This is a genomic window from Lentimonas sp. CC4 (assembly GCF_902728235.1).
Lineage (GTDB): Bacteria > Verrucomicrobiota > Verrucomicrobiia > Opitutales > Coraliomargaritaceae > Lentimonas.
The window spans coordinates 3,675,946-3,733,616 of record NZ_CACVBO010000001.1; the positions used below are offsets into that span (position 1 = coordinate 3,675,946).

Annotated in this window: 44 protein-coding genes, 3 tRNA genes and 1 pseudogene (1 of these 48 running past the window's edge); 22 read left to right on the plus strand and 26 right to left on the minus strand. The window is 51.9% G+C overall.

Translation table 11 applies throughout. The annotated features are described in order from the left end of the window. Positions 1 to 239: 239 nt before the first annotated feature. Both GZZ87_RS15750 and GZZ87_RS15755 read right to left on the minus strand, forming a co-directional pair. Positions 240 to 314 (minus strand) — tRNA-Gly (locus tag GZZ87_RS15750). 283 nt (positions 315 to 597) lie between these two features. Beyond that, positions 598 to 671 (minus strand) — tRNA-Gln (locus GZZ87_RS15755). A 185-nt stretch (positions 672 to 856) separates the two neighbouring features. Here GZZ87_RS15755 and pyrH point away from each other — a divergent pair. From pyrH to proB, 3 genes are all read left to right on the plus strand, one after another. Next, the gene (gene pyrH, locus GZZ87_RS15760) at positions 857 to 1,597 is read left to right on the plus strand and encodes a UMP kinase (protein ID WP_162024534.1); all 741 of its coding nucleotides are present in this window, start codon (positions 857 to 859) and stop codon (positions 1,595 to 1,597) included. Between the two features lie 29 nt (positions 1,598 to 1,626). After that, complete coding sequence (frr, locus tag GZZ87_RS15765) at positions 1,627 to 2,184, plus strand: ribosome recycling factor (protein WP_162024535.1); 558 nt, start codon at positions 1,627 to 1,629, stop codon at positions 2,182 to 2,184. 120 nt (positions 2,185 to 2,304) lie between these two features. Then, complete coding sequence (proB, locus tag GZZ87_RS15770; RefSeq protein WP_162024536.1) at positions 2,305 to 3,411, plus strand: glutamate 5-kinase; 1,107 nt, start codon at positions 2,305 to 2,307, stop codon at positions 3,409 to 3,411. A gap of 328 nt (positions 3,412 to 3,739) precedes the next feature. On the opposite strand, the gene GZZ87_RS15775 is transcribed toward proB, so the two are convergent. Together GZZ87_RS15775 and GZZ87_RS15780 are read right to left on the minus strand one after the other, a co-directional pair. After that, positions 3,740 to 3,822, minus strand: a tRNA-Leu gene (locus GZZ87_RS15775). 105 nt (positions 3,823 to 3,927) lie between these two features. Next, entirely contained in the window at positions 3,928 to 4,695 is a 768-nt protein-coding gene (locus GZZ87_RS15780; protein WP_244648105.1) for a c-type cytochrome, read from the minus strand. Between the two features lie 186 nt (positions 4,696 to 4,881). Here GZZ87_RS15780 and GZZ87_RS15785 point away from each other — a divergent pair, with 186 nt between their 5' ends. The 5 genes from GZZ87_RS15785 (at position 4,882) to GZZ87_RS15805 (ending at position 9,111) form a co-directional block, all read left to right on the plus strand. Further along, positions 4,882 to 5,421, plus strand: a complete 540-nt coding sequence (locus GZZ87_RS15785) for a gamma carbonic anhydrase family protein (RefSeq protein WP_162024537.1) — start codon at positions 4,882 to 4,884, stop codon at positions 5,419 to 5,421. Positions 5,422 to 5,628: 207 nt separating this feature from the next. Further along, positions 5,629 to 6,390, plus strand: coding sequence for a porin (locus GZZ87_RS15790; RefSeq protein ID WP_162024538.1), 762 nt, complete (start codon positions 5,629 to 5,631; stop codon positions 6,388 to 6,390). A gap of 118 nt (positions 6,391 to 6,508) precedes the next feature. After that, on the plus strand, positions 6,509 to 6,736 hold the full coding sequence (locus GZZ87_RS15795) for a FeoA family protein (protein WP_162024539.1): 228 nt from the start codon (positions 6,509 to 6,511) through the stop codon (positions 6,734 to 6,736). Beyond that, a complete protein-coding gene (gene feoB / locus GZZ87_RS15800) occupies positions 6,737 to 8,920 on the plus strand; it encodes a ferrous iron transport protein B (RefSeq protein ID WP_162024540.1) in 2,184 nt (727 codons plus the stop codon). A gap of 44 nt (positions 8,921 to 8,964) precedes the next feature. Then, entirely contained in the window at positions 8,965 to 9,111 is a 147-nt protein-coding gene (locus tag GZZ87_RS15805) for a FeoB-associated Cys-rich membrane protein (RefSeq protein WP_162024541.1), read from the plus strand. A 401-nt stretch (positions 9,112 to 9,512) separates the two neighbouring features. On the opposite strand, the gene GZZ87_RS15810 is transcribed toward GZZ87_RS15805, so the two are convergent. Both GZZ87_RS15810 and GZZ87_RS15815 read right to left on the minus strand, forming a co-directional pair. Further along, entirely contained in the window at positions 9,513 to 10,754 is a 1,242-nt protein-coding gene (locus GZZ87_RS15810) for a SpoIIE family protein phosphatase (protein ID WP_162024542.1), read from the minus strand. 141 nt (positions 10,755 to 10,895) lie between these two features. Continuing rightward, positions 10,896 to 12,236: an MFS transporter gene (locus GZZ87_RS15815; protein WP_162024543.1), complete on the minus strand. Its 1,341-nt coding sequence runs from the start codon at positions 12,234 to 12,236 to the stop codon at positions 10,896 to 10,898. Positions 12,237 to 12,624: 388 nt separating this feature from the next. On the opposite strand from GZZ87_RS15815, the gene GZZ87_RS15820 reads away from it, so the two are divergent. Further along, positions 12,625 to 13,197 (plus strand): chalcone isomerase family protein, encoded by a 573-nt coding sequence (locus GZZ87_RS15820; RefSeq protein ID WP_162024544.1) that lies wholly within the window; start codon positions 12,625 to 12,627, stop codon positions 13,195 to 13,197. A gap of 271 nt (positions 13,198 to 13,468) precedes the next feature. Continuing rightward, positions 13,469 to 14,380 (plus strand): histone deacetylase, encoded by a 912-nt coding sequence (locus tag GZZ87_RS15825; protein ID WP_162024545.1) that lies wholly within the window; start codon positions 13,469 to 13,471, stop codon positions 14,378 to 14,380. Positions 14,381 to 14,667: 287 nt separating this feature from the next. On the opposite strand, the gene GZZ87_RS15830 is transcribed toward GZZ87_RS15825, so the two are convergent. Continuing rightward, complete coding sequence (locus tag GZZ87_RS15830; protein ID WP_162024546.1) at positions 14,668 to 15,015, minus strand: DUF3024 domain-containing protein; 348 nt, start codon at positions 15,013 to 15,015, stop codon at positions 14,668 to 14,670. Positions 15,016 to 15,533: 518 nt separating this feature from the next. Here GZZ87_RS15830 and GZZ87_RS15835 point away from each other — a divergent pair. The 5 genes from GZZ87_RS15835 (at position 15,534) to GZZ87_RS15855 (ending at position 23,104) form a co-directional block, all read left to right on the plus strand. Further along, positions 15,534 to 16,217 (plus strand): hypothetical protein, encoded by a 684-nt coding sequence (locus GZZ87_RS15835; protein WP_162024547.1) that lies wholly within the window; start codon positions 15,534 to 15,536, stop codon positions 16,215 to 16,217. Between the two features lie 739 nt (positions 16,218 to 16,956). After that, positions 16,957 to 17,160 (plus strand): hypothetical protein, encoded by a 204-nt coding sequence (locus tag GZZ87_RS15840; RefSeq protein WP_162024548.1) that lies wholly within the window; start codon positions 16,957 to 16,959, stop codon positions 17,158 to 17,160. A gap of 38 nt (positions 17,161 to 17,198) precedes the next feature. Continuing rightward, a complete protein-coding gene (locus GZZ87_RS19790; RefSeq protein WP_244648104.1) occupies positions 17,199 to 18,806 on the plus strand; it encodes a DNA cytosine methyltransferase in 1,608 nt (535 codons plus the stop codon). 350 nt (positions 18,807 to 19,156) lie between these two features. After that, positions 19,157 to 20,707, plus strand: a complete 1,551-nt coding sequence (locus GZZ87_RS15850; protein WP_162024549.1) for a hypothetical protein — start codon at positions 19,157 to 19,159, stop codon at positions 20,705 to 20,707. Between the two features lie 42 nt (positions 20,708 to 20,749). Next, on the plus strand, positions 20,750 to 23,104 hold the full coding sequence (locus tag GZZ87_RS15855; RefSeq protein WP_162051201.1) for a DUF2357 domain-containing protein: 2,355 nt from the start codon (positions 20,750 to 20,752) through the stop codon (positions 23,102 to 23,104). Between the two features lie 23 nt (positions 23,105 to 23,127). On the opposite strand, the gene GZZ87_RS15860 is transcribed toward GZZ87_RS15855, so the two are convergent. Beyond that, positions 23,128 to 23,313, minus strand: coding sequence for a hypothetical protein (locus tag GZZ87_RS15860; RefSeq protein ID WP_162024551.1), 186 nt, complete (start codon positions 23,311 to 23,313; stop codon positions 23,128 to 23,130). 259 nt (positions 23,314 to 23,572) lie between these two features. Here GZZ87_RS15860 and GZZ87_RS15865 point away from each other — a divergent pair, with 259 nt between their 5' ends. Next, positions 23,573 to 24,148: a hypothetical protein gene (locus tag GZZ87_RS15865; protein ID WP_162024552.1), complete on the plus strand. Its 576-nt coding sequence runs from the start codon at positions 23,573 to 23,575 to the stop codon at positions 24,146 to 24,148. Positions 24,149 to 24,459: 311 nt separating this feature from the next. Here GZZ87_RS15865 and GZZ87_RS15870 read toward each other — a convergent pair whose 3' ends face one another. The 10 genes from GZZ87_RS15870 to GZZ87_RS15915 all read right to left on the minus strand — a co-directional run bounded on the left by GZZ87_RS15870 (position 24,460) and on the right by GZZ87_RS15915 (position 34,988). Continuing rightward, the gene (locus tag GZZ87_RS15870; RefSeq protein WP_162024497.1) at positions 24,460 to 24,618 is read right to left on the minus strand and encodes a hypothetical protein; all 159 of its coding nucleotides are present in this window, start codon (positions 24,616 to 24,618) and stop codon (positions 24,460 to 24,462) included. Between the two features lie 42 nt (positions 24,619 to 24,660). Then, positions 24,661 to 25,560, minus strand: a complete 900-nt coding sequence (locus tag GZZ87_RS15875) for a nuclease-related domain-containing protein (RefSeq protein ID WP_162024553.1) — start codon at positions 25,558 to 25,560, stop codon at positions 24,661 to 24,663. Positions 25,561 to 26,043: 483 nt separating this feature from the next. After that, a complete protein-coding gene (locus GZZ87_RS15880) occupies positions 26,044 to 27,168 on the minus strand; it encodes a hypothetical protein (protein WP_162024554.1) in 1,125 nt (374 codons plus the stop codon). 929 nt (positions 27,169 to 28,097) lie between these two features. Continuing rightward, positions 28,098 to 29,858: a mechanosensitive ion channel family protein gene (locus GZZ87_RS15885; protein WP_162024555.1), complete on the minus strand. Its 1,761-nt coding sequence runs from the start codon at positions 29,856 to 29,858 to the stop codon at positions 28,098 to 28,100. 580 nt (positions 29,859 to 30,438) lie between these two features. Continuing rightward, on the minus strand, positions 30,439 to 30,987 hold the full coding sequence (locus GZZ87_RS15890; RefSeq protein WP_162024556.1) for a hypothetical protein: 549 nt from the start codon (positions 30,985 to 30,987) through the stop codon (positions 30,439 to 30,441). After that, positions 30,984 to 31,124, minus strand: a complete 141-nt coding sequence (locus GZZ87_RS15895; RefSeq protein WP_162024557.1) for a hypothetical protein — start codon at positions 31,122 to 31,124, stop codon at positions 30,984 to 30,986. Before GZZ87_RS15895 ends, GZZ87_RS15890 begins: the two co-directional genes overlap by 4 nt. Further along, positions 31,121 to 32,293, minus strand: coding sequence for an FAD-binding domain-containing protein (locus tag GZZ87_RS15900; RefSeq protein ID WP_162024558.1), 1,173 nt, complete (start codon positions 32,291 to 32,293; stop codon positions 31,121 to 31,123). Before GZZ87_RS15900 ends, GZZ87_RS15895 begins: the two co-directional genes overlap by 4 nt. A gap of 514 nt (positions 32,294 to 32,807) precedes the next feature. After that, entirely contained in the window at positions 32,808 to 33,209 is a 402-nt protein-coding gene (locus GZZ87_RS15905) for a hypothetical protein (RefSeq protein WP_162024559.1), read from the minus strand. Positions 33,210 to 33,554: 345 nt separating this feature from the next. Then, the gene (locus GZZ87_RS15910; protein WP_162024560.1) at positions 33,555 to 34,244 is read right to left on the minus strand and encodes a pseudouridine synthase; all 690 of its coding nucleotides are present in this window, start codon (positions 34,242 to 34,244) and stop codon (positions 33,555 to 33,557) included. Between the two features lie 438 nt (positions 34,245 to 34,682). Beyond that, complete coding sequence (locus tag GZZ87_RS15915; RefSeq protein WP_162024561.1) at positions 34,683 to 34,988, minus strand: hypothetical protein; 306 nt, start codon at positions 34,986 to 34,988, stop codon at positions 34,683 to 34,685. A gap of 74 nt (positions 34,989 to 35,062) precedes the next feature. Between GZZ87_RS15915 and GZZ87_RS15920 the strand changes: the two genes are divergently transcribed. Then, complete coding sequence (locus GZZ87_RS15920; protein ID WP_162024562.1) at positions 35,063 to 35,791, plus strand: SDR family oxidoreductase; 729 nt, start codon at positions 35,063 to 35,065, stop codon at positions 35,789 to 35,791. Between the two features lie 566 nt (positions 35,792 to 36,357). Here GZZ87_RS15920 and GZZ87_RS15925 read toward each other — a convergent pair. Then, entirely contained in the window at positions 36,358 to 37,908 is a 1,551-nt protein-coding gene (locus tag GZZ87_RS15925) for a PhoH family protein (RefSeq protein WP_162024563.1), read from the minus strand. A gap of 130 nt (positions 37,909 to 38,038) precedes the next feature. Here GZZ87_RS15925 and rnc point away from each other — a divergent pair, with 130 nt between their 5' ends. The 5 genes from rnc (at position 38,039) to GZZ87_RS15950 (ending at position 46,207) form a co-directional block, all read left to right on the plus strand. Continuing rightward, a complete protein-coding gene (gene rnc, locus GZZ87_RS15930) occupies positions 38,039 to 38,719 on the plus strand; it encodes a ribonuclease III (RefSeq protein ID WP_162024564.1) in 681 nt (226 codons plus the stop codon). Further along, on the plus strand, positions 38,719 to 42,138 hold the full coding sequence (gene mfd / locus GZZ87_RS15935) for a transcription-repair coupling factor (protein ID WP_162024565.1): 3,420 nt from the start codon (positions 38,719 to 38,721) through the stop codon (positions 42,136 to 42,138). Before rnc ends, mfd begins: the two co-directional genes overlap by 1 nt. A 55-nt stretch (positions 42,139 to 42,193) precedes the next feature. Continuing rightward, positions 42,194 to 43,975, plus strand: a complete 1,782-nt coding sequence (locus GZZ87_RS15940; RefSeq protein WP_162024566.1) for a sensor histidine kinase — start codon at positions 42,194 to 42,196, stop codon at positions 43,973 to 43,975. A gap of 84 nt (positions 43,976 to 44,059) precedes the next feature. Further along, a complete protein-coding gene (locus GZZ87_RS15945; protein WP_162024567.1) occupies positions 44,060 to 45,052 on the plus strand; it encodes a peptidylprolyl isomerase in 993 nt (330 codons plus the stop codon). Positions 45,053 to 45,514: 462 nt separating this feature from the next. After that, positions 45,515 to 46,207: a prepilin-type N-terminal cleavage/methylation domain-containing protein gene (locus GZZ87_RS15950; protein ID WP_162024568.1), complete on the plus strand. Its 693-nt coding sequence runs from the start codon at positions 45,515 to 45,517 to the stop codon at positions 46,205 to 46,207. 289 nt (positions 46,208 to 46,496) lie between these two features. Here GZZ87_RS15950 and GZZ87_RS15955 read toward each other — a convergent pair whose 3' ends face one another. The 7 genes and pseudogenes from GZZ87_RS15955 to GZZ87_RS15980 form a co-directional block, all read right to left on the minus strand. Further along, positions 46,497 to 48,368, minus strand: a complete 1,872-nt coding sequence (locus tag GZZ87_RS15955) for an FAD-dependent oxidoreductase (protein WP_162024569.1) — start codon at positions 48,366 to 48,368, stop codon at positions 46,497 to 46,499. 22 nt (positions 48,369 to 48,390) lie between these two features. Beyond that, positions 48,391 to 50,121 carry a Na+:solute symporter gene (locus GZZ87_RS15960; RefSeq protein ID WP_162024570.1) on the minus strand — a complete coding sequence of 577 codons (1,731 nt, stop codon included), beginning with the start codon at positions 50,119 to 50,121 and terminating at the stop codon, positions 48,391 to 48,393. A gap of 20 nt (positions 50,122 to 50,141) precedes the next feature. Next, complete coding sequence (locus GZZ87_RS19795; protein ID WP_244648106.1) at positions 50,142 to 51,737, minus strand: sulfatase; 1,596 nt, start codon at positions 51,735 to 51,737, stop codon at positions 50,142 to 50,144. A gap of 18 nt (positions 51,738 to 51,755) precedes the next feature. Further along, positions 51,756 to 53,546: pseudogene (locus tag GZZ87_RS19800) on the minus strand (family 16 glycosylhydrolase); the annotation flags it as partial. A gap of 41 nt (positions 53,547 to 53,587) precedes the next feature. Further along, on the minus strand, positions 53,588 to 54,061 hold the full coding sequence (locus GZZ87_RS15970) for a hypothetical protein (RefSeq protein ID WP_162024572.1): 474 nt from the start codon (positions 54,059 to 54,061) through the stop codon (positions 53,588 to 53,590). 164 nt (positions 54,062 to 54,225) lie between these two features. Beyond that, complete coding sequence (locus GZZ87_RS15975; RefSeq protein ID WP_162024573.1) at positions 54,226 to 55,041, minus strand: hypothetical protein; 816 nt, start codon at positions 55,039 to 55,041, stop codon at positions 54,226 to 54,228. Between the two features lie 25 nt (positions 55,042 to 55,066). Beyond that, positions 55,067 to 57,671, minus strand: partial view of a hypothetical protein gene (locus GZZ87_RS15980; protein WP_162024574.1) — the 3' portion only. It continues 989 nt past the right edge of the window; 2,605 of the gene's 3,594 nt are visible here — the last part of the coding sequence; its start codon lies beyond the right edge, outside the window; the stop codon is at positions 55,067 to 55,069.

Genomic DNA, 57,671 nt, shown 5'->3' on the forward strand with positions numbered 1-57,671 from the left:
TTCACACATTCTCAACTTATGGGTAAAGCTCAGGGTGTAGGGAGTCCCCCCTCCTGCCTCACCCGCGCGAGCGCGAGTTCGCTACAGAGTTCGCTGACATACAATCAACTGTAGCGATGCGACGCCAGTCGCGTCTATTGCCGAGCGGAAAACCTGAGAGTGATAGACCTCGCGAGCGCGAGTTCGCTACAGAGTTCGCCCACATACCCCAAACTCAGTGTTTATGCGACCTAGAAACTTGGTGCGGGTGGAGGGAGTCGAACCCTCGTCTCAACCTTGGGAAGGTCACATAATAGCCGTTATACGACACCCGCAAATCAGTCAGTCATTACTAATGGCTGATTGCTGATCTTCGTCAATTGGTAAACGCCTCCCCTCATGGAAGAAACCTTTGGGTGCCACGCTTGTATCTAGAATAGAGACGTCCGCGCAAGCGACGATCCCGACGGCGGTGCAAACACTCGTGGCGCCCAATCTCTTCAGCCATGACAGGGCAGAACACTCCTGTTCATTTCAGCTGTTGCAGGTGCTGCATCGGTATCATACGGCGCGGCACAAAAAAATCCCTACTGAACGAATCAGCAGGGATTTTTAAAATGGTAGGCCTACAGGGATTTGAACCCCGAATGACTGCACCAAAAACAGTAGTGTTACCATTACACCATAGGCCTTTGAAAGAAGATGCGGAGCGTAGAAACGATCGTCCTCTCGTCAAGCCCTCTTTCACAAATAATCAAAGTTTTTTAATTAGCTCCCAAGTCCGTATTATTAATAGACGAACTTGTCCGATTATTTGCAGTCGATCTCAAATCGATGGGTTGACGTCACCCTAAAAACAACGTTTAACACGCCTTTAATGGATGAAGTAGATCAAACTGGCTCAAAGCCGAAATATCGCCGTATTATTTTGAAGTTAAGCGGTGAAGTGTTGCGTAACACCGAAGATGGCGACCCCATCGACGCAAACATCCTTCGCGAGATTTGCGAAGAGGTGAAGAAAGTCGCCGATATCGGTGTCGAAATCGGCCTAGTCATCGGCGGCGGCAATATCTTCCGCGGCCTTAGCGGCGCAGAAATGCGCGGCGTCGACCGCACCACTGGCGACTACATGGGCATGCTCTCAACAGTCATCAACGGCCTCGCCTTTATGGACGCCCTCGAAAAGCTAGACGTCACCGTGCGCCTACAAAGCGCCATCCCGATGGCGAAGCTAGCAGAGCCGTTCATCCTGCGTAAAGCCACACGCCACCTAGAGCGTGGCCGCGTCGTTATCTTCGCGGGCGGCACAGGCAACCCTTACTTTTCAACTGACACGTGCGCAGCACTCCGCGCCAGCGAAATTGGCGCCGACATGCTAATGAAGGCCACCAAGGTCGACGGGATCTATAATAAAGACCCCAACAAGCACGACGACGCCGTCAAATACGACAAGCTCGAATACATTGACGCACTCCGCGACCGCCTCAACGTAATGGATTCCACCGCATTCTCGCTTTGCATGGAAAACAAGATGCCGATCCTCGTATTTAGCATGCGCGAACCAGGCTCGATCCTCCGTGCAGTCATGGGCGAAGAAATCGGCACACTCGTCAAATAACACATCCCACTTTAAACAAACTGATAGATATGGAACCAAAAGACATCCTAAAGACGCTCGCTGCAGACCTAAAGAAAGCAGTCGAACAGACACTCAATCAATTCGACAGCCTCCACACAGGCAAAGCATCCCCCACAATGCTCGACTCCGTGCGCGTCAACGCCTACGGCAGCACCGTGACACTCAAAGAAGTCGCCGCAGTGACGACTCCAGATGCGAAAACCATCATGGTGCAACCATGGGACAAGAGCGTGATCAAAGATGTCGAAAAAGGCATTCAAGAAGCCAACCTCGGACTCAACCCAATGATCGACGGCGGTATCCTCCGCGTGCCAGTCCCAGAACTCACCGGCCAGCGCCGCCAAGAGCTCGCTAAAACAGCAGGCAACATGGCTGAAGATGGCCGCGTGCGCGTGCGCCAAGCACGTCGCGATGCACTCGATCTGTTCAAAGCAGCCAAAAACGACGGCCTCTCCGAAGACGATTTCAAGCGCTACGAAAAAGAAGTGCAAAAAGAGCACGACGATTACATCGCCGAGATCAACAAGCAACTTGCAGGCAAGGAAGCCGACCTCAAGAAGGTCTAATCCAATCAGCTAGAATGCCAATACAGGAGTCGGAACGTTCAAACGCCGACTCCTGTTTTTGATACACATATCGCAGCATTCCTAATTCCTAATTCCTAATTCCTAATTTTTAATTCATCAGTGGTTCCACTCAATCAGGCAAAGCGAGTTGTCATCAAACTCGGCACCGGCGTCTTAACGTCCGGGATCGGAGAGTTAGATACAACCCGCATCGAAGCACTCTGCCATCAGGTCAAAACACTGCGCGAGCGGGGAATTGACGTTATACTCGTCAGCTCTGGCGCAGTCGGCCTCGGCATGGGCAAGCTCGGACTCGAACAACGCCCCAAAGACCTCGCGACACAGCAAGCCTGCGCCGCAGTCGGCCAGACGATCTTGATCAACACCTGGCAAAAAGGCTTCGACCCACACGGTTTAACCGTTGCACAGATCTTACTCACCCGAGAAGACCTGCGCGCTAAACACCGTCACAACGCGGTGTTTAACACCGTCGAGCGCCTACTCGCAACCGGGGCGGTGCCAATCGTAAACGAGAACGACACCGTCAGCGCTACCGAAATTAAATTCGGCGACAACGACACCCTCTCCGCGCTCGTGGCCAGCGTCACCAATGCCGACCAGCTCTTTATTCTTTCTAACATTCCTGGACTCATCGATATGCAAGGCACTGGAGAAGTGGTGCCCTATGTTGAAAAAATGACACCAGAGATCGAGGCGATGGCGCAAGGCACCAACCAAGTCACCTCAGTCGGTGGCATGGTCAGTAAGCTCTCCGCCGCCAAAATTGCCCATCGCGCAGGTTGCGGTGTGACCATCGGCAGCGGTCAAGATAGCGAACTCTTCAACAAGCTGCTCGCTGGCGAAAGCGTCGGCACCTACTTCGCCCCCAGCCCAGCACCAGTCAAATCCCACAAACGCTGGATCGCCATTCAGGATCATACCTACGGCACCATTACCATCGATGCAGGAGCAGCAGTCGCGATTCAAGAGAAGGGAAAAAGCCTGCTGTCCGCAGGCGTCATCAACAGCTTTGGAGAATTCGAAGAAGGTGACGTCATCAGAATACGCACCGAGGACGATAAAATCATCGCCCATGGTCTCGCATCGTTGGATGCCATCGATCTATCCGCAATCATGGGACTGCAGCCCGAGGCGATCAAAGCAACATTTCCCGAGCTACACTCCAGCGTGATCGTCCACCGCGACCACCTCGTGCTGCTCGACTAAGCATCAATCGGCACCACACGCGCGCCATCGCTACAAATCAATCGGCAGCTAGAATCGATACATCAAGATCGATCAAACAGGAGCCCAGACACTCTTAGCAGCACCACTGATGCGAGTTCTCTCCAACGCATTGCTCCAGCTTAGCCACAAGGAGTAACGAAAAACCGCTCCAACTAAGGAGCGGCTTCAAAAATACTCAGGGAGGGATTTGTTCCGAGGAGCGCAGCGACGACAAGACCGGACGCGAAGCAGACCGGAACACCCGTAGGGTCAAATCCCGACCACTCCCGACACAAAGAAACCCGCTATTTCTAGCGGGTTTCAAAAATACTCAGGGAGGGATTTGAACCCTCACGCCCTTGCGAGCACCACGACCTGAACGTGGCGTGTCTACCGTTTCACCACCTGAGCGAAAAGTGAAAGTTGGGAGAAAACGCGCCGTTGCCATAGCTGTCAATCTCCAGATTGATTAAATAATCAATCCAGATTGACAGCACAAACAATCAGCACCACCCCCTACTTCGCAGCTCCGAGCGAATTGATATAAGCAGCGAGATCTTTCATCGCTTGCTCATCAGCAATCGTCTTAGCCATAGGTGCCATCTGCATACCTTCGATATCCTTCGGATGCGCCCCACGAATGCCTGCCTTGTAATTCTTCAGCTGAGTCACGATATACCAATCTGGTAGACCTGTGAGACCCGGCGCATTCATCAGCTTGTTGCCCTTCCCATCGGGAGCGTGGCACGCTTGGCAAAGCATATAAGCCGCTTTGCCCTTCGCAGCATCACCATCAAGCGTCGGCTCTGGATGCGGAGCTGGAAGACTTGCAATATACTCTACGACTTCGTCGATCTTTGCGTCATCGGTAAGTATCATCGCCATTGGGCGCATCTGCATACCATAAATATCTTCGGCATGCGTGCCGCGTTGGCCGTCCTTAAACTTATGAATCTGGCGCTTAAGATACCAATCCTCTTGCCCAGCAATTGCTGGAGCGTTCATCGCCTGGATGCCAGCACCATCAGGACCGTGGCAGGATGAACAAATCATATACGCAGCCTTACCAGCTGAAGCGATCTCCTCAGTCTCGCCTGCGGCGGCATGCATCTCGGCTTCAGCATCACCATGACCGGCCTCTCCCGAACCCGTAAAAAGCGACTTCAGTGGCAGAATCAACATGCCCGCCAACAGGCATGTGAAGAAAAGAAAATTAAAGCTGACCAGAAGCGAGCAAAGCGATTCGTCCGGTGCACGGTTTTGAGGGTCTTTTTGTTGGTTCATCAGTGCTTGAACTGAAAGGTTTTATAGTGGGATATGTCAAACAATTACACCCGCCATTAACTGCGCTGATACAAGCATTAGGAAACCAAATGTCGACCAGTAGAGGACCTCACACAATTTCAATACGAGCGACCACTAAAATTCTAAACTTGGCTAAGCCTTCCCTGCCTCTACATTTATTGTCCTATGACGACCGAAGAACGACTCGAAAAATTTCTAGATCAAGCCCCGCAAATTGACGCCTCGGCCTATGTAGCCTCCGGCGCAGTTGTAATCGGAGCGGTGACACTCGGTAAAAACTCCAGTGTCTGGCACAACAGCGTCCTACGCGGCGACATCAACAGTATCGAAATCGGCGAAGGCTCGAACGTGCAAGACGGCAGTGTGCTGCACCTCGCAGATAACTTCGGGGTCAAAGTTGGCAAATATGTCACGATCGGCCACATGGCCATGGTGCACGCCTGCACCATCGGCGATGAATGCCTCATTGGTATGAGTGCAACGATCTTGGATGGCGCTGTCATTGGCGAACAATCCATCGTCGGCGCAGGTGCCCTCGTCACCAAAGGCACACAAGTGCCCGCAGGCTCACTCGTCCTAGGCGCACCAGCTAAAGTCGTGCGCGCACTCACAGCGGACGAGCGCGCAGGGCTCAAAGGCATGGCAGAGAAATATGTGACCGTTTCACGCGGACATAAGGTGCGACAGACGCCAGAACTCATCTAGTTCACAGAGCCGCTGCACCAAGATCAGCAATTTTCATAAATTGAAAGCTTTGCGGGTCGCAATTGGCAAGTCCCTTGCTCCGTAAACATCGCAGACACACTAGGACCACGACCTAGTTTTAATATTGAAAATTTTCACTTTGACGGATCAAAGTCAAGGCATTGACATTGCTTACATCGCTCAAGAACAAGATCCAGAACAACACTTATGAAACGATTCCTAGCCTCAGCCTGCGCTTGCACCGCTGTCTGCCAAGCGCAACAGCACCATAACATCGAGCCTGTTTCGATGCGCGAAGACACACAGGACGCGACCAGCGATCATTCACAATTTCCAATAGAATTCTGCGTCGCCAGCGCATGGGATAGCCACTACGTATCAGAAGGTCGCGACAACTTGGACGGTAACAGCCTCGCCAGTATCGAAGCCACGGCCAGCTATGAAGGCTTCACCGTCGGAGCATGGGGCGCCGAAAGTCCAGATCAAGACTACCGCGAATACAACTACTGGCTGGAATATAGCTACGAATGGCAGGCATTTACATTCACCGTCGGCTATACCTATCTAGATTTCGACACCGACAAGGCGCATGACAATGAAGTCTCCTTCTACATCGGCTATACCCTCCCATGGGAAGTTGAACTGGAAATAGGCGGCTACTACTCGGATGAAAATTCTGGCTGTTTCTACGAAGCGATCCTCTCACGGGAATTCGAAGTAATGGATCAACTCAGCCTACTGCCTTTTATTCAACTAGGCTACAACGACGACTACATCGCCGAAGGTCACAACGGACTGAACAACCTGACACTGGGATTGGAGTGCAATTGCGCACTCACAGAGCAATTCAGCATTGGAGCCTACGTAGCACAAAATATCGCAATCGATGCTGACACCAAAAAGCACGCCGACGACCACCTGCTAGATGACTTCGCCTACTTTGGCTTAAACGCAAGCTACAGCTTTTAAACAGAACCGCCGATAGGAAAGTCCACCAAGCACGTCTCTGTGCTTGCAATCGGACATAAAGTCATTCTGGTATGCGGTTTGCTATTGAGACTTAATCTCACGTGCTACCATTTTTCCTATGCGACTAGACAAAATCACCAAAAACGGACTCTTCCGCGTAAAGTCCCTGAATTGCGACAATGAATGCATCGCCCGCCTGATGTCGATGGGGCTACTGCCTGACCAAGAAATCCGCTTGGTGCATGAAGCGCCTTTGGGTGATCCCATTGCGATTGAGTTCAATGGCTGCCACATGAGCCTACGCTTGGTAGATGCCGCAAATGTTGAAGTCGAACCGATTGATTAAATGAAGGTCCCGAGTAAAGATATCCGCATTGCCCTGATTGGAAACCCCAACACCGGCAAGACCTCCCTCTTCAACACCCTGACTGGCCTTCGCCAACGTGTCGGCAATTACTCTGGCGTCACCGTCGAGAAGAAGACCGGCACCTGGACAATGCCGATGGGGCAAGAGGTCGAGCTCATTGATTTACCCGGCACCTATAGTCTGAGCGCAACGTCCCTAGACGAACGCGTCGCAGTCGACGTGCTCACTGGGCATGCCGACAACCATGCAGCCCCCGACCTCATCGTGGTCGTGGTCGATGTTGAAAATTTGCGCCGCAATCTCTTTCTCGCCTCTCAGGCCGCCGAGCTCGGCGTGCCGATGGTCATCGCCCTGAACTGCTGGGATGTCGCCGAGAAAAAGGGTCTACAAATCGACAGTAAACTACTGGAGCAGCGCCTCGCGGTGCCCGTGGTGCCGACAATTGCCAAGCACAAGCGTGGCACGACCGAGCTGGCCAAAGCCGTCGAGCATGCGATCGAAACTCGCCCGATGCTCATCCGCCCGAAATGGCCGGAGCCCGTAAAGACTGCACTGGCAACACTACAGAAAGAACTGATCGACACACGTGGTGAGTCACTACGCGAAGGCGAACTGCAACGCCTCATTTTCGACCGCAAAAGCGCTGTGCGCGAACGTCTCAAGTCCGCACCAGAAGACTACGAGCCGATCATTAAGGCCACACGCGACCAACTCTACAAAGACGGCTATCAGCCCGACGCCGCCGAATCACTTCTGCGCTACCGCTTCATCAATCCCCTGCTCAACGACATCCTCGAACGTCAAGCGCTACTCAAGCACCGCAGCAAGTCCGAAGGCATTGATCAGCTACTCCTCCACAAATTCTGGGGACTGATGGTTTTCATCGGCATGATGTATGTCGTCTTCCAATCCGTTTATACATGGGCAGGGCCACTCATGGATTTAATCGAAGGAGCCGTCGGTTGGGTGCAAGGCATCGCTGCCGACGCACTCGTCGCGACACCGATGCTGCAGAGTTTAGTGGCCGATGGCATCATCGGAGGCGTGGGCGCGTTCCTCGTCTTCCTGCCGCAGATTCTAGTGCTGTTTTTCTTCATCTCTCTACTCGAAGCGACTGGCTACATGGCACGCGCCGCCTTCCTCATGGATAAGCTCTTCCAATGGTGCGGCCTCAACGGCAAGAGCTTCGTGCCACTGCTCACCGGATTTGCCTGCGCGATTCCCGGCATCATGGCCACCCGCACGATCAGCGATAACAAAGCGCGCATGATCACGATCCTCGTCACACCGCTGATGAGTTGCTCCGCACGCCTACCCGTTTATCTACTACTCATCGGTGCCTTCATCGAGCCTCGTTACGGCCCGAGCGTTGCAGGAGCTACGCTCTTCGCCATGCACTTCATCGGTGCACTCATCGCAGCACCGCTCGCATGGATGCTCAACAAGACATTGAACCGTGGCCGCAGCGCACCTCCATTTGTCATGGAGCTGCCGCACTACCGTGTGCCGCAAATCAACCTCGTATTCAATCGCATGTATGAGAGCGGCAAGGAATTTGTCGTCCGTGCCGGCACCGTGATCTTTGCGATGTCCATCATCATTTGGGCGCTACTGTATTTCCCACGTTCCACCGAAGTCGAAGAAGTCGTCACCACCGAATACATGGCCGCAGCCAGCCTCACTGAGCTCAGTGAAGCAGACGAAGAAGCCGTTGGTAAACTCGTCGATGCCGCATTCCTAGAGCAAAGCTACATGGGTCGATTCGGTAAATTAGTGCAGCCCGTCTTCGCCCCCGCAGGCTACGATTGGAAAATCACCGTCGGCGTCCTAGCGAGTTTTCCAGCACGTGAAATCATTATTTCCACGCTAGGCATTACCTATGCCCTAGGCGGTGAGATCGACGAAGAGTCGGACGATCTGCGCAGCACGCTCACCAACACAAAATGGGAGAGCGGCCCACGCAAAGGCGAGAACGTGTTCAACATCCCCGTCGCACTATCGATCATGGTATTCTTCGCCCTCTGCATGCAGTGCGGCGCGACGCTCGCCGTCATCGCCAAGGAGCTCAATTGGGGCTGGGCAATTGCCAGCTTCTTTACGCTCACCGGAGTGGCATGGATCGCCGCAGTGCTGACCTATCAAATCGGCATGCTGTTTGTGTAAAGAGGAGTTAGCAGTTAGAATCTAGCACTTAGATCTTTCCACTAATGAAATACTTAGAAATCATCCTCGTCGGGCTCATCCTCGTCGGCGCACTCATCTACCTGCAAAAAACTTTTTTTCCTAAAAAGAAAGGCGGCTCGAGCTGTGGTTGCAGCACCAAAGACTGCCAAGCACTGAATAGAAAGCAGTAGCCAACTGAGAGTGAGCGACCTTCGACCGAGTGGGAGTGCACATGCGAGGGCGAGACGGCCTACGCGACTGTGCGTTCGACTCAGCCCATAGAAGCGGCAGTCTGCCACGTTGATTAGAATCAGTCTCTCACTTCCAGCGCAGCGACACTCAACCAAAGGCGAATCCCAAGGCGCACACCCACCAAGACGAGGGATCGTAGAAACGCCCCTGGGGAGCGCCGACGTTCCCCGTCGGCACCATTGCCCAAGAAGCCAACAAGGACGTCACCTAAGTTCAAGTCTCTCCCTCTCAAGTCTCAGCTCTCCCCCCTCAGGCCTCAAGTCTCAGCTCTCAAGTCTCAGCTCTCAAGTCTCAGCTCTCCCCCCTCAGCTCTCAAGTCTCCCCCCTCAGGTCTCAGCTCTCAGGTCTCAGGTCTCAGCCCCCTCTCAATCTCTCGGCACTTCAAACCGACCAAACAAATATCATCGTCGAATTCTGTAGCACCGGTAAAGTGCTGCACCTCCCCGATCAACGCAGGAAACAGCGCATCAAGCGATCGCTCGCGATACTTCTGCGCTGCCTGCAATAAGCGATCCTCACCAAACTCCTCGTCATCGTCAGGCTTAGAGGCTTCATACAACCCGTCGGTATACAGCACCAACGCATCCCCAGGCTGCAACTGTAACTCATGCGTCTGATACTTTGCACCTTCGTTAATTGCCAACCCAGGCCCGCGTTGAGCCGGGGCATCCATCAACCAACGCACAGAGTGATCCTGCTCACGAAACAGAAGTGGCGATGGATGCCCCGCATTCGCGATCCGTAGTAACCCGGTGCTCGCATTATACACCGCGTAACACGCAGTCGCATACATAAACACGTGTCCTTTACGCATCACCGGCAACAGTCGCTCGTTCATTCTAGCAAGAAACTCTCCTGGATCACACTCCTGGAGCGCAAGCTCTTCCAGTGTGGCATAGATAAGCGCCGTGCCCAATGCTGCCCGTATTCCATGCCCCATCACATCACACAATAAGATGCCGCACTCGGTATCCGACAATCGCCGTATCGCACATAGATCACCACTCACTGTCGAACTAGCATGGTGATGATGTAGAAACTCAACAGCACTGTCTGCGGGGGAAACCCCACGCGGGAAGACAGGATATGTATTTGGGAAAAATGCCTTTTGAAACTCTGCGGCGATGTCGAGATCTTCCTCCATTCCCACCTTGATCTGACGTATCTCCTCCGCATAGCGGGCAGCCTTCAGAGCAGCCAGCTTGTGCTCGGTAATATTGCGCGATATCCCAAACGTCCCCACTGTCTTACCCGAATCATCGATCAAGGGAACCTTTGAAGTTGAAGACCACGCCACACGACCATCCTTCCATGTGGTTTCCTCCTCCAGACCTTCGATCGGCACACCACTTTGGATAATAGCCTGTTCGTCCTCATACATCTGACGAGCATCCGCTTCCTTAAAACTATCGTAGTCGCTTTTACCGATCAGCTCTTCACGCTTGGAAAAGCCCCATGCGGTGGCCAACGTTTTATTCACCATGACGAACCGGGACTGCAAATCCTTGAAGTAGATACTATCAGTCGTCTGCTCCATCAGCCTTCTCAGGAGAAACTCAGCATTATAAGGGTCGTCTTTCATAAAGTAATGTCCTCCCCATACATTTAACAGACTGTCCCAAAAAAGCGAACGGCTTGTAACATAAGCAGAAGTTCAAGCCCACCATGTTGAGCGATAATTCTGAACCTTCCGAAGGGTAAGGCCCACAAGCATACTGCAGCACTATCGATGTAACGGCCTCGGCACTTGGGCACGCAAGAGATACCAGCCTGACAGTATAAAACAGACACCGACAAAGACACCGAAAAGCAGGACGATCCCCGTTTGCATCTGAGCTGAAAGACTCTCAGCAGCTAGATCGACTCCCATCACATGTAGCCCCACTCCCACGCAGACAAAGGCAATCGCACGAGCGACTTTCAGACCAGACTTCCACACGGCAAAATACAATGCCTCCTTGCGCTGCGAAGTCTCAACCGCATTCGCATCAATACAGTCGGTAATCATCGACTCCACAAGAAAGACGGCACCACACAGCACGCCCGTAACCACCGAGACGAACAAGGTCGGCGCCAGCAACTGGGCAGGCAGCAACGGATACGCGACGCAGCCAATCGCCCCAAGTAGGCAGACCGCAACCGCGGCAGGCCGTTGCTTGCCATAGCGCTTCGAGAGCCAAATCCACAAGGGGATCGAAACCACGATACAAAGCGTAAACACCGGCAGGATCGCTTGTGTCACCTGCGGCTCAGATAGTTGCAGCACTAGGCGATAGTAGATCAATGCCAACGCCGCGTTTACCGTGCGAGCCACCGCAGCAATAATCCCCGCATACAAAATACACATAAACCCGCGATCCTGTAGCAAGCCACGCAACTCCCTCCAACGAGGCAATACCGCAGGGGCAGTGTGCTGCGTCGCACGCTCGCGGCGCCGTATCATAAAAAACGTCACACTGGCTCCAATCAGCACCATCCCCGCAAGCCACCATGCACTCAGCTGTCGAGAGTCTCGCAGTGCGTCACCCGCGCTCAAGTCCCCACTCTGCCCCAATAATAGTCCTGGCAAGGCACTACCGATCGCAAGCCCACCAATCCCAAAACCCATACGTGAGGCCAGTAGCTTATTGCGCTCATTCGCGCTCGTCGATAGCTCCGCACTCAGACTGCTCTGCGGCAAATCCACCAACGTCATCCCCGTATTGACCAACACATACGCAACCAACAAGTGCAGAAACAGCCCCATTTGTGTGCCCTGCCCACTTGGCGCAAATAAGAGCACAGTCGCCCCCGCCAGTAGCAACGAACCGACCCACATCACCGCACTATACGACACTCCCCGTTGCCGCGCAGCAATCAGCCCCAGCGACACGATGACATCACTCAGCGCATCCCAAAGAATCGCCACGGCAAACGCCAGACCAGCCAGCAGCGGGCTTAGCCCCAATATACGTGTATAATAATCAAAGAGGTATAATTGCAGCGTCACCTCCACAGCAACCTTCCCCACACTGACGATTCCATAGCCTGGGTAGACATACGCTTTAATTGGAGAGAGTTGCATAGCAGAGCAATCGCTCCACCTGCCGCGGACTTACAGCTAATATACGAAACCGCCCACCATTTTACCTGTAAGCTCAACGCCCCCCACACGAATATATAGGTGAACCATCACTCAAACACTAGTAGCCTGTAACATTCAAAACTTCGCAAATCCTATGGTTTGGCTACCCACATCGAACGTCCAATGCACCTTGGAATGAAAAGCGAATTTCTATTCAAAATTGGACGTTCGATGTTCGAAGTTTATGCCGACCAAATTCCATAATACTTCAGCTCTTCGAAGTCTTTCGAGAAACAGATAAATACGAAACAACGCAGAGATAAGCCACTAGGCGCGCCACGCTCCACAGCACTTGAGCCCCCCCCCTTTCACTTATAAAATATTCAATATGCACACACAGCGAAAAAGACTCCAAGTCAGACACATCCTCCTATTGTGCGTAGTAGTATTAGCCGCCCCTGAGATCGCCAATGCCAGCCGTGAGCTCGCATCATCGCAAGCGCCACAAGCACGTGGCACATTCCGCCATGTCCATGCCATGTTTTTTAAACTCTACGACTTAACATTGTATACCGATGCCCCAGCACAAGCCACTCCCGCGGAGGTGCTCAACGGGCAGCACACATTGCGACTCGAGTTCAACTATCTACGCACCATCAAAAAAGAAATCATTCTGGAATCCGGCGAAAAGATACTGCAGCGCAACTTAAGCCCAAGCGAGCTTGCCAGTATCGAAGATCGCGTAGCGCAGCTCAATGACGCCTACACCACCGTGCATCGCGGCGACCAATCCGCACTCAGCTATAAGCAAGGGCACGGCACATCACTAGAAATCAACGGGCACTCCATCATTACCATACCAGGCGATGACTTCGCCTCGCTCTACTTCCGCATCTGGCTCGGCGATCAACCGATCTCATCTGAAATGCGCGACTATTTGATGACCCCAAAGAAACAGTAAAACCAACAATACTTAGCTTTCAGCATTTTCACTTTCCGTAGTTTCAGTATATCAAAGTTTAAGTTTTTCAGTTTCAGCTTTCATCAGTTTCAGCAGTTTCAGCTTTCATCAGTTTCAGCTTTCAGCGTTTCAGCGTTTCAGCAGTTTCAGCTTTCAGCAGTTTCAGCTTTCAGCGCTTTCAGCGCTTCCAGATTTCCACTCCTCACTACCACTCCTCACTACCACTCCTCACTACCACTCCTCACTAAGGCCGAAGGCCGACCTCCCTGAAGTGCTCTCCCTCTACTACGACCCTGTCTATACCGAAGGCCTCGACCCCAGCGTCCGCTTCCCCCGCGAGCGCTACCGCCTGCTCGCCGAGCGACTACAGCATCACCCAACCATACAAATGCAGGCGCCGCGGCGCGCGACCCGCGAAGAAATCCTACGCGCCCATCAGCACGACTATGTCGATCAATTTTTAGCAGGCACCCTACCCGCAGACATCATTCGCCGCATCGGGCTACGCCCTTGGACGCCCGCCATCGTAGAGCGCACGCTCCGCATCACCGGAGGCAGCCTACAAGCCCTCGAAGAGGCCCTGCGCACCGGCAGTATCACAGGCAACATGGCAGGCGGCACCCACCACGCCTATTACGACTGCGGCTCCGGTTATTGTATTTTTAACGACCTCGCCATCTGCGCGCTCACCGCACTGCAGACGCCCACCATTCGCCGCGTGCTCATCCTCGACCTCGACGTCCACCAAGGCGACGGCACCGCAGCCATCCTCGCCGGGCACCCCGACCTGTTCACCTGCTCCATTCACTGCGAAAGCAACTTCCCCTTCCGCAAGCAACAGAGCGACCTCGACGTGCACCTCGCCGACGACACCGACGACGCTTACTATCTCAGCTGCCTCGACCGCACACTCGAAAAGATCCGCCCACAGGACTTCGACCTCATCCTCTACCAAGCCGGCGTCGACCCCTTAGCCGAAGACGCCCTCGGCAAACTCGCCCTCACCCGCGACGGTCTCAAGCAACGCAATCAACGCGTCTTCGCCTACAACCGCACGCACGGCATCCCCATCGTCATCTTCATGGGCGGCGGCTACGCCAAACCGATCGAAGCCAGCGTCGACGCCTTCGAAGACCTCTTCGCGGCGGCCGCCGCAGTGAAGAGTGAGCGGCCTTCGGCCTAGTGGGAGTGACAAGTGCAAGGGAAGGACGGTCTCGGTGCCGGCCGCAGCGCCTAAGCCCCCCCTCAAGTCTCAGCCCTCAAGTCTCAGCCCTCAAGTCCGTAGTCGCGTGAGACGAAGTCTTTTACGCGATCAAGTCTCAGCTCTCAAGTCTCAGCCCTCAAGTCTCAGCCCTCAAGTCTCAGCCCTCAAGCCTCAGCCCTCAGACCTCTTACCCCTAGCCTCTTACCCCTAGCCTCTTACCCCTAGCCCTCAAGTCTCCGCCCTTCAAACTCGGCCGCAGGCCACCCTCACCCCCAGAAACAGGCGTAAGCATCCTCATCCACTAGCTTAATAAAGCCGTCAATATGCTTTACCGTAGGCTCAGGATCGTAGCTCTGCCATTTAAGGCTCGCTCGCTGCCACAGCACTTTCCAGTGATTTTTAGTCCGCACATACGTCGCCTTGGCCACCATCGGCTCAGACATCACCGAACGATCCGCATACGAGGGACGTATTTCGTGGATCACCACACTGAAGCCCTCGATCCGGTAAGCGAGGTCAACCTCAGCTCGTATAGAAGGCTCTGGACGACGGCGCTCAATAAACGCATCCATCGCCGCGCGAATCGACGCATCTTCAAATTCAGTAAAAGGCATAGGCAACAGAGAAAACGACATTCGAACCAAGCTGCGAGCAAAAGAATCCGTCACTCACCAAACAATCGCGTGCGCGCAGCGTTTTACGCGATTGTTTTCAAAGTTGGTTCCTTCACTTGCCCAAAGGGAACCCAGCTCAATCACCCTTCGCTTCGCTAAGTTTCCCTGTTTCCACGTTTCCATGTTTCCAAGTTTCCGTGTTTCCCAGTTTCCATGTTTCAGCTCTCAGCTCTCAGCTCTCAAGTCTCCCCCTCCTCAGCTCTCCCACCTCAGCTCTTCCCATTCAAAATTGGACGTTCGAAGTTCAACGTTCGATGTTCCCACCCGCCGCTTGCCTCACCCAATTAGCGTAAATTTAGCTTTGCAGGATTCAAACAAAAGCATTTCCTATGAACTGACGATGGGCAACAAATTTGGACAAAAAGAAACCCCGGCTCCTATTAATCGCAAAGGACTAAGGAAGAAGTGCCCGGGGTCTACGCTGATGAACAAATACGAACGTCCCCGTTAAATCAAGCATGGATCCAACATTTTTCAGTCAGGTAGAAACCCATCTTACCCCGGAACGCCTAGGTGCCTACCGACAGGATGACGTAGACAATGCAAGCGCACTCGCTCGCTACCTATTGAACATGGCCCTATGCGAATCACTCTACTCCCCTCTACAATTCGCCGAGATATCCTTGCGCAACGCCATGCACACAAGCTTGACTGCACGCGCAGGCACCGACACCTGGTATAACACCCTCAAGTTGCCACACTGGCAAAGCAATCAGGTGACTGATGCAAAAGACCATCTGAACCGAGCGGGCAAGCCACTCTCCTCCGGACGTGTCGTCGCAGAGCTCACCTTTGGGTTCTGGGTCGGCTTCTTCACCAAGCCACACATGACGTCTGGGCTCGCCTATAATATTGCCAAAACCGCCTTCACCCATGCCCCGAAGTCCGAGCGCAACGTCGATAGCCTTAGACCCAAATGGCAAAAGGTTCGCGATCTACGCAACCGCGTCTTTCACCACGAACGTGTGCTTCACTGGCAAGATCTTCAAACCCAGCATGACAAAATGCTACAACTGATCGGCTGGATGAACCCCGAACTCGAACAGCTCGCTCGCATGCTCGACCGATTTACAGTAGTTCGCCAAGAAGGCCTCACCCCTTGGCTAGAGAAACTGCATCACAACTGGCCAGCAAACCAGTAGCGGAGCGCTTTAGAACCCGTTTAGCTCGAAGAGCGAAGGAAAAGCTCGCGAAAGGTGACTGCTCTAGCCCGTGATGAGCCCGTCGACTAGCCCTCAGGGCAAGTAAAGGAACAATTAAGAGCCTGCTGATGAAGGTGACCTTTATTCTAACAAAAATAGCCTGTGTATTGTAATACCGCAAAAAACTCTCCTCCGAAGTTAGGAGGAGTCCCGCATCGCGGGGAGGTGGTTGTTCTATCCAAGTCTAGCAATAGCGACTGCCCACCTCAGCCCTCAAGTCCGTAGTCGCGTGAGACGAAGTCTTTTACGCGATCAAGTCTCAGCCCTCAAGTCTCAGCTCTCAAGTCTCAGCCCTCAAGTCTCAGCTCTCAAGTCACTACTCACCAGTCACTACTCACAAGTCACAACTCACTAATCCCCCCTAGTAACGCTCCAACTAGTCCCAAAGGACTAGTTTTTAATCTATACAGAAAGACAGTTAGGTCTTAAATCTGCTAGTAGATGATTCACCTCATGCAGACTCCCGTTAGAATCACCGCAAAATCGCAGCCAGTCACGATTGCAAACATAACGACATGACCCCATTTTCAGCCCCTAGTGACAAAACGGGCTGCACTCCTCAAATTCGGCATCAACGAGGACGCCCTTTATAAGATGTATGGCGTTGAATAAGAGCATTTAACACAAGAAAACACGCCACCCTTGACAATGTAACGTCACATACGTCACGTTACATCCCATGGCACAAGGAAAATCAGGCAGAATCGTCATCGATGTTGAACCCGAGTTCAAGCAGGAGCTCTACCGTGCGTTGGCGCTAAAAGACAGCACCCTCAAGGACTGGTTTATCGCGAACGCCCAGCGTCTCTGCGAAGAAACGACCCAGCCGCCGTTGGCCTTTGTAGCCGAAGAAGCGCCCGCCTACCCAGCCACCAAGAAATAGACATACCCTCCATGACGAATACCCAGCCCTCTCAACACGTGAAACACCTCAAAGTGAACGGCGTTGCCAAATTCGCATCCCCCAAAGCAGGTGCCTTGGTCATCCATCAAGACGACGCACTACGGCTCCTGCTGACACTCGAATCCGCAACGGATCACAGCGAAACAATCCAACAAGCACTCCCCACCATTATTGAGGATTGGCTGCACCATCCTAAAGAATGCCCGGAGCAGCTGAACGCATCATACGCCACGAAATGGCTGGATACCTTGCGCTATCATTGCATTGAGGCTTCGCGCAACCCAGGCTCTGCTCCCAAGAAAGCGACCAAGCATCCGAAGCCCGTCTATATTGACTTCTCGCCAGTCGTTAACGCCACTGAACCAAAGACAAAAGGCGCTCTAAAAATTCAGCACAAAACCGCGCTGAAGCTTTTACTTACCATAGAATCGACCACTGTTTTTGACGCACACATCCGCGAAGAATTACCTGCGATCATCTCTCACTGGCTACAAAACACTACTGAGCCACCGATCCTATTAGATGACACCTATGGTCAAAAGTGGATGGATATTCTGCGTTTCCATTGCCAACTGCAACGACTCAAAAAAGCGACAGCGATCATCCAAATGTCGAAGGCACCTAAATCGGTTAAAATCGATTATTCAGATATCCCCTTCCCTCCTCAAACAAATCCAAAGTTCACTTTCATTGATCTCTTTGCCGGCATAGGCGGCTTCCGAATTGCCCTAGAAGAACTGGGCGGAAAATGCGTCTTTTCTTCCGAGTGGGAGCCCAAAGCCAAGGAAACCTATTATCAAAACTATGGTGAAGTGCCATTTGGTGACATAACTCAGTTTACTAAGACGCAAGAAGCAGGTAATCTAACACCAGAACATATCCCCAACCATGACACACTCTGCGGGGGCTTTCCCTGCCAGCCGTTTTCGCAAGCAGGGAAACAGTTGGGATTCGAAGATGCCCGCGGCACACTCTTCTTTGACATACTAACGATAGCAAAGACTCAACGCCCTAAAGTCCTATTTCTAGAAAACGTCAAACGTCTCAAAGGCCACGACAAAGGGAAAACATTCACAGTCATTTGCAATGCACTGCGAGAAATTGGCTATACTGTTTATGAAAAAGTAGTGCGTGCCTATGACCAAGGCGTCCCACAGAATCGCGAACGAATTTTCATCGTCGCGTTTTCAACCCCAATCGAATTCGAGTTTCCTAAAGACAATCGCCACAGCGTTTACAAGAAGCTGGGAGATATATTCGAAAAGAAACCAGACGAGAAATATACGATTTCAGACAGGATGTGGGATGGTCACCAACGCCGAAAAGAAGGACACAAAAATAAAGGCAATGGATTTGGCTATTCCTTATTCAATGCCAAAGATGAATACGCAAATACAATATCGGCTCGCTACTGGAAGGACGGTAGTGAAATTCTTATCGAACAGAAAAACAAGAACCCAAGAGTCCTGACACCCCGCGAATGCGCACGACTCCAAGGCTACCCTGAGGATTTCCAGCCGCACCAATCAAAGAGGCATGCATATCAGCAATTCGGGAATTCTGTCGCAGTTCCAGTCATTGAAGCCATTGGCGCTCAAATCATAAAAGGCTTGGCAAGTAAATAGCGCGCACTATAGCTAACAACTAAAAGCTAATGAACAAAACAGAACTTCCCCTACCTCAGGTTATAATTAATCAGATAAAAGATAAGGCACGTTCAATAGACGACTTAATTGCAAACAATGGGAACCTGCCAAAACGAATCAAAGAGCAATTCGGAAAAGCATGGGGCAAACACTATGAAGTTAAAGAAGAACTAATTTTACTATCAAGTTCGAAGCCTGACAGTGAAAAGACGAAAAAGCCCACCCCTATAGATGACGCGTTATTATTAGGATGCGCAATATCAGTCCCACTTTATGATTTATATGATCTCTATATGAACGAGGTTGATTGGTTGATAGAGCGAGGAGTAATGACCGCAAAAGAAAAGGAGCTATTAGGTGAGGAGGAGATTAAAGATAAAGATAGATTTGCTGAAAAAATAACCGCACTACAAGACTTGCGTATAAAAATCAGCGACGAACTAGAAAAACCGAACCACCTTTCGAGTGATTCATCCAAAAGACTGCGCTCATTTCTAACTGAGAAAAAACCTAATCGAATTGATCTATATGGGAAATATAAAGGCTTAAGTCGAACAGATGCATTTCAGCCAGCTGCTGCTGTTGCACTTGGATTAAGAATTGATCACCACGGAATAATTAATGACATAATTAAGACACTTCAACAGAATCGGAAAGTCACCGAAAGCATCATAGAATTCTATTCTGGAAAAAAACGCATTTGTTCTTTCAAGCTCTCAGAAGCTGAAGACGTAATAAGCTCAAATACCAAACTTCTATTCAGTAGATTCGCACTCTCGACTCTAACGAAGCCATTCACCATCCTCACCGGTGCCTCCGGCACAGGAAAAACCAAGCTCGCGACAGCATTAGCCACATATCTAAGCAACTCAGACGGATCGAATTCCGCGACCATCGCAGTTGGTGCCGACTGGACCGATAACCGCAGTGTGCTGGGATTTGTGAATCATTTGCGACCGCTCGAAGGCAAACCAAGCTATCAATCCACTCCAATCCTCGACTTAATCCTACGGTCCAAAGAACATCCAGAGTCCCCTCATTTCCTGATTCTAGACGAGATGAATCTCTCACACGTCGAGCGCTATTTCTCAGATTTCCTCTCTACGATGGAACAAACGGACGGCTCTCTGGAATTACACAAAGAAGGCGAAGATAAGTTACTACGATTCGAAGGCGATGAGCTCAGGGTGCCGCATCGCATCGAGTATCCCCATAACCTCTTCGTAATCGGCACCGTCAATATTGACGAGACCACCTACATGTTCAGCCCGAAGGTTCTGGATCGTGCCAACGTGATTGAATTTACCGTCTCCGAACCCGAAATTGAAAAATTCCTAAGAGAACCTAAGCAATATCAAGAAGTTGAACCCGCCGAACCAGGCGTGGCCGAAGGCTTCCTGCAAATCGCGAGACAAGCCCAAAAAGGAGAGATCGAAGCCCTCAAAGGAGACTACTCTGATAAAATTGCAGATCATCTGCTCAACCTTTTCAAGATCCTCAAAGATGGTCGCTTCGAGTTCGCCTACCGCACAGCCAAGGAAGTGAATACTTACCTGCGTGTATGCCGCCACTTGGCAGATGATTCGGACGCATGGGACGCAGGCACATGGAAACAAGACCTAGATAATCAGATTCTGCAAAAGCTCTTGCCGAAGCTCCATGGCAGCATGGGCCGCATCGGCGGACTACTCGCAGCACTGGCAGCCTATTGCCACAAGGGTGCGATTGAAGCTGAGACAGCTCAAGCGCAGACCAAGATCCAGTTGGACGCAGCACTTCAGTTTAACCATACCGACGCAGCCTTCCCGAAATCACTGCAGAAACTCCAAGCAATGATTCAAACACTGCGCGACGAGCAATTCGTCAGTTTCATTCAATAGCGTAGCGTTATGGAGCATGGCTACGAACGTCTCAGCATCCCCTTGACGAAAATTGACGGGACACCTCTCGGTTGGTGGGTGATTGAAGCCAGTAGTCCCAATGTGTCTCTGGATCACACTGAGTGCACTTACATGCCGACAGAGCTTCCATCCACATGGAAAGCCAAGCGTTGGGCAAATGAAACAGAACCACCGATCCGTGTGGTTCATCGCGCTGATCAAGTTTGTATACAGCTCAAGGAGACATGGGGCTACGAATGGTGCATCGAATGCGATGCATTGCCGACCGATACCGTAATTCAGAGTTCGCTGGAATCACAGAATTGGAAGGTCCGTCAAAACCGAAGCGGTGAGTTCAAAGTCGTGAACCATCTGGGCATGGCAGCGTTCGCCATCACCAGTCATGAATTTCGCCCGCTCACGCTGAGCTTTGAAATCATTTCCCGTAAATTTGATTTCGAAACCGAGTATCGGCAGATGACCGAGGAGATTGCCGAGTTCTGTCAGCAACTCCTGTTGAGCTGGGAAGCGCCCACCAGCCTAAGCTTCAGTGCGGATTCAACCAACGAGTCCAAACTCTTACTCGAGCAATTTCTATTTCTGCGACACTTCATGAACGAAGAGCGGTTGAGTCGCTTACTCGAAGCGATCGACCGCAACCCGCACTCAAAACTAATCAAGGAAAGCAACTGGGTGCCAACTGGCACCGCTCGTTCAAATGACTACCTTTCAGATCCAGTGCGTATGCTACGTGGCTGGCAGGGAGCATCAGACAATCGCAGACCCGCAGAAGTCTGTGATGTCCGCAAAAAGGACACCTATGACACCGCCCCGAATCAATTCATCAAATTTGCACTGACCACCTTTCGCCAACTGTGCGCGGATGTTAGCGCAGTGAAGTGGAAGGAGCCATGCAAAGTCTCCTCAGTTGGAATCGAAGCCCATGAGATGATGGACGCATTGGACGCCCTACTCGCTCGGCGATTCTTCAATGAAGTCAGCAGAATGCAGCGCTTGCCACTCGATAATCAGACATTACAAAAACGCGAAGGTTACCGCGAGGTGCTACAGGCATGGTTGCTCACACAGGCAGCAGCGACTTTGAATTGGGAGGGCGAGCAGGAATGCTACAGCGGCAGCACACGTGATGTCGCCACCCTCTACGAATATTGGATCTTCATCAAACTGCATGAATTGCTCAAATCGATTGATGGGATGTCAGAAGCCGAAAGCGAAGTTGAATTGGATGACTTCATTTCTGAAAACAACGGTCAGCTGACCATTAACCTGAAGAGCGGCAAGCAATCACGCAGTCGCTTCGAATGGAACGACCCACACACAGCACTCAAAGTGGATCTACACTACGAGCGCACCTTCAGCTACAACGAAGGTGCGACACAGAGCGGCTCCTACTCACGGCGCTTTCGTCCTGACTACACATTAAGTATCTTCCCAGCGAACTACACCTCTGAAAAAGCAGCTGAGGAAGATGGTAAAGTCGCACACCTGCATTTTGACGCCAAGTATCGGGCGGAGGATATCACCAAGGTCTTTGGCCAAACAGAGATCAGTGAGAAGGAAATCAGCGAAGAAAAACGGGATAGTAAAGCAGAGCGCACCTACAAGCGCGGCGACCTACTGAAGATGCACACCTACAACGATGCCCTGCGGCATACGATCGGCTCCTACGTGCTCTACCCAGGCACCAACGACAAGGAGGCCGAGCAGCTAAGTAAGTTTCATGAGATTGCCCCAGGTGTCGGCGCTATGGTCATGAAGCCCGGAAACGATGCCTGCATTGAAACACTCAAAGACTTCATACTCGACGTCTTTGAACATCAGTCAGACAGCTTTAGCCAGTATCGCTATCTGTCAGATACGAGTTACCAGACATACCAAGATAAACCGGAAAGAGTCGAAGAAGATGGCAACGCATACAACATCGCCCGAAAGGAAGCGCCCTGTGTGTTCCTCTACATGCATAAGAATCGAATCGGCACGTTTAAAGAGCACGGATTCGCTTACTGCCGAGTCGACTCCGCTAATACCTCAAAAACATTGAATCTAAACCTCAGCATGGAGGTCGGCTCAGAATTCATCCCTTACGGAGGAAGCTTATCAGGAAAAAAGCAGACATTAGGTTGGCGTGCTAAAGTCAGAACCGTTCGATTCATGGAAAATAGCCAATTACACGAATATATTCGAACGAAGCACCCTACCTCTGGAATAACACCAGGAAAGTCTGCTCATTACTTAGTATTTGAATTCGATGAATCCACTGCATTCAAAAAAATTGATCTAACGAAACTTCACAGAGCACAAGATGCTGCGACTCCTTATATGGCGATCACCTGCAGTTGGCAGGATGTCTTAACCAGCGCTGAGCCAATCGACTAAACCTCAAGCAACTGAGACGATGCTCAGCCCTTGCGATTCAGATAATCCAAAGCTTTTCCAATACGCTGCAGCTCTTCCTCAGACAGCGTCGACTTACCGCGTTTGACATCATTCAGACGCTTGTCCTTCAGGCCGGATTGTTTCTCCAGCCAGCGACAATTCAGTGCCTCCAATCTCGGGGCGAGCCAGTTCCAAGTTACCTTTTGCATCACAATAAGCGATCACCCTGAACATATTAGTTCGGATTCGTTCTCGCGGTCTGAACGGACCCTTCCAAAGCGTCGGTGTGATGTCAACTCTGTCGCTGCCCTCGTCCCCTGCCACAACGACATAATAGGAACGGTCACCTTCGTTCCACTCGTCAAGAATTTGAATCACCGTGCCTGGAGGATACTTGTCTTTCATGCTTGCTAGTTTCCGAATATATTCGGAATATAGCAAGCGTATTAATCGACAAAAAGCGACGCTATGAAACACTTCATTCCAGACTCCAAAGAACACGCGCAAAGCGTCTTAACGACTTACATCACACTCAGTCCCCTTCCCCTGTTTTCACCGTTGGAGCCTTTGCTCAAAGTGTGGCAGTGCATCGCATATCTACATCCGCGTCTTCACCCCGATGAGGTTGATACCCCCTACGGTGGTTGGCCCAACAGCTTCCTTCCTTATGCAAATGAGATCTGGAACCGTCATCAACAGGGAGAGCTTAATGACGAAGCGTTGTATGCCGCTGACGCCCAATGGGCGGGACTCTGCGATCAACTCGATCACCCGACACCCGAACAATCAGAGCGACGGCAGCAACTGCGAGTATCGATGGCAGACGAAACACTCAATGCGCACATACTCGACCAGATAGACACAAGAGAAGCCATGGGGCGTATCTCCGTATTCTTCGCCTACCGTGACAATACCGGCCCTTATGAGCGATGGTGCGGCGAATGGTTTGATAATTGGGAAGAAGCCGAAGCCTATCGATTGCGTTGGGCATGGGGCTTGTATGAACACAGCATCGAGCCGCGATGCCCCATTGCGGATGAGTAGGTCATTTCCTCTCAGAAATAAGCGTAGTATTAGCGTCAATAAGCCATCCTGCAACCTTCGCAGTCCAGCTCCTCTGTGCTCTCCGTGTCCTCAAGCGAAGCGGGTGGTAAAAAAACAGTGCCCGAATCTGAGTGAGCCGAGTGTCTGTATCACCGCAATCGACGTTCGTCCCCGTTAGCGGTGTCGCGGTCTTCGCAAGCAAAGCCCCTACAATTAAAACAATCCGCGTTCATCTGCGTAATCCGCGGTTTTAAAATCTGTGAAAACTCACATCTCCACCACTTCAAGCCCGGCGATGCTGTAGTCGCTGATCAGATCATCCAGCAATTCTTAGTGATGTCCGAGCTCCCAGCTAGAATCTGAGAGAAGATCTCCAGACGGTCATCATTGGTTAGAAGGTTCAATCGATCATCGTCTCGAAAGAAATCCATAAAGTCCTGACGTGTGATCTCAGTGGTGTCACTTTTCATAGTCCTCAAAGACCGGAGATGCCATGAACCGGCAAGGCTTAACTAAATGTCCACATCCAGGCACATTTCTCGCACAGCGATGACTGCGGATCGGAACGCATCTGCATCAATGCTGCGTTTACTTGCGAGAATAGTCTTCACCAAAGTCTTGTGACTCCGGACCAATACCTTTCCATATCCAGTTTGAGTCACATACCAACCAGGGATCGTCAGAATCCCTGTTACCGGAATACGCTTATTGGTCTTACTCCACAAAAATTCCTCTAAGTGTTTCGAATTGGCTTCGGTTTGGCCAAGACCGTGACGATCTCGATAGCTAGGATAGATGAGCTCATCCCCATTATATTCGACCTTGTGGCTCTCCTGCTTAGTTCTGACTTTCTTATGCTTCCGACGCATTTTGGTCTCTATGACAAAGACACCATTAGGCCCGATCACGATATGATCAATATTTGCCGCGGCCTTTCGTCCTTCAATCGGGAAGTCATGGTAAATCCGATACCCTTTACCAAACAGAGGGTTCAGGCACTGCGCAACAAGCTCCTCACCGCTCAACCCTAGCGAACAATCCAACCAATGGTTCAGACGTTTATAAGTCAGGACGAGCCCGATCACCCAACCTGCAAGTAACACAATGAGGCATAACACCAAAACTGTGATAGCGCTGACGGGGCTACAATGGCTCAACTGCTCCTTAAAAAGGACAATAGGACTAAGCGCGATTAGCACTGGCAGAAAAAAACCAGACAACGGAAAAAACATGAGGGTCTCATCAAGCGACTCCATACGCTTCCTCAAAGAATATCCTGCTGGCCGAAGCATCTTCTCACCGACTGGAGAGGTAATACCAAGTTGCTTACGCTTCCGATAAATTGCGTAACAGCACAAAGCCATGAAAACCGCAACACCACTGATAAATAACACAGAATGTCCTAATTGCATACAAAGGTGATCCAAGTGAATTCTAGTTCAATGGGAAGCCTGAACTATATAACGTTGCGGTTAGTCATGCCATCACTCCGACACCAGACAGAAGGTCATATATCAAAGCCTGCAGACCCACTTCCGATTCAAAGAAGGCGACATGATCACATTGCCAAAAAGTCACCTTCCCGAAACCGAACACCTAGAAGTGCATCGCTTTAAAGGTGCGTTTTAAAGCGGTAGAGCCGCGAGTGATGGTTGGTGGTGAGAGTGAAAGTGTTTTGCCCTACAAATGAAGCAGCGTGCGTAGCACGCGGGAACCGTCCAATCCCTAATAAGCGTAATATTAGCGTCAATAAGCCTGCCGCGTTCTACGCTGCGGTTAAAAAATCTGATCTATAATACAGCGCCTAAATTTCCATAAGCGATTGAACCTTTCGTGCATTCGAGCGCGTTGGGAGTGTCGCGGGCTTCCCAAGGAAAGCCCCTACAATTTTAGCACTAAGCCTTCGGCACAAATGGAATCAATGTCGTCAGTTGATTGATACGCATAGAATGCTGCGTCGTATCATCAGGTATGAACCATTGAGCGCCATCCCGTTGAACGAGTCTTCCATGGCTAAATGCACCCCAGTTCGCGATGGTGATCTTACCACTGGTGTCACCACGAATTACAAGCACTGCATGATTCCCCATTAACTTACCTGTCTTCAAACTTTTCGGGCGAACTGACAGTATCCCGACGCGATAATTTGTGCTCAAATCAAGAAAGTCAGCCAGCGCAAGCGGAGCTCGTTTAATCTCAAAGTGTAGGCGTGCCCCACTCCGACTATGTGACTGAATCAATTCATCCATCACAACCACCTGCTCCAACGCATTCGTCCCGCCATGGGCATTTCTCGACTCACGCTGAATGTTCAACAACTTGCGGTCAATCTCACGGAACTTCAGCTGCTTATAGCGATTGTAATTAGAATGCTGAATCGACTCCTTCAGTAGTCCGAATTTCGTATACCAGATATACAGATTTAACAGTGCGGTAGGCCCGCATCCGCTTTCCGACTGTGGATACTCGCTCTGATTCTCTGATATAAAATACCGTCGATTATCACCGCGCTGCACGACCTCCGTGCCGTTCATCCCCTTCCGAAGAAAGGTATAACGCTTAGCATTCGGGTCCCAGGATTTCTCAGCAACATAAAAGGGGAACTGCCCTGCTGCCTGCTGAAACTTAGTGCCTTGATAAGTCGCGGACGAAGCATGTGAGACCTTCTGTGATCTATGCGTCTGAGGACGACTACGAAACTCCTCGAACGAAATCAGCCGCTGAGTTTGAGCTGTAGGGGTAGAATAATACTGATCATGATTGATCGCCGCGACACGAAGCGACGAAGTATCGACTGGTTCAGATGTCTGATCCACAAAATTACGAACTGCTTCGGAATTCACCACAAACGAAACTCCGCCGACCTTAACAAACGCCACACACAACAGCACCGCTACAGTTATACAGAGCGATATGATCTCCTTACGATAGCCCTGAGCATTATAGCAGGCCGGGCATGTGTCTGCATCCTTCTCCATTTCAACGTTACAAAATCGGCATTTTTTAGATGAGTTTTTCATTCAATTAAATTTCAAAATGTTAATTAGCGATCAAATCAACAAAAGCCACATATAAAATACAACTCGGGTTGATTCATTAGTTATAGGCGACGCTTTCGTAGCTCCCCAAAATAAGCGTAATATTAGCGTCAATAAAGCCTGCCACGTGCGCAGAGCGTTCTACGTGGCGGTTAAAAATACAGACCCCAACTCCCCGAAGCGATTGAATGTTTCGTGCCTTCGAGAGCGTTGGTGTTGTCGCGGTCTTCCCAAGGAAAGCCCCTACTATAAAAAATCAACGCGATTACTTTATCGCCCCCATCCAACAGGACTCAAACATTACGGCTGCGTTATAGCGCAGCGACTTCTCCTTTTTGTGCCTCTTTGTGGCTATCACATCCCCTTGTGGCCCTTCGAACGGCGTTGGGCGAGACGCCCGACCTCCCCAAAATCCGCGTTCATCCGCATCCATTCGCGTCCATTCGCGGTTTAAAAAATTCAGAGCAAAAGTTTGGAACACGTCAGAGCGGTCAAGCGCAATTATGCCTGCCGAAATTTCGAAGGGGTCATGTCGTTATGTTTGCATTTCGCTTATTTAATAAGCGAAAGAAACCGACAAAACAGAGGCCGAAGACGAAATAACTGGCAAGGGAATACGGCGGAGCCGTAAGTCGTGACGAGTGGACTTCGAAGGGCGAGTGATTGCTGATCAGTCGCAGTGGGGACTACAGTGCGTCGGTGTTTTTGAGCGATTGAACGTTTTGTGCCTTCGAGCGCTTAGGGGTGTCGCGGGCTTCCCCAATTCAACAAGCTCATGGTCTAGGACAAGGAAAGCCCCTACTGTCCCAGCTTTCAGGTCTCAAGTCTCAGCCCTCTGGTCTCAGCCCTCAAGTCTCAGCCCTCAAGTCTCAGCCCTCAAGTCTCAGCCCTCTGGTCTCAGCCCTCAAGTCTCAGCCCTCAGGTCTCTGGTCTCTAGCCTCGGGCTCCGAAGGCGCTTGGGTATAGAGATGAACATCTCGCTGTGGGAAAGGAATGACTACCCCTTCGCGGTCGAAGGCCTTTTTGACCCGCTTATTAAAATCCCAGCGCACCTCCCAGTAGTCTTCGGTATTGACCCAAGGGCGGCAGAGTATGTTGACGGAAGAGTCGCCAAAGGAATCCACGAGCACCTTGGCTTCGGGATCTTTAAGCACGCGCTCATCGGCTTTGAGCAGTCCATGCAGGATGTCTTCGACCTTATCAAGATCGTCGCCATAGCTGACGCCAAACTCCATATCAATACGCCGAATATGTTGGTCGGTGATGTTGGTGATCACGTCCTGCCAAATCTTATTGTTGGGGATGATCAGGGACTGGTTGTCGAAGGTGCGGATGGTGGTATTGACCAGGCTCATCGAACTGACTCGCCCTCGCACCCCACCTGCGATCACGGTATCGCCAACATCAAAGGGCTCGTAAAACAGGATCATCAGGCCGGAGGCAAAGTTCGACAAGGAGTCCTGTAAGGCAAAGCCGACGATGAAGCCGACGATACCGAGACCCGCGAGCATCGGCCCGATGGACACATTGAACTGCGAGAGTGCGACTAAAATGCCCAGCCCAATGATGATGCCACGCGCAACGGATGCGATCATCTGCTGCATCAATAGTGAGAGCCGGACGTGCCGGGCACGGAGTGCGGATTGCACCAAGCGGCGCACTAGGTTGGCCAACTTATAGAAGAAGTAGATAATGATGGAAAAGAACAGCGCTTGGAACAAGAAGCTCGGCCCCTTCGAACGCACGATGTGCCATGAGCGATACCACCAATCCTTCAAGACATTGGAGATGACATTCACGTCCAGCGACACCGCGGTCAACGCTCCCGTCGCGGCTAATAATTGACGTCGATACTGCGTGGTGGAGACGCCGAGCTCAGTGAGCAAATCAACACTGTCGGTGAGTATACTAATCACTTCACGCACACGTATCTCGGCGACACGTAGCTTCGCCTTCAGCTCGGCGTCGTCGGGCATCACGGTGAGGCTAGCGCGCAGATCATTTACTTCGGCGAGCGAGAGATCCAAATACACAGAGGTATTGACCGCACTACTCTCAATGCGTTCTTTGGCTTCGACCAGGAACGCCGACAGATCGATCTCATAGCGCTCAGCGACACGACACGTTTCAAAGAGCGAACGGTTGATACGATGATTCAACTCCCCTGCCTCAGAGAGATCGCGATCGATCGCAACTTGCTCGAGGGCAGGCTTATCGAAATCAGGCATTACAACACGCTCGCGAATACGATCGAGCGCGGACTTAATGCCTAGCGGAATCTCGCCCAACAGCTGCAGCGCATTGGCCTCATGCATGGGCAAGCCGTAGCCCTCTTCACTCAAATCCGCTACTTGGTTACAATAGCTTAAGGATAAGTTCATGGTTTCTTCCCAAAGTTGGTCAGTGCGCCGCCCAAGCACTTCCGCCATGATCGTCTCTGCATCACCGACCCGCGCTTCCAACTCGTCCAGATCGGCTCGGTTCGCATTGATCTCCTCCCACATGCTCACCAACTCCTGCGCTTGGCTTTCGGACAAGGGCTTTGCCGCAGGTGCTTCCACCGCATCCGGAGCACTGGAGTCTGCCCACAGTGAACTGGTGAAAAGCCCAAAACACAGGCTCAGGACGGCAACTTGCCAATAACACAACTTTACTAAGGATGGAGAGTGCACGTGTGAGGGATCAGTTAGAGGTTACAAACTATTACGAATTCAAATCTTTAGCAGCGGAGCATAATGTCAATCCAAGGCACAGTTCTGTGAGTAGCAAAAAACGGGAGACACACGGAGGGTCATCCTGTAATTCCGAAGGTAATTCCGAAGGGGTCAGGTCGGAATGGCACGAACTTAAGCAACTGAATCGACAGTAGAAGCGTGCTTCCAGCCGCTTTTTCACTTGGATGAGCGCCAAGATGCCGCTGCTACTTCAGCTTAAGTTCGTGCCATTCGGGCCAGGTCGTTATGTTTGCATTCGCTTTTTAAATAAGCGAACAAAACACAGGCCGAAGACGAAATAACTGGCAAGGGAATACGGCGGAGCCGTAAGTCGTGACGAGTGAATTTCGAAGGGCGAGTGATTGCGGATCAGTCGCAGTGGGGACTACAGAGCCTAAATCCCCATAAGCAATTAACGCTTCGTGCCTTCGAAAGCGTTGGGGGTGTCGCGGGCTTCCCCAATTCGACAAGCTCATGGTCTAGGACAAGGAAAGCCCCTACGTTCAAGTCTCAGCTCTCAAGTCTCAGCTCTCAAGTCTCAGCTCTCAACAATGGGTGCGTTGTAGCGTATAATCAATGGGATGCCGGCGACTTGAGGCGTGATGGGCTCACTGCCGTTCCGGGCTTGAAAGCGTTCTGCGGTATCGAACTCTTCGAGGAGTCGCTGCGCATCGTCGCAGTGTTGGGTGCGCGTCTTTTTGTAGCTGAGAAAGCCTTCGACGAGCGGGATGGGGCTCAGGGAGGTGGGCAGTTGCCGATCGAGCACTTGAAGAAAACGTAACGCGGCGGCAAAGGTGGACACGCCGGGGCCATAATACCAACCGCGGCCTTTTTCGAAGTCACCACGAATATCGGGGTTACCATCGGGGCGATGGTAGGTCGATAGCACGGCTTCCAAAATAAGTAAGTGTGGGCCATGCTCGGTCATGCGTTTGCGGGTGGCGGCGATACAATCGCCAAAGCGGAGGCTCTGTGTCTCTGACGTTCCGCTGTGCGTAAAGCCACAGGAAGGATTGTTCGCACTATAGCCGATATCAATGGCGATGATGGGAAGCGAGGCATCAATCTGTGCAGTGTAACGCTTCACAGTGTGCCACCTGCAGGGGTGCGAGGGAGTGTCAGGATACCATCGATCCAATCGTGTGAGAGGTCCTTTACGGCTCCAGCGAATGCACCGGTAGTGTGATCGCCAATCCAAGCATTTTCGTAGCGTGTTCGTGTCATGATGTTAAGTGATCAATGGCCGCAGGGATCGCTTTCTTAAATCGGAAGAAGCCAGCTCGTGCGTGTGGATAAAAGTGCTCGTCCCACCAGTGGCGCTGGACGACTAACTGGATGCCTTCGCGACGGAGTGTATCCTCGAGCTCTGGTAACAGATGCGTCCACAAACCGATGGGAGGCTCTGCGATGAGGAGACCATCGAGGGCGTGGTTGCGCGCCCATTCCACCACTTCAAGCAATTGCGTATAGACGGCGCCTTTGGATGCGAGAGCATCTGCCATACAAGCGTGTCGAAAGTTAAACACAGAGGGTTCAATGCCATGCTGTGAGTAGGTTTGCTGCGGAAGACACCCCGCGCATGCGACCACACCTGAGCGATCACCGAGCCAATCGATTGCAGACAGATCGTCTTCCTGTAATAGCACCCCCACTCGACTGAATTCGCCCAACGGCATTAGCGGCTCGAGTGTATCGGCTGGTGGCGCCCCACTCGACTGCGACACTTCGACAGGGACAGTCGCTAGCGGAATCTGAGGGAAGAAACGGCCATTGCTATAGGTCTGTATGTTTGAAGCAGTCGCTAGATACGACTTGCCCTGAGTGTGTAACCCTGCCACCCAACGCCAGCTCAGCGTATTGACGGCGGGATCACCATCTAACAAATGCCTCATAAAAAAATCAGCTCCGAGACTCCAGGGTAAGTGGAGTGTATGAATCCAAATGCTCGCATACCACATGCGCGCATGGTTGTGCAGATAGCCGGTATCGATCAGTTCGCGCGTCCAAGCATCCATACAGTCGATTCCGCTGTCAGCAGCCAAGACCGATTGGAGACGCAGATGATCAGCCATCGCATCGCGATCCTTGGCTAATTCAGCGATATAGTCGTCCCAGACTGTGGGTCTGAGGCGAAGCCAGCCTTTCCAGTAAGTGCGCCAGCAAACCTCATCGATAAACTTTGAAGCCTCTCCCGAAGTGTGGTGCTTCAAAACCTCAGTGATCAGTTCCCACTCGGGAATCACACGCTGGCGCACCCAAGGCGAGAGGCCAGAAACATTCATCCGGTTCTTGGGTCCATAATCAATATTCCGACGACGACCATACTCGACGCCAGCACGTGGCATGAATGCCTCGAGCATCCGACGTGCCTGTAGCTTGCTATCAGTGTTCACGAAAAATGAAACGCACAAGCCGCACCATCCTTACTGAATTTGTGTAAGAGGTGGCGGAGCTGAGGGAACTTTGAACGTCGAACGCCCAACGCTGAACATCGAATGATTAGACTTCTGGAGATCGCGTGCGGTATGAGTTTTCCAGTTTCCTGCCGATAATGACCGGCTCACGTTTTTGTGACTTTTTGCGCCTCTTCGTGGCTAAACAGATGCAGAACTACAGCACCAGCACAACGCAGGACAAGGCGGAGCTCGTCCCTCCCGTATCTGTTGGTTTCTTTGGGAGGGATGGCCTCCGCGCCGTCAGCCGAACCACAGCACAGAACCACAGAACCAGCACAACGCAAGACGAGGCGGAGCTCGTCCCTCCCGCATCTGTTGAGTGATGAATCACAATTGTTGATGCGCGGCAGTATATATCTGATTCGATACAGAGCCTAAGTTTAAGAACACATCAAACTGGTTAAGCGTCATTAAGCCTGCCCCGTTCTACGCCCTCTTCCCCTCTGGTCTCTCAAGTCTCCCATACTACGCTCCAGACAAAGATGACACTCCAGATGACAGTGCGGCTCCAATTGTATGCCACTAACTTTGACAGCGTTGCAGGGAGCTCTTGATTCGCAGCTATTTTATTATGGAGTGGGACAAAAACGGTGAACGTGAGTAGCCACGTGCTCACCACGAGGCACATGAGCCAGCCATGATTGAACGAGGCTGCATGATACAGCCGCCAACCATGCAATATCAGCTGGCCGAGCATCAGCGGCAGCACTACCACCGTCATACTCGAGGTGTAGACACGGTGCCATTTCAATAAATCACTTGCAGGATAGTATTTGAAGCTCGGATAGACGACGAGCTGCACCATCCAAATAAGGATCACGAGTCCGAAATCAATGAGAGCTATCCAATGCATAATCACTCAATCAAGCGCCCCACTGCCGCTGCGGCAATGGCAATTTCTGGATACATGAGGAGGCAAAAGATCCAGGCCGGCACGGATCATGGCTCGATCGATTACGAGTGTTAAACCTTAAAAGAGTAGTTAGAAGTCAGAAGATAGGTTAAAGCAGTCGGCGTTCGGACGTGCTAGTGTTGTCGCGGGCTTCCCTAGGAAAGCCCCTACAATTAAAAAAAATCCGCGGGCATCTGCGGTTAAACAATACAGAGCCTCAGTTTTGTTCCTTTTGGTGCCTTTTTGTGGCCATATAACACGGAGCCAAAGCCTTGGTGGTGTCGCGGTCTTCGCGAAGCAAAGCCCCTACGCAATCAAAGATTTCACTTCCTCGTCGGTGAGATAACGCCACTCGCCGAGTGGCACGTCTAAAGTGATCGCCCCGATTCGCTCGCGGTGCAGCGTCACCACCCGTCGACCGATTGCGGTGAACATGCGTTTGACCTGATGGTATTTACCTTCGGTCAAGGTTAAGCGCACGTCGTTTCCTCCGAGGAGTTCTAAGTCCGCGGGTCGCGTCAATTGAGACTCCCCCTGTAGAGATAGCCCCTGCTTAAACAATTCAACCAGCCCTGCTGGTGGCTCACGTGTGAGACCGACCCGATAGACTTTCTGGCAGTGGTTTGAGGGTCGAATGATATCAAAGGTCCAGCGGCCATCATCCGTAATCAGCACTAAGCCAGTGGTATCAACATCCAAACGACCTGCGACATGTAGTTCGGAGACCTTCTCGATGTCTAAGGAGTTGAACAGCGACGGATAGCCTTCGTCCACATTCGAGCACACCGTGCCCTGTGGTTTATGCATGAGTAGATACCGGAAGCGACGCGCCTTCAGCAATTCACCGTTGAGTGTGATCGTATTATTCTCATGCACCTGCGCGTCCTCGCGTAGGACCGTGGCACCATTGACGATCAGCGCGCCCGCATGAATCAATGCAAGGGCTTCCGCCAGAGTATAATCGGTGCTTTTACAAACAAATTTATCGAGGCGCATGAACCCTCATTAAGTTGAAGAAGCTGAAATGTGGTCAATCGTTTAAAACCGAGATGGCAGATCGAAGGGTAGAACGCAGAAACGACGGAAGCCACCCCCTCTCCAATAAGCGGAATATTCAATCGTTCGAGAGCGTTGGTGGTGTCGCGGTCTTCGCCAATTCGACAGTTCGAAAAACTCACCACAGGCAAGCTCATTATCAAGGACAAGCAAAGCCCCCTGCGTAAAGAGTGCATCGCTTCTGTGTCACAACCAAAGCCGTAGCGCGGTGCTTTAGCCCGCGTGCCGATCCGAGGTCACCCAGCCTGCTCAAACTCCGGCTTAAGCGCGCAGCTACAACGACTGCAAATACAGAGCCTGTGTTTTGTGACTTTTTGCGCCTCTTCGTGGCTAAAGAAACAACAGAGCCGAAGCGACAGGAACGTCGAGATTGAGCATCTAGCGGCTTGCTTCGATCTCGCGTAATTTGACTCGCTGCTTATCAAACTCTACGCGCTTGCAGTTGCAGTGCAGGCAGAGAGGAGAGTTATAAAAGAGGACGAAGCGCTCGTGTAAATGAAGCGGTCGCTGCTGACCGAGTTCGACGAGACGAAGCGCATCATCACAACTAGGCACGATGGCACCTAGGATTGGATCTACAAATGAACTAAGGGTTCGTTTTTCAGTGGATGGCTTCATTAAGCTCAATACGTAGCCACATTCACCGACTTTTCCAGTGCGCAGTTGCTTTTTTTTGAGATTCACCTGCGAAACGGAGCTAGCGGCACAGCGTGTGCAACGTTCCTGTAAGGGTTGCTGACGAACTACGATCCGTGGTCATGCACAATGAACAGACGACAAAGACGATCCTCATCGGTGGTATCACGGGTGGTATCGGCAGCACACTCGCACAACAACTGAGCGCACAGGGTGATACCGTCGCAGGCTTTTCCCGCAGTGGAACGGAGGGCGCAGCACCCTGCGATGCCACTGATCCGCAAGCATTGGCAGACTATTGCAAACAAGCCGCCAATGCACATGGCCGAATTGATGCCTACGTGCATGCCATCGGTTCGATCTACCTCAAACCAGCGCACCTCACGCCAGTCGAGGATTGGATGGATGTGATCAATCAAAACCTGAATAGCGCGTTCTACGCCCTACGTGCGATGCTACCGATTCTTCAAAAACAGGGAGGCGGACGTATACTTTTTTTCAGCTCAGTGGCTGCCGAGGTCGGGCTCGCCAATCACGAGGCGATCGCAGCGGCAAAAGGCGGACTAGCCGCACTGGTGCGCTCCGCTGCGGCGACGTATGCGCCGCGCGGCATTCGCATCAATGCAATCGCTCCCAGCCTAACCGACACCCCACTGAGCAGTGGCATTACTAAAAATGAGCAAGCACTCAAAATCTCACAACAGATGCATCCGCTCGGCGCAATCAATGCTGCGACAGAGGTCGCCAGCCTTGCCACCTGGCTACTCTCGGAGGGTGCTCAGCAAGTCACTGGACAAGTGTTTGTGATGGACGGCGGCCTTTCCAGTATCGTGCCAAAGCCAAAAATGTAGCACGGTGCTTTAGCCCGCGTGCCGATCCGAGGTCACCCAGCCTCCGCAAACTGCGGCTAAAGCGCGCAGCTACAACGACTCCAACAACAGAGCATACGTTTTGTGACTTTTTGCGCCTTTTTGTGGCTAAAGAAATACAGAACCTCAGCCTTTGTAAGAGATTCGACCACGTTGGCGTGGACGCGAGCTTCGCCAATTCGACACGCACATGGTCAAGGACAAGCAAAGCCCCCTACGTAAAAAGTGCATCGCTTCTCTGTCGTAAATAAAGCCGTAGCACGGTGCTTTAGCCCGCGTGCCGATCCGAGGCCACCCAGCCTCCGCAAACTGCGGCTAAAGCGCGCAGCTACAACGGCTGCAAATACAGAGCCTGTGTTTTGTGACTCTTTGTGCCTTTTTGTGGCTAAAGAAATACAGAACCTCAGCCTTTTATAAGAGATTCGACCGCGTTGGTGGTGTCGCGGGCTTCGCAAGCAAAGCCCCTACGTAATACAAAAAATGCCCCGCCCTGTTTACCGATGATCGGGAAACAGGATGGGGCAGCAGGGTTTATAAGGTGACCGAGCTTACAATAAGTCGGCGGCTAGATCAGCCAGCTCTGAGCGCACCCCTGTTGTCAGCTCCAAGTGGGCGGTAATCTCCGTCCCCTTTAAGCGCTGCGCGGTATGCACCAGTCCATTCGACATGGCATCGAGAAACATATTATCGACCTGATACGGATCACCGAGCAAGATGACCTTCGAACCTTCGGCCATACGGCTCACCACCGTCTTGGCTTCGTGTGGTGTTAAGTTCTGCGCTTCATCGATAATGAAAATCGTATCGGCCAGTGAACGTCCGCGGATGTAAGTCATCGCCTCGACTTCAACCATGCCATAGTCAAAGAGGAATTGATACGGCTTACGTGGCTGCTTGGAGTCATCCTCATCCTTCTCAGCATGCGAAGGTTGCTTCGCCATTTTGGACATCGCCTTCTTACGCTTACGATTGGAGGTAATGCGCTCAAGCTTCGCTTGATCGGGATCTGCCTCTGGACGCTTGATCACCTTACGGTTACTAAAGAGCACTTCGAGGTTATCATAAAACGGAGCAATATACGGCGCCATTTTTTCTTCTAAAGTGCCAGGCAGCGCGCCGGTATCTTTACCGATATGCACCAGCGGGCGGGTAATGAAGACACGCTCGTAAAGATTATCCTCACCAATGGCTTGATAAAGTGCCATCGCGATCGAGACGAGCGTCTTACCCGTGCCGGCTTTACCCATGCAAGTGACCAGCTTAATATCCTCATCGAGTAAGGCATCCATCAGCATACGTTGCTCATCATTGAGTGGATTGATACGTATGCCCTTCGGAATTTTAATTCCGGTGCCACTACTCAGAATCAGGCCATCGATCTGACCATCACCGCGGTAGCGTGCGGGTTCGCTAAACTCTCCGTTACTCAGATAAATGTATTCATTGATATGCAGCTCACTGGTGAGTTCTGGCGAAAGATCAACGCCGTGCTCCTCAATGAAACATTCATAATCAGCATCTTCGACGACGACGGTCTTGATCCCACCACCAATATTGGCGGTCTTGATCTTATCGTTCATGTAGTCCTGCACTTCAAGCCCGAGCGCAATGCCCTTCAACGCCATGTTGGCATCTTTGGTGACTAGAACCACGCGACTGTCGGTGCAGACTTCTTTCAAGAAAAAGCAGGATGCCAAAATACGGCTATCCATCTTTTCCATATCGACGAGCGTGGCGCGCAGGCGATTCATGCCCTCGCTCTTGTTATCGCCAGAGACGAAATAATCGTTGATCACCACGATCAGGCGTCCGCCATTCGGCAAGTCACAGCTGAGAGCAGAATTCCCCTGCCCCTTCATTTCGGGCGGGATGGCGAGCTCTTCATCGAAGAGCGCTCGCAAATCTCGATGGATCTGACGGGCAGAAAACCCTAACTCCCCCGGAGCAGATTTCTTACGGTCGAGCTCCTCAAGAACTTCGACCGGGATGGCAATCGTGTTATCCTCAAACTTGTGTAGACACTGGGGGTCGTGAAGGAGAACGTTGGTGTCGAGGACAAATATTTTGGCCCCGTTTTTGGTAGTTTTTTGTTTAGGCAAAGGTAAATTATTAATAGCTACTGTCTCTATTTTCGGCATTGTATCGCCGTTCCTTTAGACAAGCATAGAATAATTCAACAATTTCATTTCGTGCAAGCGGTAAAGCCAAACTATTCTGAATAAATTGACTATGAGCCATTCATTAAACCCTCTCGAAAAACAGATCGGCTACCAGTTCTCTGATGTCCACTTGCTAGAGCTTGCGCTCACACACCCCAGCTGCGACACCGAAACCGGTGACAACCAACGCCTTGAATTCCTCGGCGATGCGGTGCTGGATCTCGTCATCGCAGAAGCACTCTACCAGGACAACCCAGATCTCAACGAAGGCGCGCTCGATCATATGCGCGCGGGGCTCGTCAACGGCAAGACACTGACCGCTCATGCCCGCACGATCGGGCTCGACGACGCTCTGCAGGTGAGCGACGCACAACGGCAACACCACTCTGATCCCAGTGCGGCCATGCTCGAAGATGCCCTCGAAGCATTGATCGGCGCGATTTATTTAGATGGCAAGATCGATGCCGCGCGCACCTTCATCCTGCGGACATTTGGACGGGCCATAGCAGCTGCTCCGAAGAGTGGCGGCGCGGGCAACCCCAAAGGCCGCCTGCAAGAATGGACGCAACAACAGTATAACGGCGCAGTGCCAGACTATATCGCACTCGCTGACGAAGGCCCCGATCACGCCCGACTCTATAGTGCCGCAGTGCAGATCGACGGCAAAGAACTCGGCCGCGGCCAAGGCAGCTCGAAAAAGGCCGCCGAAACCGCCGCCGCCGCGCACGCGCTGCAACAAATCAACGGTTAATGGCAGGACTTCTTCCAGATACTGGCACGGCCACCTTGTTTCACGGCATCAGCGCCGAGGCGCGCGCCGCGCTGGTCACCACACTCGCAAAGGAATGGGCGAAGCAGACCTCCGTCCTGCTTGTCACCGATCCGCGCCGCGCACAAGAGCTCGCAACGGAGGCAGAAACCTACGCGCAATGGCTCACCCCCAAGACCACGCTCGAAGTCCTGCACTTCCCCGAAGAGCCACCGCCGGACATCGACGCCACCCGCCGCGCCGACCGCATTTGCGAGCGCCTGACGGTGCTCAGCGCACTGCTACGACCCAGTAAAAACGCCCGCCTCATCGTTGCCACGCCCGAGGCACTACTCGGCGCCTGCCCCGATCGCACACACTTCGAAAGCCGCCAGCTCAAGCTACGCACGGGCGAAGCGCATCCGTTTAAAGCGCTGATCGACACTTTCATACACGAGCTCGACTACGACTCCGAAGCCCTCTGCGAACACCCAGGCCAACTCGCCACGCGCGGCGGCCTGATCGACATCTACCCCTACGATGCCAACCAGCCCTACCGACTCGACTTCTTTGGCGATGAGATCGAGAGCATCCGCACCTTTGACCCTAGCACGCAGCGCACACTAGAAAACGTCCAATCCATTACCGTATCGGCAGCCGAAAGCGCCAAAGACGCCGCTGCGAGCGACGGTAAATTCATCGATTATTTAAGCGAGGCACCGATTGCATGGTTATTGGAAGAGCCCTCGCAACTCGTGCGCGAGCATCCCTATCGCTTTGAGAAACTAACCAACACCAGCGGCAATATTCGCAGCTTAGAGCAGGTGTTCGCACTACGCACCGCGGCCAATGACCTGCGCCTCGGTATTTGCTCGGTGGATACAGACCCCGTGCTGTTCGACGGCGCCGCTAGAGTCGAACTCACCACCGAGCCGACCGAGAACTACCGCCACCATACCGACGCGGTGCAAGTCGGATTTGATCGCTTCGAGTCCGAGCAAAGCGCCCGCAACAAATTTGAAAGCAATATCGCAGACTGGGCGAAGAAGGAAAAGCGCACACTCTACTTCGTGACTGCTAGCGAGAGCGAGGCGAGCCGCATCGCCGAGTTACTCGCAGACAACCCACTCACCGCGAAGCTCAAGCCGAAGTATCTACACGGCACCATCTCCGGCGGGTTCCTCTGCTCCGGCGCACCCACATGGCTGCCACTCAAGCAGACTAAAACCTCCAAAGGCATCGTCCTCATTACCGACACCGAATATTTCGGCCGGCAGCGACGTAAAATCAACCGCACCCAAGAGCGCGCGCGGCCAACTATTTCGCAGGTCGATCAATTGCTCGACTTCACCGAACTCGCCGACGGTGATCCGCTGGTGCATTTGCAGCACGGCGTCTGCTTGTTTCGGGGGCTGAGCAAACTAGAGATCCAAGGTGGGACGAAGGAAGTGATCACCGTCGAATTTGCGGATCAAATGACGGTGCACGTGCCGCTGCACGAGTCGCACCTACTCACACGCTACGTCGGCCTGACCAAATCCAGCCCGAAGCTCGGTAAAATCGGCGGAGCCGCATGGGACAAGACCCGCGCCGCCGCCGAAATCGCCACACTCGACTACGCAGCCGAGCTACTCACGCTGCATGCCGAACGCAGTCAGCACGGCGGTTATCAATTCCCCTCCGATCACCCGTGGCAAGCGACCTTCGAAGGAGCCTTTCCCTTTTCAGAGACGCCTGATCAGCTCACCGCGATTGAAGCCACCAAGTCCGACATGGAAGCGGCGCAACCAATGGATCGCCTGATTTGCGGCGACGTGGGTTTTGGTAAAACCGAGGTTGCGATCCGCGCCGCGCTCAAAGCCGTGCTGGCGGGCAAGCAAGTCGCCCTACTCGTGCCGACCACCGTGCTCTGCCAGCAGCATCTGAATACCTTTCGCGAGCGCATGGCCGAATATCCGATCATCATCGACATGGTCAGCCGCTTCCGCAGCGCCAAGCAGAATAGGGAAATCATCGCCAACCTCGCCGAGGGCCGCATCGACATCGTGATCGGCACGCACCGTTTGCTGAGTAAAGATGTGCACTTTCAAGATCTCGGTCTGCTCGTGGTCGATGAGGAGCAGCGCTTCGGCGTGAAACAGAAAGAGCGCATTAAGCAGCTGCGCGCCAACGTCGACATCCTCACGCTCAGCGCCACACCGATCCCTCGCACACTTTATATGGCGCTGGCCGGCGCACGCGCAATGAGCGTGATCGAGACGCCGCCCGTCAATCGGCGCCCCATCGAGACCATCGTCAAAAGCTACTCTGCCGACTTGATCAAAAGCGCGATCCAGGCTGAGACCGATCGCGGCGGCCAAGTATTCTACCTGCACAACCGTGTCTCCACCATCGAAGGCGTGGCGAATCAGGTGCGCGAAATGCACCCGAAACTGCGCGTCGCTGTCGGTCACGGGCAAATGGAAGAAGGCCACTTGGAAAAGATTATGACGAAATTCGTCGCCGGCGACTTCGACGTATTGGTCTGCACCACGATCATCGAGTCCGGCATCGACATACCAAATTGTAATACCTTGATCATCGAAGGTGCGGACCGCTTCGGGCTCGCACAGCTCTACCAGATCCGCGGACGCGTTGGCCGATTCAAGCGCCAAGCCTACGCCTATCTACTCCTGCACCGCCACGCCGCATTGGTGGACAACGCGCAGAAACGCCTCAATGCATTGAAGCAACACAACCAGCTCGGCGCGGGCTTCCGCATCGCGATGCGCGATCTTGAACTGCGCGGCGCGGGCAATCTACTTGGCTCACAACAAAGCGGGCACATCGCAGGCGTCGGCTTCGAGCTTTACTGTCAATTGCTCAAGCAGAGCGTCGCCCGCCTCAAAGGCGAGCCCGGCGCAGATCGCATCCGCGCCGAAGTGAAGCTCGACTTCATCGCCACTGGCGAAGGTGGTTCCCGCTCACGCCGCACCAGCGGCAGCTTCGCCTTTGCCGCGATCAAGGAGGCAGAATACAGCGGCGATCACTCGGATCAACTCATCGAAGCCGCGCTGCCCGCCGACTATGTCGCCGAGCCACGCCTACGTATCGACCTCTACCGCCGACTCGCGTTGGCCAACACCGACGCAATCATTCAGGAAATCGCCGAAGAGCTGGTTGATCGCTTCGGGAAACTCCCCCGCGCCACGCAGGCACTGATCGAAGTCAGTCGCGTGCGCGTCTTTGCTGAAGGCGCGGGCGTGCGCCGCGTAGAAAGCGAGAGCGAGCGTCTAATTTGCCGACTCGCGCTGCCTGGAAAATCCGGCGAATTCCTCAAAACGGGTGCACGTTTTCCTAGATTGTCCGCAAAAGACCCCCTAAAAAGGCTAAATGAAATCCAGAAGTTCTTGATTCGTAACCAGAAATCGACAGCACTTTAGGAGCGCGGCACTGCTCCGTCAGGTATGTGCTGCGCCCTTCCCCCCCTTAACTCATATGCTTCTCACAAAAAACTCCCGCTGGCCATGGCTGGTCTGCTTGATCCTATTTGCTGGTTTTTTAGCCAACAGTATCAGCAGCTACATGGTGGCCCGCAGCAACATGCGCCTCAGCATCACAGAGAGCACCTTACCTCTTACTTCAGATAACGTATATTCTGAAATCCAGCGGGACTTGCTCAGGCCAATCTTTATCTCTTCCCTTATGGCCAACGACACGTTTCTACGTGACTGGGCACTGAATGGAGAAGTCGATATCAACCAAATCACGAAGTTTCTGCATGAGATAAAGGTAGAATACAGCACTATCAGTAGCTTTTTCGTATCAGACATCAGCCACAACTACTACCACGCGCAGGGATTACTAAAAGAAGTCAAAGAAAATGAGCCACGTGACGCATGGTATTTCAAAGCCAGAGACATGGATGCCCCCTACGAGATCAACGTCGACCTAGACATGGCGAACCAGGATCAAATGACGATCTTCATCAACTACCGAGTCTTCGACTATAACGACAACTTCATCGGAATGACAGGTGTCGGGCTTACGGTTAAAAACGTCAACAACCTCATCAGCCACTACGAGGCCAAATATCAGCGCCAGATCTACTTCCTCAATAAAGACGGTGAGATCGTGCTCAGGCCTTCCAATAGCCCATTGATGAACTACCAAAGCCTGCAAAATATCCCAGGGCTAAACGACGTCAGCACAGACCTACTCGCCCAAGAACGCACCACCCTCACCTATGAGCGAGAAGGCACCACATACATGCTGAATTGCCGCTTCATCCCTGAGCTCAATTGGTTCCTTATCATCGAACAAAGTGAACAAGAACTGCTGGCACCGATTAAAGAACAGCTCCTGTTCAACATTCTCCTCGCTCTCCTAATCACCGCAATCGTGGCGTGGATCTGCGGCACCGTCATCAAGCGCACCCAGCTCCACTTCGAACAGCGTCATGCCGAGCTCACTCAGATTAATCATCAAAATGAAATCCAGAAGGCGGAACTGAGCCTCTCAGCCGAGCAACTCTCCTCTGCGAACAAAAAGCTTTCGGAGCTCAATAAAGAGAAGGACGATTTCATTGGCATTGTCGCCCACGACCTACGCAACCCACTCAACGGTATCCTAGGACTTTGCCAGTTTGCTGAGTTCGACGTCGAGTCACACGACTTCGACCAAGCCGCCTTCGTCTCTGATGTGCGCACCTGCGGCCAGCGTATGCTCGCACTCACGCAATCCCTACTCGATGTATCACGCATCGAAGCCTTCCACGGTAAAATCGACCTTGAGCCGATTAATTGCAATGAGATGATCGAAAGCATCGCCGCCGAGTTCCACGCTGCGGGGCAACAGAAGAAGATCACCATCGAATTCGACTTAGCGCCAGACGACGAAGCCACCGTTTACAGCAAGCCCGACTGGCTGCCCGTATGTATCAACAACGTGATCAGTAATGCGGTGAAATATACACCGATCGGCGGCAAAATCATCATCCGCAGCCAACACAGTGGAGACCACTTCGATATATATATTAAAGACAACGGCCCAGGCATCAGTAAGGACGAGCAGTCATTGCTGTTTACTAAATTCGCCCGACTCTCAGCAAGGCCAACCGCCAACGAGACCTCCACAGGACTGGGGCTCTATTTAGTCAAAAAGATGTGCGAGCGCCTCAGCGTAGAGATACACGTAGAGAGCGAACTGGGCGAAGGCACCACCTTTAAACTCTCTTGCCCGACCAGCCCGAACGTAGCGCGCCCAGAATCAAGCGTTTAAGAAGCACTTTCGCCGCTTGACCAGTTAAGATCCATTTCTACTGTTGGGCTCAGTTCAAAAACTTACTCACCTGCCACGCGCGCCATGACGCTTAAACGCACTCTTTCTTTTCTTATCACTTCTCTCGCCCTGCTCGGCTTCGCACACAACGCGTATGCCCAGCAAGACGCCGCACTCATTCGCTTAGGCAACGGCATTGCCGCCATCGCAGAAGGTGAGATCATCACCATCGAGCAGCTCCGCCGAGAGCTAGAGCCAGTCATCCCACGCCTGCGTGCCGAAGCCCGCACCGAAGAGGAGTTCTCCCAGCGTATCGACCAAATCAGCCGCGAAGTGCTGCAAAACTTGATCGACCGCATCCTCATCGTCAAAGCAGCCGAAGAAAAAGGCCTCCTACTCCCCCAGTCTTACATCGATCAGGAATACGACGAAGTCCTCAACCGTGACTTTGGTGGTGATCGCGCCCGCTTCCTAGAATACCTGCGCGCCCAAGGCCTCACTGCTCGCGAATTCCGTGAAAACATATACAAGCGCGTCGTCGTGAACGTCATGCGTCAGCAGAACCGCAAATCTCAATCCGAGATCAGCCCTGAACGTATTCAAACCTTCTACATCGAAAACAAGATCCGCTTTTATCAAGAAGAAGCCATGCACCTGCGGCAAATCATTCTGACTCCGATGGCCGACGAAGGCACCGCACTGTTGAATCAAACAGCCAAGCAGATCATGCAAGAACTCGGTGAAGGCGATAACTTCGGTGACCTCGCACGTAAATACAGCCAAGACGAAATGAGCCGCAAAGGTGGCGACTGGGGCTGGATCGAGCGCCAAGACATCCGTAAAGAGCTCAGCAATGTCGCCTTCGACCTAGAGCCCGGCCAATACAGCCAGCCCGTAGAGCTCAACAACACCATCTTCATCCTCTATTGCGAAGACAAGCGTGAGGAAATGATCCAGCCCGTCACCGAAGTGCGTGATGCGATCGAAAATGTCCTCGTCGGTGAGATCGCCCGCGAAACTCAAGAGCGCTGGCTCCAAGGCATCCGTGAGAATGGCTACGTGCGCTACTTCATGTAGAACGTCACTCTATCAAGTTTAAAAACAAAAAATCCCTACTGATCGAATCAGTAGGGATTTTTTATGGAAGGAGATGGAGGCGCGGGTCGGAATCGAACCGACGATAGAGGATTTGCGCCCTCAACCAAAAAACCACAACATACTATATGTAAATAACTTACAAATAAACCAGACGCACACATTCGCATGTAAATGCTTAATTTAAGGGCAATAAAGGCATCATCATATTCAAGCATGTCTGAACCTATATCTCTAAAACCGACACTCACGAATCGCAGTTTAACAGCCTCTGAGCCCTCAGTTGAAAAGATTCTGGGCTTTTCGAACAGTTCCGCTTTCGACCACCTTGATTAAAAGTGAACCACTTGAATCTGTAGCCCTCAACTAGAACGATGTAAGATTTGCATTGTTTTTTGCTAGAATAGTCATGTTTTCTGGCAAAAATTATGTTAATATTTAGAGATGAAGCATAAGCCCCCATTGCCCCTACGAGGATTCACTCTGATTGAGCTACTAAGTGTTATCGCAATTATTGCGATCTTGGCCGGAATTTTAATACCTGCCGTTTCCGCAGCTCGCCACCAATCAAGCTCTACGAAATCGATCTCCAATCTTCGTCAAATCGGAATTGCGGCAATGACCCATGCCAATGAAAACAAAGGACGCTTCCCTTCGGCATACTGGAAAGCCAGTGACGGCTGGATGAAAACGCTCTACGAGCGCATCTACCAAGAGCCCTTCGTAGACAACGGTGCCAATGGCGCCGGATTGGAAGATACTGTATTTTGGTCGCCCGTAGTTGAGAGCACCCCAGCCACACAGCGTTTTTGCTATGGGATGAATGATTACTTTCGGACATTCAGTGGACAAAAGCCGCTGAAAAATGGCGATGACGTGCCACAGGATGGGCCGCTGAACCTGGCAATTTTACATCCTGCCAGAACCTGCTTCATCGCAGAAACAAAGGGAGGTGTTGTTTGCAAATCCAGCGCGGGCACTGCTCAAATTGATTTTCGCAATGCAGGTGACACCGCAGGGGTCTTATTCTTTGATGGTCACGTAGAATCGCTCACCGACGAACAAGTGCCAGATAACTGGCAAGGCGACGGTCGCATGTTCTGGATGGGCGGCCCGGTGGCACGTCCAAAGATTTAAGGTTGAGGTAGACGTGACTGGCGTCACATCGCTACACTTACACTTTGTAGCGAACTTGCGCGAGCTAGGTCGACGGGGATGAGGCGGATGGCCAGACAATGCGAAGCTCAACATACGTCGACGTGACTGGCGTCGCATCACTACTGCTACACTTTGTAGCGAACTTGAGCGAGCTAGGTTGACGGATGAAGTGGCTGGCCAGACAAATGCGAGGCTCAACATACGTCGACGTGACTGGCGTCACATCGCTACACTTACACGTTGTAGTCCCACGCGATGAGGCTGCCACTTAACTGCTGTAGCAGCGCACTTCGAACAACTTAACGTTCGGCGCGCCGTAGGTTTCCTTTAGGCGCAAACGCAAGGCACTGGCTTCAACCGTATCGAAGTGGAATCGAATCAAGCGGGTCTTGTTGTTCTCCAACTCCCCTACTTTAATCCATTCACCCTGCACACAGGCTTCCACCTCTAATGCTTTAAGCATTTCAGCCGGCACATCCGGCGCATAACTCTTATCGTCGCGATGATACTTCAGCATCATGATGTTACGATTCACGTTGGTGTCGCACTTGACATAAAGACTAGAAATCGAGACCGGCGCATCCCATTCAAACATCAGCGTGGCATCCACACCTTCAGATGCCCAATGGTGCGTGCTGCCATGTTCGTCACGCGACACACCATCGAGGAGTAAGTTGACATCACCAGAGGCTGTTGAGGAGGCGACTATACGATCTGCCTGCTTGGCCAGATCCTTCGAGTCCTGCGATGGATGCTCTGGAATATAGGCATCATCGAGCATGAGTTGCTCTTGTAGCTCCTTTATATAATGCTGCCCAAGCTCACGCGGCGAAATATCTTTTGCCACACACATTGCTGCAGCCGTGCCGACAGCCTGCCCCATGGTCGCACACGTCGCCATCACGCGAGTTGAAGACAGCGCAACATGAGTGACACTGACATTACGTCCCGCGAATAGAAGATTGGATACGTTCTTCGAATACAAACTACGAAATGGCACTTGATACACCTTGTCGAAGTGCGCGTGCCAGAAGCTTGGAGGATCTTTCAGATTTTCAATGCCACCAGGATTGTGCTCATCCAGCGGCCAACCGCCGAAGGCCACCGCATCGTCAAAATGTTTATGCCTCAACAAATCGGACTCTGAGAGTATATGATCGCCAATAAAGCGGCGCGACTCACGACGCCCGGGCACTGAGCCGACCCAATCCAAGGCAAAGTTTTCGGTTTCAGGGAACTTACCAGAATTCTTGGCATAGTCCCACACACCATAGGCATAGCCCATTAGCTTATGGCGAATCTCATCGAAGTCGCCCACGATATCAAAGTTACTGCCGACCTCGACCCACCAAAAGCCCTCATGAAATGGCAGAATGCTACGGTCGTCGTGACCGCTGTTTTCATGATTCTTATCGCCGCTATACGGGATCGCAAAGGACGGTGCTTCGAACGGCGTCGGCTTGCCCATATCCGTGGACGATAGTAAAATCGTAGCTCCAAGCGTCCAACCATCGGCTTCCTCTGGAGCGAATTTCTCATTAAACTCAGAACGCGCCTCGCGGCCAGTGCGATACAACGCACCTGCTGTCGCTGCCATCAGACCATCGCCCGAGCAGTCGATAAACTGTTTCGCATGGATCGTGATCTCGGTCTCAGTCGGCCCCTGCCAACAACGCGCCGACACGATGCGATCGCCCTCCATATTAGCACGCAGCGCCTGCGTATCGAACAACAACTTGATGTTCGGCTCACGTATCACAAAGTCATACAGCACATGATCCCACACGGTAAAAGAGCCCTGTTGATTACAAAAGCGATTGTGCAATAGAATTTCTTCGATGATGCCAGTTTCGCGATCAGCCAAGCCGTTGTTCAACTTCGTCACCCCGTGCACCACGACTCGTAACTCACTGGACGCGTTGCCACCAAGCACCGAGCGATCTTGAACGAGCACAACCTTTGAACCGTTGCGCGCAGCAGCAACTGCCGCACAAACACCAGCCATCCCCCCACCGATCACAGCGACATCAAACTCAAGCACCTGACGACGCTGTGGCGTTTGCATTTCGCCCGTGCCCATTTGGAGCCACTGATCGGACTCGCGATTCCCTAGATCTACAGAATTCACCTGACTATTCATAATTTAAAATACGTTTAAAAATTCAAGAAACTGACTCCGCAGCGCGATCTGCTTTACGGATAATAAAATACACCGTGCCTGAAATCACATAGAGGATCAGCGCAAAGCATAGCAGCACCTTCGCATCCACATGGTTGATCATGGCGAGAACTGACATCATGACGGCAATCGCTGCTAATGTAATCGCCACCATTTTAGCAGGTAAAGTGGACGACTGCAGATCTTCGGTCTCGTGGAAAGACAGCTTCGAATCCTGCACGCGCTGCCAGCCTGGATGCTCATGTTTTTCGACGAGTTCCAATACAACCAATACTACGAACGGCACCAAAATACCGGAGCACAAATCAGCAATGCGCGCATGCGCCATGACCCATTCCGAAAGCCCTTGAAGCAAACTGATGCCAGTCAGAAAACCATCCCCCTTTAAACCGAACTTCACCACGACAGCTGCCATGAACCCAATCAGCGTGGTTCCCCAGACAGCCTTCACGCCAATCTTGCGCGAGAAGAGTCCCCAGATCGTCGGCAACACCAACGGCCCAGTCAGTAATGTGGTAAGGTCTAAAATAAACGCGGTATAGCCGTAGCGTGGAATCAATAGAGAACCTGCAATCACGATACCACCGAGCACCACCGTAAAGATGCGCCCCATACGGACCAGTTGCTGATCAGTCGCCCCCGTATTGATCAGTCGCTGATACACTTCGGTAGTAAACGCACCGGCAAATACATTGAGTTGCGAAGTCGCCGCACTCGCAGTCGCCGAGGCCATCGCAGCCACCATCAGCCCCATCATCCCCGCAGGCAGCACTAACTGACAGGACAAAATATACGCCTGCTCGACATCAGCATCTGCATTCAATACGCGATACACCAGCGGCGGCAGCATCCAAAACAACGGGCTAATCAAATACATTAAACCGAAAATGAAGGCCGCCTTCTTCGCATCCTTCGCGGTAGGCACACAGGTGTAGCGCTGCACAAAGCTCCACTCACCGCCGATTTTAAAAAAGTGTATCACCACCCAACCTGCCATGAACCACCAGGTAAAGTCAGCGGCCACGGGTGATGTAAACCCTTCGGGTGCCTTATCTAAAAAGGACGTCCAACCACCCGCTTCCAATAATATGAGCGGCACCACAAAAACAACCGATACGACTAGAATAACGAACTGTAAAACATCCGTCATGAGCACCGCCCATAGTCCGCCGGAGAATGTAATGATGATGACCATCAAGCACAGCACCACCGACGTAAATGGCACCGACAGCATCCCCGTCGATGCGTCCGCCAGCAAGTGCCCTTCAGGTAGTGGGATCAACGCGCAGACGATTTTAGCCAATGCATACACCGCACCACCGATCGCAAAGATGCCAACGGTGCCTTGAAACCACGTATAAAACTGGACGATGGATCCACCGAAACGAAGCTGTAAAAATTCGGCTGCGGAATTTACTCCGAGCTTACGCCAATACCCCGCGAGGAACCATCCCACAAACATCGCGGCCACGCCGTAGCACATATTAATCGCCACTGCCACAAAGCCATATTTGTAAGCGATACCACCCCACACGACAAAAGTGCCAGCGGAGAACATTGTCATAAAACCGGACAAACCGGACACCCACCACGGCGACTGCCCGCCTGCGGCGAACATATCTTTTGAGCTTTTCATCTTGCCTGCAAACACCATGCCAGCACCAACGATGCCTAGGACGTAGAGGACAATAACGATGTAATCAACAAGTTGCATAGTGGGGTTGTCTCTTGAAATTATTTAGTCGAACCAATTAGGTTGTGGTTCAATTGCTGCAATAATTGCGCAACCAGCTGCGGATTATCATCGGCGACATTCTTCGTCTCTGTGGGATCGATTTCATGATCATACAACTCAACGAAAACAGGATCAGCACCTAAATCCTGCGTATCTTTCCAAGCGATAAAGCGGTAACGATCCGTGCGCATCGCATAGCCCATTAGGTGATTCTCAAATAACTCGCGATCCCAGGTCTCCCCCATCTGCGCCTTGATCTCGTCTTCAACCTCCATCAACAACGGACCAAAATATGTTTCGCGCATCGCAGGACGAATCGGAAAGCCGCCCCACTCGCGAAGTGCAGGACTAGGAAACTGGCTAAAGGCCGCGGCCTTCCATGCTTGTGTCGGATCTTCCAGCAAAGGCTTAAAGCTGGTGCCCTCCAAATGCTCTGGCAGTTCCAGACCGGCAAGGTCGCAAAGCGTCGGGTAAATATCCAGTAACTCAACCAATGCATCGGTGCGCTGCCCCTGACTTGCCGCCGACAGCTCAGGCGTCCAAATCATCAGCGGCACACGTGTGGCTAATTCATAGTTCGTCGCCTTACACCAAATCCCCATCTCACCGAGATGAAACCCGTGATCACTCCATAAAATGATAATCGTATTATCACGCACACCCGATTCATTCAGCGCATCAATCATGCGACCAATCTGTGCATCGACATAACTCACACACGCGAGGTAGGAATGCTTTAGCGTGCGAGCCATCTCGTCATCAATCGCACCCGACTTCGGAATGCCATCACGCACACGAAGCTCAAAGGATGGGTGCAGACCAACCATCGCACCGCCTTCTGGTCCTTCGGGCTGAGCAGCAAGTGGAATCGCATCATGATCATATAGATCCCAGTATTTCTTAGGAGCCACCCAGTTGAGGTGTGGCTTATTCATACCGAATCCGAGAAAGAAGGGCTTGTCGCCCTCTTGCACCATTTCTTTTAAAGTCTCAATCGCGAGGTCGGTGTGATAGCCGTCGATATATGTATTATCTGGCACATCGGCGCACTCATACGCAGGCCCCATCGCAAGGCCGTATTTCGCGACTTCCCCATATTTCGCAAACATTCCCTTACGGCTGGCTGCTTTAATCTTCTGATTCGCCTCCAGTGCAAATCCGTCCTTACTAGGAGCTACACCTGTTGGAAGTTTGTCGAACGAAGGCTCACGGTTCCACGACTGTGGATCCATGTCGCCATGGTGATAAATTTTGCCACAAAAGACTGTATCGTAACCATTCGCACCAAACTGCTGAGGTAGCGTTAGAATGTCGGGATTCAACTCGCGAATCTTTACATAATTATGAGTAATTCCCGTCGTATCTGGACGAGCACCGGTCATGATGCTGGCTCGCGAAGGACCGCAGATTGCTTGCTGACAGTAAGCGCGCTCGAACAGTAATCCCTCGCTCGCAAGCCGATCCATGTTAGGCGTCACCGCAACTTCCGAGCCATAGCAACCGAGCTCAGGGCGAAGGTCATCTACTGCAATGAAGAGAATATTTGGCTTCTTTTTTTTTACACTGCTAGAATCGGCAGCCACCACAGGCTTCATGCTATAAGTGAGTTGCAATACTGGGCGTTGATCCGCAGTCGATTGATCGGCACTAAAGCGGCACATGCGGTTACCTGTCTCTGGCATAGCCTTGAGTAACAGGTTCAATGGCTCGCCACTTAGCTGCGCTTGCTGAGCAGACGTAACCAATGCGTCACTCGACGGGAAACTACGATACCCCTCTTCACTGCAATCAAAACCTGGCATCGTCGTGAGCACTTCCGGATAAAAATCACCGCCCGGTGTATTCCAGTCTTCCGAGCCAGTGCGTGAGTTCCAGCTCGCCCCGGAACCGACTGCAGGAATACGGAAACCATCACCATAGCCTTCTACAAATGAGCCCTTTAGTTGGTGAAGATCGACGCCAGTCACCTTTCCAAAACCAGAATCATTATAGAGGCTCAGATCGACACTGTCGATGACAGCACCAGCGGGCAACGAACTGAGATCAAAGGATAGCAGTCCACGTATACGATTACCACGGAAGCAACCGATAATGACGTCGTTATCGCCGCCATTATTATCAGCAGCTCGCTCTTCGCGAATATAGGATGCGGGATGGTCAATACCATTCAATCGATCACTGAGCACGTGAATCACAGGCGCATCGACCGACACACGAACCGTTGCGCGGTTGACAGCACTGCCGACTGTCGCACTGCACTGCAGCACATACTGCCCTGCTTCTGTAAACTTAACTTTGGTGCTCGTTGCCTTGGCATTTTGAATGAGCACTTTCCCGGGACCAGACACTTTAGCCCATTGCACAACGGGCGATAGGCCTTCGTCACTTAGAGACAGCTTTGCTTCGAGTGGTAAGACAGCATCCGTATTCGGCAAGAATAGGCCGCCCTCAATGCCTGGCGCTGCGATCTCAACAGTTGCGTGCGGCACTTTTTCGAAGAATCGATAGTAGTCATACTGCGTTTGATTCGGCAGTGTGCTATCATCCACACCAGTGGTTTTCTTGCCAATTTTACCCGCCAGGCAACTGAGCCAGACATTCACGTCACAGTGAGGAAACTGAGTCGCATCGGTCGCCCGCATGAGCTTACCGTTAAAGTAATAACGCAGCTCAGTCGGCGTAAATTCCATGCCATACACATTCCATTCAGTCAGAGGCCGTTTCGTCGTGATCTGCTTCGTGCCAAACTTGCGGTGCTCATCCGGGCGCCAGCGGTGCGCATCGATTTGATAATGGTATGGGTCGGACGAGTCTGTCTCAACAGGATCGAGTTCGATGTGCACACCGTCTAAAGGAATGTCACTTAAAACCTTATCGCGCATCATCCAAAAGGAAGAGTGCCAGCCCTGCCCCTTTGGCGCTTTCATACGTGTCTCGTAGTAACCATACTTAAATAACTTCTTCGTGATAATGCCGCCACCAGTATAATCATAGGTTTTGCCATCCACTTCTGTCTTCTGCTTTTTCAAGTGAATGCGGAAAAGACCATCCGAAACGGAATTGTTAGCAGGCAGTTGCGTGCTCCACAATTTCGAACCCGTGCGGTAATACCATCTGGACTCATCCACAGTATCGCCTTCAAACTCATCTGAAAATGCCAGTGCATAGCGTCCGCTCAAATCAGTGCCAGTATAAGGCTGCAGATCCACATCACTGGCAGGATCGATCATTGGAATCGTCGCATCGCTCTGCTGAGCGTCAAACGCAACGTGCCCAACTGAACCCGATGAAGCGACTCCAATTGCTGGAGCTTGACTGGGTTCATTATCAGCCGTCGCAGATGACATCGGCCAAGCCGCACACGCTGCGACAGTTAGTAAAAGTGATTTTATCATAGTAGTCATGCCTGGCAGATGATCCTTTAGGTCTAAGAGACAACCCAGTCCTACTTTTTACTATCCCAGTAGGCTTTCTTCTCCTTGCCAGTGGCGAGGCCATCTTTGTTCGCGTCGATCGCATCAAAAATCGCACCGACCTTTGATTCAGAATACTGCCAGCCCTTCTTCTCATACTTAACTTTTTCCTGAGCTAAATACTCTGCCTTGGTTTGGTCGGCCTTATGAGTCTTTTTCGGAGTCGGCTTAGATGTTGTGGCAGCCGGCTTCGCAGCAACTCTTGCTTTCGCACCCGCTGGGTCTGCCCAGTAAGCCTTCTTCTCATCACCACTGACGATGCCATTGCCATCGGCATCCATAATCGCAAACTGCTTCTTCAGCTTGGCTTCGTCAAACGGCCAGCCTTTCGCCTCAGCTTGCTTCTTTTGCGCCGCTAAAAATTGATCCAGAGTTGAGTCGCCTTTTGCTGCGAACGCTGAGGTAGCCACAGTTGCGGCCAAGATGAGTGTGATGTATTTCTTCATGGTATTTCTTATTTTTATTGGGGAACTGTATTACGAATGGTGTGACTTGGTTAGTGACAGTGGTGGTAAGTGTTCAATATAGGCGAAATCACGAAATCGTGATATACGTTTTTGCGCAAGTAACGCCATGTTTTGCGTCAGTTGTGTATCAGATACGTTGCCGATCACGGAGTTACACTTTCTTCGGTCGGTATCGTAATGCGCACAGGAGCGCTCTGCTCGGATACCTCGTCGGAGACATTCTCAACGGATCGGCTCGTTGCTGGCACCACAAACTCGGTAAACGTAATCCGCGAAGTGTTACCTCGTTTGTAATGAAATAAAATCAACTTACGGTCTGCCTGACGCATCATAATACGTCTACGGGCAACGACATATGGCTTCTCACCGTCGGTCGCGGCAATCAACATTTTAAATAATGGATGCCCATCCTTGCCTTTCAGTGTCAGTGTATCGGATTCATGTCGCTCTAGCATGAAGGAATGCTCACCGATTTCCCCTTTCACGATGTGATCACTAAAGTTAATCATCTTAACCTGGTTTGCTTTTACAAATTGCGGCCCCACATCTACGACTCTCGAAAAGTAGCGATCTTTCGACGCTTTAACGATGACGACGATTTTAGTGCCGGGTTTTCCCAGATCAGCAGAAATCATCGGCGTCCGGATCGGTTCTCCCTCAGGTGTAACGCCTGTTTCTTTAAAGAAGCTAAGCGTGGGAGATCCCTTATAACTGAATGCACGCGACATACTCTGGTTGATCAACGCGATCTGATAGACCTCTCCCTCGGTGTCGAATTGAAACACTGTATCATCGTGTTCACCCTTGGTAATATCGTAGCTGTTGTAGTCCATCAACAGAACGTGAAAGACGTAGCTGAACTTCTCAGCGGCATTCGTCTGAGCAGATAAGCTGCCACCGCAAAACAGACACAGCGCGTAACAGGAGAAACAGAATAGAACGTGCTTATAAACATTCATGGTAATAACAATGCGGGACAATAGATTAGATTTCGTCCTTATTAAGGAAACGGAAAGAAACGACTCGAAAGCGTCGGCCAAATTGCAGGTTCACCGCAGAACTGGGCGCATCAAAACTGGCATCACCTGTCGCACTGCCACTCTCAGCAGAATCCACATACTCAGGAATACGCTGAACCACCATATCACAATATGCTTCAGCCATCGTGCCATCGGATACCGGGTCTTTGACATTCCCATAGGCTCGAATTGTAAACGTATCACTGCGAGCAGTCAGAGCTGACCCCAGCTTTGACAACAGATCCGATTGCATGAGTGCACCTGGCAAGCCTTCCGCATAGGGGCGACCATTGATGACATCGAGCGAATCCGCATCCAATGCTCCCGTAGGCCCCGTCAACTCTGGTGTAATTTGAAAATCGTCCCACAAGCCATCACCATCGCTCTGACGTTGCCATTCCTCGTCCAGGGCTGGCTTGCCATTGACCGCCGACTGATCGATCGCATGTTGAAGTGGTCCGCAATACGCGAACCGCGGATTGTTGGCGTCTAAGTCAATCGAGCGGTTTATAAACTCTGATAGCGACCGAAATGGTATGCCCTGCTCCGAACGACGCGTGCGAATTTCTTTAACAATCTCCTGCGCAAGTGAAGAGATCTGCGCGTCGGTTAATGAGCGATACCCCATAGACATCGAAATATCGTCGTTGCCATAGCTGGGAACTTGAGAAGTCGAAGTGACCGCAGGACGGGTAAATCGCGAATAATTATGGAGTAAATCGGCACCCTCGCTCGAATTATCATCCCCCGCAACATTCGGTAGCACCTCGACATCGCGCATAGCTCCCAACACGGCCTCCCATGCCGCTATAGAGGTCGAATTAATATTGAAGCCACCTTCTACGGCCATCTTAGACGCAGCTCGGCTAGCATTGAGTAATTCCTCATCCGTCGCATCTCCCCAAATCTTCATACGGCTATTGGGAAGGTCTCCAGAGCCAGGCGAGGTATTATCCGGCAAGATCGAGGAAAAGAAATATCCGTCCCAGAGCAGATCGTTTAACAAATACGAATAGTCATAATGCGCACCCGCATAGGTCGATGGTGTCTGCCCATCGAAGTCAGCATTCGTGATGACTTTGCTGACTTCATCCAGATCCAGATGCACATTCGCAAACGAGTTTCCAATCGCGTAAGCTGGCGTCGTATGGGGCTGCTGCTTGTTCGCAAACCAACCGATGTCCAACGAATCAGAGATCGCATCCACGTTGATTAGGTTCGCTTGTGATAGCTGACCGATACTCAACGGCGGCTCGATTGGATATTCATACAAGATAGCCCGACCATCATTGTCGTCAAAAGTCAGTGGACTGTTACTCAAGCCGACGTAGGCTTTCATTTCACTCACCGCTTCGGCATCATAAATTTTTTCTGCATCAGCAGACCATAGATCGACTGGGCCGACATTAAGCGGATTATAAAGGAACTCGTTGTTCGGATCGAATATCGCAGCATGCAAGCCAAAGCTGGGGGAGCGTGGATTGAACTGTGTATAAAGATGCGGACGCCGCGCTTTAGTATTCTCAGTGTTCAACTCAGACTGTGGAAAAGCCATCGCAAAGGCATGCCCCCATGTGCGCCCATCAATCGAAGCACTTTCAGAACCGAAGCTCTTATATTCCTTCAGTGCAGTTCGATTGATATGGGAGAATTCGGTATCAGGCTGCGGCTCATAGGTCTCCGACGAACCGATGACGTCAATGTGTGTATCAAAGCGAAAGCGATTACTATCATCTACAGGGTGATGATACTGCCCCGTTTTATCAAAGCCTGGCAGCTGAGTCGAGTTAGTGACCTGAAACTGACCATTGCCCCCGAATGTGAAAGAAGCCACGCGTGTTTCCTCAGTATAGCTGGTCGCATTGTGACGCGGCTTATCTTCGATATCATACAACCCCGCAACCAACTTCCACTGCGGCTGACCTGTGCCCTGATTGAATCGAAAATCTAGACGACTCTTATCCGTCAAGGTCAGATCCCGCATCGGCGAGGTATAGAAGCCCCATAATTGTCCTCCGATGAATCCCCCAGGCTTCAAATAATTAGCTTCGTTCGCTGCCTGATTTGCACGGGTCGCCAACCATGAGTGATGCGGCGCTACAAAATTCAATGCCTCGCCGGGCTGCAGTGTTTTAACCGCATCCGAGGGGCCAATCGTAAAGCAGAGAGTCCAGCGACGCTCGTCATTCACTCGAACCATATCACTTGTGCTCAGCAAATCCATGACTTTGGCATTACCATTCGCAGTATCGATGATTTGCATCGGTCGACACTCGACCATCAACTGAAGTTCAGGAATCGGCATCTCTCGATCATAAGGATTCCAAAGTGTCGCCACGGGAAAAATCCCCATACTGTATTCAAAGAAATCAGCTCGATTCGAATCAATCGTCGGATCCCCCCCGTTCCCGGCTTTCTGCATCGCAAACCCATGCACCTCATACTGAAAGCGCGTCAGGATCGGCGCGAAGTTCACGCGATCATTGGCGTGTTTCACCGGTGGAAGATCACGCCCCGAATCAACGCAATAGCCGTAATAATCTGCCAACTGCTCCCACAGCGGACCGCCA

Coding starts and splice junctions, on each gene's coding strand:
- pyrH (WP_162024534.1), top strand. CDS start 857: ATGGATGAAGTAGATCAAACTGGCTCAAAGCCGAAATATCGCCGTATT.
- frr (WP_162024535.1), top strand. CDS start 1,627: ATGGAACCAAAAGACATCCTAAAGACGCTCGCTGCAGACCTAAAGAAA.
- GZZ87_RS15780 (WP_244648105.1), bottom strand. CDS start 4,695: ATGAACCAACAAAAAGACCCTCAAAACCGTGCACCGGACGAATCGCTT.
- GZZ87_RS15785 (WP_162024537.1), top strand. CDS start 4,882: ATGACGACCGAAGAACGACTCGAAAAATTTCTAGATCAAGCCCCGCAA.
- GZZ87_RS15790 (WP_162024538.1), top strand. CDS start 5,629: ATGAAACGATTCCTAGCCTCAGCCTGCGCTTGCACCGCTGTCTGCCAA.
- GZZ87_RS15795 (WP_162024539.1), top strand. CDS start 6,509: ATGCGACTAGACAAAATCACCAAAAACGGACTCTTCCGCGTAAAGTCC.
- feoB (WP_162024540.1), top strand. CDS start 6,737: ATGAAGGTCCCGAGTAAAGATATCCGCATTGCCCTGATTGGAAACCCC.
- GZZ87_RS15805 (WP_162024541.1), top strand. CDS start 8,965: ATGAAATACTTAGAAATCATCCTCGTCGGGCTCATCCTCGTCGGCGCA.
- GZZ87_RS15810 (WP_162024542.1), bottom strand. CDS start 10,754: ATGAAAGACGACCCTTATAATGCTGAGTTTCTCCTGAGAAGGCTGATG.
- GZZ87_RS15815 (WP_162024543.1), bottom strand. CDS start 12,236: ATGCAACTCTCTCCAATTAAAGCGTATGTCTACCCAGGCTATGGAATC.
- GZZ87_RS15820 (WP_162024544.1), top strand. CDS start 12,625: ATGCACACACAGCGAAAAAGACTCCAAGTCAGACACATCCTCCTATTG.
- GZZ87_RS15830 (WP_162024546.1), bottom strand. CDS start 15,015: ATGCCTTTTACTGAATTTGAAGATGCGTCGATTCGCGCGGCGATGGAT.
- GZZ87_RS15835 (WP_162024547.1), top strand. CDS start 15,534: ATGGATCCAACATTTTTCAGTCAGGTAGAAACCCATCTTACCCCGGAA.
- GZZ87_RS15840 (WP_162024548.1), top strand. CDS start 16,957: ATGGCACAAGGAAAATCAGGCAGAATCGTCATCGATGTTGAACCCGAG.
- GZZ87_RS15850 (WP_162024549.1), top strand. CDS start 19,157: ATGACCGCAAAAGAAAAGGAGCTATTAGGTGAGGAGGAGATTAAAGAT.
- GZZ87_RS15860 (WP_162024551.1), bottom strand. CDS start 23,313: ATGCAAAAGGTAACTTGGAACTGGCTCGCCCCGAGATTGGAGGCACTG.
- GZZ87_RS15865 (WP_162024552.1), top strand. CDS start 23,573: ATGAAACACTTCATTCCAGACTCCAAAGAACACGCGCAAAGCGTCTTA.
- GZZ87_RS15870 (WP_162024497.1), bottom strand. CDS start 24,618: ATGAAAAGTGACACCACTGAGATCACACGTCAGGACTTTATGGATTTC.
- GZZ87_RS15875 (WP_162024553.1), bottom strand. CDS start 25,560: ATGCAATTAGGACATTCTGTGTTATTTATCAGTGGTGTTGCGGTTTTC.
- GZZ87_RS15880 (WP_162024554.1), bottom strand. CDS start 27,168: ATGAAAAACTCATCTAAAAAATGCCGATTTTGTAACGTTGAAATGGAG.
- GZZ87_RS15895 (WP_162024557.1), bottom strand. CDS start 31,124: ATGACACGAACACGCTACGAAAATGCTTGGATTGGCGATCACACTACC.
- GZZ87_RS15905 (WP_162024559.1), bottom strand. CDS start 33,209: ATGCATTGGATAGCTCTCATTGATTTCGGACTCGTGATCCTTATTTGG.
- GZZ87_RS15910 (WP_162024560.1), bottom strand. CDS start 34,244: ATGCGCCTCGATAAATTTGTTTGTAAAAGCACCGATTATACTCTGGCG.
- GZZ87_RS15920 (WP_162024562.1), top strand. CDS start 35,063: ATGCACAATGAACAGACGACAAAGACGATCCTCATCGGTGGTATCACG.
- rnc (WP_162024564.1), top strand. CDS start 38,039: ATGAGCCATTCATTAAACCCTCTCGAAAAACAGATCGGCTACCAGTTC.
- mfd (WP_162024565.1), top strand. CDS start 38,719: ATGGCAGGACTTCTTCCAGATACTGGCACGGCCACCTTGTTTCACGGC.
- GZZ87_RS15940 (WP_162024566.1), top strand. CDS start 42,194: ATGCTTCTCACAAAAAACTCCCGCTGGCCATGGCTGGTCTGCTTGATC.
- GZZ87_RS15945 (WP_162024567.1), top strand. CDS start 44,060: ATGACGCTTAAACGCACTCTTTCTTTTCTTATCACTTCTCTCGCCCTG.
- GZZ87_RS15950 (WP_162024568.1), top strand. CDS start 45,515: ATGAAGCATAAGCCCCCATTGCCCCTACGAGGATTCACTCTGATTGAG.
- GZZ87_RS15955 (WP_162024569.1), bottom strand. CDS start 48,368: ATGAATAGTCAGGTGAATTCTGTAGATCTAGGGAATCGCGAGTCCGAT.
- GZZ87_RS15960 (WP_162024570.1), bottom strand. CDS start 50,121: ATGCAACTTGTTGATTACATCGTTATTGTCCTCTACGTCCTAGGCATC.
- GZZ87_RS19795 (WP_244648106.1), bottom strand. CDS start 51,737: ATGAAGCCTGTGGTGGCTGCCGATTCTAGCAGTGTAAAAAAAAAGAAG.
- GZZ87_RS15970 (WP_162024572.1), bottom strand. CDS start 54,061: ATGAAGAAATACATCACACTCATCTTGGCCGCAACTGTGGCTACCTCA.
- GZZ87_RS15975 (WP_162024573.1), bottom strand. CDS start 55,041: ATGAATGTTTATAAGCACGTTCTATTCTGTTTCTCCTGTTACGCGCTG.